Below are 56,501 nucleotides of genomic sequence, written 5' to 3'. Positions count from 1 at the left end.
CCACCCCTCGGCTTCAATCATGCAGCTGCGAGGTTGCGAACCATGAGTGAGCAGGACAGCAACAAGAAGAGTACTTCCGCTACCTCGGCGCAGGGAAGCGGGAGCGGCAAGGCCGGCGGCTCCGGGGCCACCGGAACCTCCAAGGGGGGATCGGGCTCCGAGGAGACTTCCAAGGCGGCGGCTACCTCCGGGGGCTCGAAGAGCCGGTCCGCCTCCCGGGGAGGACGCCGGAGCGCCGGCAAACAGGGCCCAGGGGGGGACCCCTACCGGTCCATTAGCTACACCCCCGCCCCGGATGCTTTCCAGGCCCATGGGCGTGTGTCGGCTTCGGATGTCTACCAGGTGGCACCGCGGGTGTGGCCGGACTGATTGTTGCGGTTAAGTATCGATTTTTATCGATACTAACCATCCGAAAGATCGATTAGAAAAGATACCCCCGAGGTCCGTAGACTGCCCGCGCTCGGGTAAGCGGTGTTACCTGGCGAGATTCGATTCTGGTCACGTCACCTCTCGGGGGTTTGGGATGAGCAGCGGTATATGGTTAACCCAGGAGCTATTGCTGCTCCTGGCTCCCCTGCAGATGGCTTTGCTGGGGCTCGTTCCCAGGCGCATGGCCAACCGTGGCCCCCTGCGTATGGGTCGGGCGGTGCAGATGGCGGCCTCCATCGCCCTGGCCCTTTGGGCGGTAGCGGTACTTACCGGACTCCCCGCTGCCAGCGGAACGGGGTCGCTGAGCGACTTGGTGCAGGCCGACCGGGTGACCCTAGCGATCCTGCCCCTGGTGGCCCTCCTGCTGATCATCGTGGCCGGCTTCAGCCTGCGCTACCTGGCCGGGGAAGCTGAGCAGGGCAGCTTTTTCCGGTGGCTGGCCTGGACCGCCAGCAGCTTCATGCTGGCGGTGGTGGCGGGCAATATCCTGCTTTTCATGCTCGCCATGCTGGTTACCAGCACCTACCTCTATCGGCTTCTGACCTTTTACCACGAGCGCATCCGGGCCCAGATGGTGGCCCACAAGAAGCTGCTGTTCAGCCGCATGGCGGACGCGTGCTTGCTGTCCGCTTCGGTGCTGCTCGCTTTCGGCCTGGGCACGCTGTCCTTCGATGGCATCGCCGCCGAGGTGCGCGCGGGCACCGAGCTGCCCTGGCAGGCCACGCTGGCGGCATGGCTGATCGTGGCGTACGCCATCCTCAAGAGCGGTCAGTTCCCCTTTCACGGCTGGCTCCTGCAGGTGATGGAGGCCCCCACGCCGGTCTCGGCACTACTGCACGCCGGTATCGTCTACAGCGGGGCCATTATCGTGCTGCGCACCCACGAGCTGCTGGTGGTCGAGGGCACCGCGCTCACCGTGCTGGTTCTGGTGGGGCTCATGACCGCGACCATCGCCTCGCTGGCCATGCTGACCCAGACCGCCATCAAGAGCTCGTTGGCCTGGTCCACCGCCGGCCAGCTGGGATTCATGCTCATGGAGCTGGGGCTTGGACTGTTCGTCCTCGGGCTTCTGCACCTGATAACCCACTCTCTTTACAAGGCCCATGCCTTCCTGTCCTCCGGGAGCATCGTCGACCAGTTGCGGGCCCCGGCCGCGCCGCCCAAGGCCAAACCCGGGATCCCGGTTTGGCTGGTCACGGTTGCCGGAGGCGCAGTGGTCACCTTCGGCATGGCGGCGCTGTGGGGAGTGACTCCGGCCCACGAGCCGGCCCTGATCGCCCTCGGCACCATCCTGACGGTGGCCGCCGCCCAGCTGCTGGCTGCCGCGGGGGCCCGGGGGGTCGGAATCGGTTTCGTGGTGCGCCTGGGCGGGCTGATGGTACTGGTTAGCGCGGCTTACTTCGCCCTGCACAAGGTGTTCGCGACGGTCTTCGCGAGCGCGCTGCGGCCCATCCCAGAGTCCGCCTCGGCGGCGCAATACCTGTTGCTGGCCCTGGTGGCTGCGGTTTTTCTGGGCCTGTCCTTCTTCCAGACGGTTCTGATCCACGCCGGAGATCGGCCCTGGCTGGTGCGGCTGTATGTCCACCTCTACAACGGCCTCTACACCGACCAGCCGGTGGAGCGACTGGTTTACCGGGTGTGGCCCGCCCGTTTCCGGAAGTGAATGCCTGTAGCGGAGGCTGAGCGATGACGATTCAAGATGCGCAGCTCATGAGCGGGACCGAAGCGAACATCGACCGGGCGGTGGATGCCGTGTGTGACCGCATCCCGCCTTTCTGGCCGCTGGATGCCATGGTGGCCACCAACCCGTATCTCGGCTTCGTGGATTGGGAGTTCGATGAGGCCGCGGAATATCAGCTTCGGGTCGTGGGCCGGCCCCTGACCATGGACCGGCGGTGGCTGGCGCGGCAGCTCGACAACGGCCGTATCACCGACGCCGACCTGGCCGAGGCCGGCGCCCGCATGGGCAGCGACCTGGAGCCGTCGGACGTGCGTGCGGCGGCCGCTGGTCCAGCCCCGCCGGCGGCGCGTTTCCTTCTGTACTCGGACCTGCTGGATGAGCGCTACCGGCCGCGTTATTCGCGCTATGTAATCCAGCAGATCAGCTCCTTCTGCGCCGCCTATTACGATCTCGGCCAGGCGCAGTGGCCCATGCCCCGCTTCGGCGATTCGCTGTACGAGGCCTGGCTGGCGTACACCCGGATCGACCAGACCCCGGGGGAGATGGAGATCCGGACCGCAGGCTCCCTGGAGAAGCTGCCCGAGGCGCCGCGAGACGCCATACGGTTCGTCCTGGAGCGCTTCGGGGTTCCGGCCGATCGCGTCGAGGATTTCCTGTACTTGGCGCTGACCCGGGTGCGTGGCTGGGCCAGCTACCTCCGGCACCTACGCTGGGAGGCGGAGCTGGCCGGGGAGCGCAACGACGATATCGTCGGTCTGCTGGCGATTCGCATGGCCTGGGAGTTCATCCTGGTGGATACCTGCGATCGTCCTGCGCGGACCTATCTGTGGCTGCGCTCCCTACACTGCCTGCCCCGGGAGCTGCGTAGCGACCAGGCCCGGGCCCTGGAGGTGGACTGCCTGCTGCAGCGGGCCCTCGAGATCGGGTATCAGCGCCGGCTGGTGGCGGGACTGCGCGAAAGCCCATCACGGCCGTCGGAGGGCCCTTCCCAAACCGAGCGCCCCCTGGTCCAGGCTGCCTTCTGCATCGATGTGCGCTCCGAGGTCTTCCGCCGCTCCCTGGAAACGGTTACCAGCGAGGTGCAGACCCTGGGGTTCGCCGGGTTCTTCGGTGTGATGGCCGAGTACCAGCCCTTGGGCGCCGGCCAGCCCCGATCCCACCTGCCGGTGCTCTTGCCGGCGCGCTACCGGGTTTGCGAGGCCGCGGCCGGAGGGGACCCGGAGGCCACCGAGAGCCTCCTTAGCCGCCGCCGGGGGGCGCTGGCGCTGAGCAAGGCCTGGAAGCAGTTCAAGCTTTCCAGCGCGTCCTGCTTCTCGTTCGTGGAATCGGCGGGCCTGATGTACGGACCCAAGCTGATCCTGGATCACCTGGGACTGACCCGGCCGGTACCCGATCCCGAGGCCAAGGGGCTGACCCGGGAGCAGGCCGCCGAGCTGGGCCCCGACGTGGACGGACGGGCCCGCCTCGGCGGCGACGGGAGCAAGGACTTGAGCACCGGGATCCCGGCCTCGGACCGGCCGCAGGTGGCGGCCTTCATTCTCAATGCCATGGGGCTGACCGAAGGGTTCGGGCGTCTCGTCCTGCTCGCCGGTCACGGCAGCTCCACCGTCAACAACCCCCACCGGGCGGGCCTGGACTGCGGCGCCTGCGGGGGGCAGACCGGAGAGGCTAGCGTGCGCATTGCGTGCGCTCTGCTGAATGACGAGGCGGTGCGTGCCGCCCTGGCTTCGGAGCACGGCATCGAGGTGCCCGTGGACACCTGGTTCCTGCCGGCGCTGCACGACACCACCACCGACGAGGTGGAGCTGCTGGATACCCCCCACGTGCCGAGGGAGCTGGAAGGGGATCTGGCGCATCTGCGCGGGCTGCTGGAGCGGGCCGGCGACTTGGCCCGCAGCGAGCGGCTGGGGCTGCTCCAGGACCGTCCGCCCGAATCCGCCGAGGGGGCGCTCAAGGCGGTCCGCCGACGCGGCGCCGATTGGGCCCAGGTGCGCCCCGAGTGGGGCCTGGCGCGCAACGCCGCCTTCATTGCCGCGCCCCGCTGGCGCACAGCACACCTGAGCCTGGAGGGGCGGGCCTTCCTGCACGAGTACGACTGGCGGAGGGATGACGGCTTCGAGGTGCTCAACCTGATCATGACGGCCCCCATGGTGGTCGCCAACTGGATCAACCTGCAGTACTACGGCTCCACCGTGGACCCCGAGCACCTGAGCGCCGGCAACAAGGTCCTGCACAACGTGGTGGGTGGCCGCTTGGGCGTCCTCGAGGGCAACGGCGGGGACCTGCGCATCGGTCTGGCCAAGCAGTCCCTGCATGACGGCAACGACTGGGTGCACGAGCCGTTGCGACTGAGCGTCTTCCTGGAGGCCCCCCGGGAGGAGATGGACCGGATCATCGAGGCCAACGAAATGGTCCACAACCTGGTAAGCAACGAGTGGCTCCATCTGTTCCAGATCGAGGACGACGGAACCGTCTGGCGCCGCCATCCCGAGGGGAGCTGGGTCTCCGCCCCGGAGGGCGTGGGGTCCGCCGCGGCCCTGGAGGCGTAGCGCGGTCAGCTCCGCACCCCGAGCCTGCCCGAAAGCCGGATAGCGTGCCTGATGGCCAATGGCCGGCAGCAGCTCGGGAGGACCGCTCGGCGGCGGACTACGGCGCGGCAAGCTGGCTACGCTAGCGCACAAAAAGCCCGGGATCTCGCGATCCCGGGCTTTTCACGGGGCCGGTATGCCCGATCAGGTGGTAAGACCGGCGAACAGGTCCGGCAGGCGCTCCGGAAGGCGCTCCACGTTGTCCAGCACGGTGTAGCCGCCGGGTCCGAAGATCTTGCCCACATAGTCGTCCGCCTGGCTGTCCAGGGTCAGGTTGTAGGTGAAGATCCCCTGCGCGGCCAGCTCCTCCACCGCCTTCTTGGTATCGAAGCGCAGGTACTGCGGGTCCCGCTCGTCGATGTCGGCGGGCTCGCCGTCGCTGACCATGAGCACCAGCTTCTTCGACTGGGGCATGTGGCTCAGATTGGCCGCCGCGTGGCGCAGGGCGCCGCCCATGCGGGTGGAGTAGCTTCCCTTCATGCCGGCCATCCGGGACTTCACCTCGTCGTCATAGGGCTCGAAGAAGTCCTTGAAGCGCTGGTACTGCACATCGTGCCGTCCATCGGAGGAGAAGCCGTGCACGGCGAAGGGGTCGCCGATGCCGTCGATGGCCCAGGACAGCAGGGCGGTTGCCTCCCGGGTCAGCTCGATAACCGGTCGGTCCGTGCCCTCGAGGGTCTCGTTGGTGGACTCCGACAGGTCGAGCAGCACCAGCACGGCCAGATCCCGGGTATGACGCTCCATGCGCAGGTTCACCCGATTGTCCGGTGACACACCCATGCGCAGATCCACCATGGCCTCGATGGCCGCGTCCAGGTCGATGTCGTGGCCCTCCTCCTGGCGCTTCTTGCGCACCAAGCCCTCGGGCTGCAGGCCGTCGATCAGGTAGCGGATATGACTGGCCAGCCCCTTGTGCTCCTCCAGGATGGCGTCGAGGGTCTCCGGGTCCCCCACGGCGGGCTTGCGCTCCAGGACGGTGACCCAGTCCGGACGGTGGAGCTGGATCTGGTAGTCCCACTCCTGGTAGTGGAAGGGACGGCTGATCTGTTCCCGGCCCTCCTGCTCGTTGATGCTGGTGTACTCGCTGTCCCGGAAGAACTCCGTCTCCAGGATCAGGATCTCCTCGGCATCGTCGCCTGCGGTCGGCACGTCCAGCTCGTTGACCATCTCCATGACGTTGACCACGCGGCGCTCCTGGTGGTCGGGGGACTCGTAGCCCTTGGCCGCGCCCTCGTCGGAGCCTTCCGTGGCGAATTCCCAGCACCACTGGTTATCGTCGCGGTAGAAGGGTAGCAGCTCCTCCAGGACACTGGTGGACGGTGGCGTGAAGCGCTTGAACAGTCGCTTGTGCAGCTCAAGGCCCACCTCCCAGCCCAGCTCCATATGGTTGGGATTGCGTTCCATGCGTTCGCGGAAGTCCGCCACCACGGCGGCCACGTCCTCGTCCCGGGGATCGAACTCCGGGTCCATGAGGGCCCGGATGGCCCGTTTGACGACGCCGGTCACCGAATCGTCTTCCACGTCCGCCTCGGCGAAGGGCAGCCACAGCTCGTGCAGGCCCGGGAACTCCGTGGCGGCCCGGTGCTCCACCCGGGCATCCTCGGCGAGGCCGATGAAGAAGCGCTGGGAGGTGGTGAGCTCCTGCGGCGAAAGGCGGATCGGGGTGTAGACCACGTGCGCCGCCGCGTGCGTGGCCGCCGCGCGGTAGACCATGTTTCCCGGTACGCCGTTGACGGCGTCGTAGGCGTCCGGAAGGTGGATCACCTGCTCGTCGATGTAGGGCCGGTAGCCCTCCCGGGTCTCGAAGTCCCCGGAGGTGGGGCGCATGAAGAAGTCGCGCCCCCACAGCGCCCGCAGGTAAAAGTTCAGCCGCCGCTGCTGGTCCACGAACAGCATGCCGCGGCGCTCCTGCTGCAGAACCGCCTGGGAGTCCGAGGATTCCAGGCTGAAATACTGCTGCTGGCCCTGGAAGTCGCGGCCGTAAGCCTCCGCGCCCCAGTTCGCCCAGCGGCGCAGGCCGCCGAGGGTCAGCTTGCCGAGCAGCACGTCCAGGTGCTCCAGCATGGGCCGCAGGCCGCGGGGCGCCCTGCTGGACAGTCGGTGGATGAGCTGGAGGTAGTCGCCCAGCAGCTCGGCGTCGCCCAGGCGGCGGGCGGCAACCGGCAGGGTGGCGAACAGCAGGGAGATCACCTGGCCGGAGACCATGGAGGAGAGCTTCATGGCCTCCTCCACCGCGCGCGGAATGATGTCCTCGCCCACCTCCTTGGCCACCGCAGGCGCCTCCTGGAGGTAGGTCTCCACCAGCTCGGTGCCGCGGCCCAGGTTCTTCAGGGCCTTCGCGCCCTCCAGGTAGGTCCGCAGTCCCCCCGGCGACATGACCTGCGCGGCTTCGTGGTAGCTCGCCTCCAGGGTATCCCGGATGTGGCCGTCCTCGGCCTCCAGAAGCTCCTGGTATTCATCAAGATGTACGGTGGTCATGGCTGGACCTCGGTTCTTCTGTGGGAACCGCTCCTAGAAGTAAGTCGTAACCGCGGCGTCGAGGGTGTCCCGCATGTCGGCATCGTCGGTGATGGGCCGCACCAGGGCCATCCGGCAGGCGTTCACCGGGTCCACGCCCTTGGCGATGAGCTGGGCGGCGTACACCAGCAGGCGGGTGGACATGCCCTCGTCGAGGCCGTGGCCCTTGAGGTTGCGGGAGCGCTCGGCGATGGAGACCAGCTTTTGCGCCGAATCCTTGTCCACCCCGGTCTCGTGGGCGATCACCTCGGCCTCCACTTCAGGGTCCGGGTAGTCGAAGTCCATGGCGCCGAAGCGCTGCTTGGTGGACTGCTTGAGGTCCTTCATGAGGCTCTGGTAGCCCGGGTTGTAGGAGATCACCAGCTGGAAGTCCGGATGGGCCTCCACCACCTCGCCCTTCTTCTCCAGCGGCAGGGTCCGCCGGTGGTCGGTGAGCGGGTGGATCATCACCGTGGTGTCGGTGCGGGCCTCCACCACCTCGTCCAGGTAGCAGATGGCGCCGATGCGGGCGGCCACCGTGAGCGGGCCGTCGTGCCAGCGGGTGCCGTCGGCATCGAGGAGATAGCGGCCCACCAGGTCGGAGGCGGTCATGTCCTCGTTACAGGCCACGGTTACCAGCGGTCGTCCCAGCTTGTAGGCCATGTGCTCCACGAAGCGGGACTTGCCGCAGCCCGTGGGGCCCTTGAGCATCACCGGCATGCGGGCGCTGTAGGCGGCCTCGTAGAGGTCCATCTCCTCGCCCACCGGGCGGTAATAGGGCTCTTCGGTAATCTTGTACTGTTCGGCGTCGATCTCGTAGCGCGTCGTATCGTTCATGGTCGGGCTCCTAATGGTCCGAACGGCCAAGTTCGCCAGGAACACCAAAGAATCCGGAAATCGCCAAGTAGCCACGCCGCGAAGAAGAACGCAGAAGGTTGCCTTCGGGCGAGCCTGGCGTTTTTTGTCTTTAGCTCGGTTCGATGCTCTTGGCGGACCTTGCCGCCGGTATTCCAAAAAAAGGCCCCTGGCCGGGCGGGCCGGGCACAGGGGCCTTGCTGCCGGGCGGTCCCCGCCTACTTCATGGGGCCGCGGTAGACCACGAAGGCCGTTCCCTGGGTCTGCGCGAAAGGATCGTAGCCGATCACCTTCACGTGGTGCTCCGGATAGGCCTCGTGGGCCTTCTTGGCCTCGCCCAGGATGGCGTCCACGTCGGTCTCGCCGAACATGGGCAGCTTCCACATGTACCAGTAGTCGTCGTTGGCGCGCTCCGGCTCGGTGTGCTCGATGGCCGGCTGCCAGCCCTGGTCGACGACGTACTGCACCTGCGTGCGGATCTCCTCGTCGGTCAGCTGGGGCAGGTAGGAGAAGGTCTCCATCTTGCGGCTGGCCGGGTCGGTGACCTTGGAGTTGTAGTTCTGAATCTCGGACATTGTTGGCTTCCTCGTTCGCTAGCGTTCGAGCTGGTGGCGGGCCCGGACGGACCGGGCTGCTCCGCCACCAACCGTCTTACTTGTGCTGGGCGTCCAGCTTGTCGACGGTGTCGTACTCGAACTTGATCTCCTGCCAGGTCTCCATGGCGGCCTTGAGCTCGGGGCTGTTCTTGGAGGCCTCGGTAAGGACGTCCTTGGCTTCCTTCTCCAGCTCCCGGCCCTCGTTGCGGGCCTTGACGCAGGCCTCGAGGGCCACGCGGTTGGCCGCGGCACCGGCCGCGTTGCCCCAGGGGTGGCCCAGGGTGCCGCCGCCGAACTGCAGCACGGAGTCGTCGCCGAAGATGGAAACCAGGGCGGGCATGTGCCACACGTGAATGCCGCCGGAGGCCACCGGCAGGACGCCCGGCATGGAGCCGAAGTCCTGGTCGAAGAAGAGGCCGCGGCTGCGGTCTTCCTCGATGAAGGAATCGCGCATGATGTCGATCCAGCCCAGGGTGGCCTCGCGGTCGCCCTCGAGCTTGCCGACCACGGTGCCGCTGTGCAGGTGGTCACCGCCGGACAGGCGCAGGGCCTTGGCGAGCACGCGGAAGTGGATGCCGTGCTTGGGGTGGCGGTCGATCACGGCGTGCATGGCGCGGTGGATGTGCAGCAGCATGCCGTTCTCGCGGCACCAGTCGGCGATGCCGGTGTTGGCGGTAAAGCCGCCGGTCAGGAAGTCGTGCATGATGATCGGCATGTCGAGCTCTTTGGCGCGCTCGGCACGCTTGTACATCTCTTCCGGGGTGGGCGCGGTCACGTTGCAGTAGTGGCCCTTGCGCTCGCCGGTCTCTTCCTGGGCCTTGTGGATGGCCTCGGCGATGTAGCCGAAGCGATCCCGCCAGCGCATGAAGGGCTGGCTGTTGATGTTCTCGTCGTCCTTGGTGAAGTCCAGGCCGCCGCGCAGGCACTCGTAGGCGGCGCGGCCGTAGTTCTTCGCCGACAGGCCGAGCTTGGGCTTGAGGGTGCAGCCCAGCATGGGCCGGCCGTACTTGTTCATCATGTCCCGCTCGACCTGGATGCCGTTCGGCGGGCCGCCGCAGGTCTTCACGAAGGCCAGCGGGAAGCGCACGTCTTCCAGGCGCAGGGTGCGGATGGCCTTGAAGCCGAACACGTTGCCCACCAGGGAGGTGAACACGTTTACCACCGAGCCTTCCTCGAACAGGTCGATGGGGTAGGCGATGAAGGCGTAGAAAGCCTCGTCGTCGCCGGGGACGTCCTCGACCTTGTAGGCCCGGCCCTTGTAGTAGTCCAGGTCGGTGAGCAGGTCGGTCCAGACGGTGGTCCAGGTCCCGGTGGAGGACTCGGCCGCCACGGCCGCGGCGGCCTCTTCACGCGGCACGCCGGGCTGGGGGGTCACCTTGAAGCAGGCGAGAACGTCGCTTTCCTTGATGGGGTAGTCCGGTTCCCAATAGGTTTCCCGGTACTCCTTTACCCCGGCCTCGAACTTCTTGCCCATGGCGCTTCTCCTATCATGGGGTCTGTGGATTCGGTCGGGCGCCTTTGGCGCCTTCCTGCGGGTGCCCGCCTCCGGCGTGCCCCGGTTCGTCCAGACCGACGAAACTTTGTCGGGGTGCGCCTTTCGGCGCTTTCCCGGTCCGTCTACGAGATGACGGAGCTTCTCGGGGTGCCGGCCCGATGACTGCGAGCAAGTCTAGGCCGGCTTAAAAATAATTTGAAATCGCGTTTTTTTCGGGTAACCATAACCTAATAATTATGGTTTGATCTGGCCGCCTGCCCACCTGCGAAGCAGTCTAGGTTGGCCGGGGAATAATTTGAAATCGTGATTCCTTCGGGAATCCATAACCATTTTCTTATGCTGTTTCGCCGGGATGGATGAACAATATGCACCTTACCCTGCGCCAGTTACAGGTCTTCGAGGCGGTGGCTCGCCATCTCAACTTCACGCGGGCGGCCGACGAGCTGTTCATGACCCAGCCGGCCGTTTCCGGGCACATCCGCCAGATGGAGGAGGAGGCCGGGCTGCCCCTGATCGAGCATGTGGGAAAGCGCCTCTACCTGACCGAGGCCGGCGCCGAGGTGCAGCGCGCTGCGCTCGACGTACGCCACCGGCTCGAGGACCTGGAGATGAGCATGGCGGACCTGGCGGGCATGGTGCGCGGCAATCTGCGGCTCGCCGTTACCACCACCGCCAAGTATTTCGCCCCCCACCTGCTGGGGGTCTTCTCCCGCCGCTTCCCGGGCGTGGAGATCCGCCTGGAGGTGAGCAACCGGGAGAATGTGCTTGATCGGCTGGCGAGCAACGAGGACGAGCTCGCCATCATGGGCCGGGTGCCTCAGGGAATGAGCGTGACGGGTACCGCCTTCACCGAGAATCCGCTGGTGGTGGTGGCCCCCGCGGAGCATCCCCTTGCCGGGGAGCGGGACATCGCTCCGGAGCGCCTGGCCGAGGAGTCGTTTCTGGTGCGGGAGGCGGGCTCGGGAACGCGCCTGGCCATGGAGCAGTACTTCGCCGAGCACGGACTCTCCCTGAAGGGGGGCATGGAGCTGGGCAGCAATGAAACCATCAAGCAGGCGGTTATGGCGGGACTGGGCCTATCGGTGCTTTCCCTGCACACCCTCCCCATAGAGCGCTCCATGGGTCGGCTGGTGATCCTGGACGTGGCGGGCTTCCCCCTGAAGCGCCACTGGTACGCCGTTCATCTCAAGGAGAAAAAGCTCTCGGTGGTGGCGCGGACCTTCCTGGATTTCCTGACCGAAGAGGGCGGCGCGCTCGTGGAGCAGGTGGCCTCGGGCAACGGCATCTCGCAGAACGACGTTTAACGGTCGCGGCCAGGACGAGCCCGCCGCCGGGGCCGAGGTACCGGGCATGCATAACGGAGCCGGCCGGATGGTCTAACCGATTAGAGATCCTTGGGGTGTAAGGTTCCCCGACAAATCGTTAAGGAGGAGCAGTAATGGGTGAGGTCTTAGAGGGGCCATGGATCCGTGACTGGCGCTGCCCCACCTGTGCCCGCCCCGCGCCGTTGTTCCTGCCCAACGGCGCCCTGAACCGGACTCGCCTGGGACCGGCGGATTACGCGCTCACCGATCCCTGGGTGCTGGCGGAAGCGGAGCAGAACATAGAGGTGACCGATGTGGAGGTCTGCCGCTCCTGTGGGGAGTCCATTCCCGCCCTGGTTGGGAGCCTCGTGGTTCCCCATGGGCGGCAGGGCATGGTCCTGGGCAATGCCGGCAAGGCCGAGACCCAGATCATCGGCGGTATCCTACCCACCGCCAGCCCGAACCGGTCCGGCCTCATGCTCTTCTTCGGCGATGCGGGGACCGGTCCCTACCTCGCAGAGCGGCAGGCCCTGGCCGCCTTCACCACCGGTCGGCTCACTTCCCCGGAGAGCCAGGGGGATATCACTTCCTGGGTGTGGAATCTGTACCGCGCCCGCCTGGATTGGCTCACGCGTCACCGCAACCACCACGGCGGGTCCTAACCCCTCTCCCTTCGGGGATCCGCCTTCCGGTCGTGCCCCGCTCGACGTGCTCCGCCGCGGTCTTCCCCGGTTATAAGCCCTAGTACTTTGAGGGTCCGTCCCAGTAGCGCCGTTCGCGGCAAGTCCTAATACTAAACATACGGTTTTACGGCGGAGCGGGCGGGCCAGCGAGCTGGCGCGTTATGCTGCGCTTTGCATGCACGGTCCGGTGATGAATGGGAGGAGGCCATGCCGCAACAAGGACAGACGCTGGATCGCGTGGGCCTCACCGGCCTGAAGCAGCTGCATCACAACTGGGGATGGTTCCTGGCCCTGGGCATCGGGCTGATCGTGCTCGGTGCGATCGCGCTGGGCTCGGTGGTGGCGACCACCGCGGTATCAATAATGGTGTTCGGTTGGCTGCTGGCCGCCGCGGCCATCCTGGAGGTGGCCTTCGCCTTCTGGCAAAGGACCTGGGGGAGCTTCTTCATCGATCTGCTGATGGGGATCCTGTACGGAGTGGTGGCCTTCCTGGTGCTGGCGAATCCGGGCCTGGCGGCGGTGACCTATACCCTGATCATCGCCATGTACCTGATCGTCACCGGGATCTTCCGCGTGATCGCCGCATCCGCCACCCGCTATCCGGGCCGGGGCTGGCTGGCCCTGCACGGGGTTGTCGCGGTGATCCTGGGTGTCCTGATCTGGCAGCAGTGGCCAGGCTCGGGGATGTGGGTCATCGGCATGTTCATCGGCATCGAGCTCATTTTCAACGGCTGGGCGCTGCTGATGCTGGGCATTGCCGCCCACCGGTCCCCGGAGGAAGAGCTCGAAGCCTGAACGGGTGGGCCGATCCCGGCCAGCGACATCGTGCCGGGCTCGGGGCTCAGATGGCGAGGGAGCTCCGAAGGCGGCGCGTCTTATCCATCATGCGCCAGGTGGAGCGGTTGTTGTTCAGGCGCGGCACCTCATTCAAAGCGAGCCAGAGGACGTCGTGGGATTCCACGTTCCCCGGAACCGGCAGCCGGTCATCGATCTCCACCAGGAAGCGCACGTCGAAATGGAAATGCTCGGGGAAGTGCGGCTGGGCGGGGATGGTGTGCTGGTCGAAGTCGAAAATGGTGCCGTCCACCAGATGGATCCGCTCCGGGTCCAGGCCGGTTTCCTCGCTCGTCTCCCGCAGGGCCACCCGCAGGATGTCGGCATCCCCGTCGGCATGGCCGCCGGGCTGGAACCAGCGGTCATGCTTACGGTGGTGCAGCAGAAGCACCCGGTCGCGGGCGGGATTGACTACCCAGGCGGATCCGGTCACATGGCCGGGCAACAGGTCTCGGTGGAAGCAGTCGGGCTGTTCGCCGACGAAACGGCGGGCGCGGTCCACGTAGCCCGCCTCTTCGGGAAAACGGGTGCGGTGGTTTTCCAGCAGGGAGAGCAGTTCGCGCCGATGCATGGTTTCAGGTTCCCGCGGGTCGCTCCACGGCGGCCATGGCGGCCGCCGCCGCTTCGTCCACGTCCGCCTCGCTGCCGGCAAGGGTCAGGCGGCCGAAGGCGCCTACGGCGCGGACATCGATGAGGGTGATATTGGCCGCCTTCTCCGCTTGGTTGGCGGCGTAAACGATATAGCCGGCGGGCTCCGTCTCCAGGATGTACATGCTCTGCTCCGGGAGGATCATGGATCCGCGCCGGTCCTGCCGGTTGATGAGCACCGTATGGTCGGGGGTCATGCCCCGAATGATCTCGCTCCAGGCAACCTGGCAGGTCTGACGCTCGGCTTCCTGCGCCGAAAGGCGATGCAGAAGGGTGTGGCCGGCCTCCTGGACATCGCTCTGGTCCGGATGGTGGAGAACGAGGGAGCCGTATTCGCGCTCGATCACCTGCTGGGCCAACCGGACGCGGGTGGCCTTCAGGGCGACGTCCGTTAGCCGGTGCACCGCCATGCCGGGCGAAACCTCGACCCACAGGCAGGAATCCCCGGGAATGGGAAGGAAGCCCTGGGACACGGTGGCCATGTATTCGGCCAGCTGAGGCTGCAGGGAATCGATATAGACGTAGGTTCGGAGCTGTATCATTGGCCCGGCGGCCTGGTCCCTAAAGATCGTAATTCGCTGAATGGGGGCGAAAAGCCCGGTGTGAAGGGCTGCCTCCCTGTTTGCCTGGGGGAGCCACCTGCCACGGACCGAATTCTACCTAGCTTGCTGGGGCCTAAGAAGAATGAATTTCTTCTGGGTTTCATAGATAAAACTCTATATGTCATCCAGGGAGCCGTGTGCACGCGATAAATGGCCGGCCGCCCGGTGCCTTCCTGATCCCTTCCTAGGGGCCATCCCAATAGAGCCCGTTCCGGGCATCTCGAATACTGGTCATACCGATTTCGGTGCCCGTACTGGACAGTAGCCGTCCAGAGGGCCTCCGGGACTGCCGGAATGTCCCCTCGGAAGTACCCCCTCCAGCGCCGAGACATCCGCCTTCGCCAGCACGCCCCGGTGGAAAATCCGGAATGGGCGAGCCGCGCTTCCTCCAGGTGCGGCACGGGGAGGTGGCGGCCTTCATGGCTTCCGCCCACGTCAAGTTCACCGGCGGGATGGTGCTCGGCCTGGGAACCTTGGACCCGGGCGCCATCCACCTGCTCAATGGGGGCTACGATGCCAAGATGGACCACCCGCCGGTGGTGGCTATCATCGGCCAGCAGCGCCGTTGGCAGAGCCTGGGGCGCCGAGGAGAGGAAGGCTTCCGGGCGTACATGGAGGAGCAGTACCCCCATATCGCCAAACGATGAAGTGTGCCCTTAAGCCTCCGCAGGGCCTTCCAGCTCGAGGTGCCTATCTGGCCAGGGTGGGCTTTACCGGTTGCGGCGGGCCAGCGCGCCAGGAGGGCCTGCCACACGTGGAGCGTCCCGAGCGCCTGGTACCTGGCCAGCTCCTCCATTTCGCCACGGCCAAGGGGCCTGGACGGCTACGCGACCGGGCTGCTGGTGCAGAGCCGCGAAGGGCCTCCGGGCGGTGGCGGAGGCGGCGGGCTTCCGTTACGCTAACGACGAAAAAACCGACCAGTACGCACATCCGGCGGACAGCGTCCTCGCGACCCTCAAGGGATGGGTGTCCCGCTATCTGTTGGGGGTGCAGTATCCCGCGCCGGCCCGTGCCCGGGGCTGTTGGAGGCTTCCCGGCAGCGCATCGGCCGTGGCGGACCAAGTGCTACTCAGCCGCCACGGCTTGGACCCGTGGAAAGGGCAGTACACCCTGGCGGTCATGAGGTGCATGCGTGGGGCGGCGCCATCCTCCACCCGCGCCGCCGGGAGCGGCGGTCCTTACCGGGGGGCGCCTGTCCGGGGCTGGTCGGCGACCGGAAACCCAATGATAGGAGCCGCAATGTACGCCTTTCTCGTAGCGGTCCACGTGGTCTTCGTGGTGCTCTGGGTAGGAGGCATGATCTTCGCCTGGTCCTTCCAGCGGCCTGCCGCCGGAACGCAGCTGGAGGGGCCCCAGCGACTCCGGCTGTGGGTGCACACCTTCCGGGGCTTCTTCCCCTGGGTCTGGGCGTCGGTGATCCTGCTTCCGGTTACCGGGTACTGGGTCATCTTCGGCTACATGGGCGGCATGGGCGGCGCCCCCCTGTACGTGCACCTCATGAACGGGCTCGGTTTCCTGATGATCGCCCTCTACCTGCACGTCTTCTTCGCCCCCTACCGCAAGCTCAAACGGGCCGTGGAAGCGGAGGACTGGCAGGAAGGCGGCCGTCAGCTGGGCCGCATCCGCCGGACGGTGGGTATCAACTTCTCCATCGGCCTGGTGGTCATCGTCATCGCCACCGCCGGCTCCCGGGGGCTGCCCGTGCTGCAGTAGCGGGCTCCTCCCGCACAGCCTTTCCGGGCAGGGCGGGTAGCCAGCAAGCCGTATCGGGACCGCCATGGACCTGCGTCTGACCTTTCTCGGTACCGGTGCCGGCTATCCCACGCCGGAGCGCAACGTCACTGCCCTCGCCGTGGAGCGGGGGCGGCGGCTCTATCTGCTCGACTGCGGCGAGGGTACCCTGCGCGCCCTGCAGGCCGCGGGCGTGGGCTACGGCCGGCTGCGCGCCGTGCTCTTCTCCCACTTCCACGCCGATCACTGCCTGGGCCTGCCCGGGCTCCTGCAGACCTTCCAGCTCATGGGCCGCGAGCGGCGCCTCGACGTCTACGGGCCGCCCGGGACGAAGGAATTCGTCCGCCGCGCCGTGAACCTGGCACCGTTCTCGCCGGGATTCTGCACCATCGCTCACGAGGTGGCCCCCGACACGCCCGTGGAGCTGGACGGTCTCACGGTTACCAGCGCGTGGATGGACCATTCCGCTCCGGTGCTCGGCTATCGGCTCCAGGAGCTGGATCAGCCGGGACGGATGGACGCGGAGCGCGCTCGCGCCCTTGGCGTGCCGGAAGGCCCGGCCCTGGGACGCCTCAAGGCGGGCGAAACGGTGATCGGAGCAGACGGACGCACCGTGCGCCCGGAGGAGGTGGTGGGGCGGAGCCGACCGGGACGCAGCCTGGTGTTCTCCTCGGATACCCGCCCCAACCGCAACCTGACGGAGCTGGCCGAAGGGGCTGACCTGCTGGTCCACGACAGCACCTTCACCGGGGAGCACCGCGAACGGGCGAACGAGACCGGCCACAGCACCGCCGCCCAGGCCGCGGCCACGGCCCGGGAGGCCGGCGTCGGTACGCTCTATCTCTGGCACTTCTCCCAGCGCTACCGCGATTCGGATACCCACCTTTCCGAGGCTCGGGCGGTATTCCCCGCTACCGAGGCCTCGGTGGATGGCCTCTCCCTGGAGCTTCCACTGGGGAAGGACTAGGAAACGCCGATTAGCCAAGAAGCGGAGAAAGGGCGAGACCGGCAAACAAAAAACCGGATCTGAGCTGGCTGGTGCTCGGCTGGTTTTCTTGGCGATCTTGGCTGCTCGGCGTTTTTTCTGTTTCCGGCTATCCCTTGCGCTCGCCCCCGTGGAAAAACGGCTTCATCAGGTCGATGGGAATGGGGAACAGGGTGGTGGAGTTGTTCTCCGTGGCCACGTCGGTAAGGGTCTGCAGGTAGCGCAGCTGCAGCGCGCCGGGATGCTCCTCCATGCGCGCGGCCGTCTCCACCAGCTTCTCCGCCGCCTGCAGCTCGCCCTCGGCGTGGATGACCTTGGCCCGCCGCTCGCGCTCGGCCTCCGCCTGGCGGGCGATGGCCCGGACCATGGAGTCCGGGATCTCCACGTGCTTGATCTCCACGTTGGTGACCTTGATGCCCCAGGCGTCGGTCTGGGAGTCCAGGATCTCCTGGATGTCGGCGTTCAGCTCATCGCGCTTGGCGAGCAGGTCGTCGAAGTCGTGCTTGCCGAGCACCGAGCGCAGGGTGGTCTGGCCCAGCTCGCGGGTGGCGTCGCGGTAGAACTCCACCTGGATCACCGCCTTCTCCGGGTCCAATACCCGGTAGTAGAGCACCGCGTTCACCGAGGCGGTGACGTTGTCGCGGGTAATGATCTCCTGGGAGGGGATGTCGAGGACCACCGTGCGCAGGTCGATCCGCACCGCCTGCTGGATGAGCGGGATGACGATGATCAGGCCCGGCCCCTTCACCTTCCAGAAGCGGCCCAGCAGGAAGATGGTGGCCCGCTCGTACTCCCGCAAGATGCGCAGCGCGGCGATCAGGAACAGGACAATGAGAATCCCCGCCACCACCAGCGGGTTGGTCAATATGGCTTCTATATCCATCGCTCACTCCTCCTGGTGGGGCGAATCCGGTTTGGTGACTTCCAGCGTCAGGCCGTGCACGGCGGTTATACGCACCTCTTCGCCGGCCTGAATCGGCTGCTCGGCATGTGCCTGCCACCGCTCCCCCTCGAAGCGGACCCAGCCCTCCGGGTCGAGGTCCCCGATGGCCACGGCGGTATGGCCAATCAGATGGCCCGTGCCGCTAACCGACTGACGGCGGTGGCTGCGTGCGGCCATGGTGGCTACGGCCAGCATGAATCCTCCGGTGATCACCGACATGGTGCCGATCAGGGCCCAGTCCACCTCCAGGGCGGGGAGGTCCGTATCCATGAGCAGGATGGAGCCCAGCACGAAGGCCGCAAGGCCGCCGATGCCCAGGGCCCCGAAGCTCGGCACCAGGGCCTCGGCGATGAAGAACAGGACGCCCAGCCCCATGAGGGCCAGCCCCGCGAAGTTCACGGGCAGGGCCTGGAAGGCGTAGAGGGCGAGCAGGAGGCTGATGCCGCCCAGGACGCCGGGCACGATGGCTCCGGGGCTGGCCAGCTCGAAGATCAGGCCGTAGATACCCACGAGCATCAGGATATAGGCGATGTTGGGATTGGCGAGGATCTGCAGCAGGCGGATGCGCCAGCCGGGCTCGATCCGCTCCACGGGGGCGCCTTCCAGGGCGAGGGTGACCTCGCCCTTTTCCGTCTGCACGGTCCTGCCCTCCGCCCGGGTCAGGAGCCTGTCCAGGTTCGCGGCCATGAAGTCCGCCACGTTCTCGTCCACCGCTTCCCGGGCCGGTAGGCTGGCTCCCTCGCGCACCGCCCGCTCCGCCCACCGACGGTTGCGCTCGCGCAGGTCCGCCAGGCTCTGCAGATAGGCCACGGCGTCCTCCACCATCTTGCGCTTTGCGGGGTCCTGCGGCCCCTGCTGTCCCTCTCCCTCTTTGCCGTCCTGCCGGTCCTTGGGCTCTTCCTGCGGGGAGCCGGGCATGCCCCCGCCGCCCATCTGGATGGGCGTGGCCGCGCCCAGGTTGGTCCCCGGCGCCATGGCGGCGACGTGGGAGGCGTAAAAGATGTAGGTGCCGGCGCTGGCGGCCCGGCTGCCGCTAGGCGCCACCCAGGTAAGCACCGGGATGGGGGAGGAGAGGATGGACTGGATGATGTCGCGCATGGCGGAGGACAGGCCGCCGGGGGTATCCAGACGCAGCACCAGCGCCCGGGCGTTCCTGGCCGTGGCGCGGTCCAGGCTCTGGGCCATCCAGTCCGCCTGGGGCGGACCGATGATCCCTTCCATGGCGGTTACCACCACCGGCCGTGCCGCCTCACCGTCCTCCTTCGGGGGTGCGGCGGCGGCACGCAGGAGCACCACGACGCCGGCCGCGATCAGTAGCAGGAAGAAGCCGCGTCGCAGCACAATGCGCTCCTTGCGGGGGGATCCTTTTTCGACCATACCGCCAAGACGGAGTGGGTGACAAAAGGCGACGCTGGGTAGGGATCCGGCGGACCCCCACCGGAAAACGGCGGATCGCCCGCGGGGTCCAATACAGGGAAGCTTTCGGCGCGGGAGAAGTCCTATGCGGACTCTGTTCGTGGCCGTTGCCCTGCTGCTGGCGGGATCCCTGTCGGGAACCGGATACGCCGTGGCGGGGCAGCGGGTCCAAACCCCCTACGAAGCCCAGAAGGTGGTCTACGACTTCTACTTCGACACGCCGGAGAAGATCGGGACCGCCCTCTATTGGCTGCGTGCCCATCTCCAGCCCCTGGAGCGGGCCCCTTACGGCATACCGTCGGACTTCATGGACATCAAGGTGGTCATCCACGGCACGGAGATCGTCACCATGGCCCGGAAGAACTACGATCGCTACCGGGAATCCGTGGAGCGCATGCGCTACTACGATCAGATGGGGGTGTCATTCAAGGTATGCGGTCTGGCCGCGCGGGATTACGACTATCGTCCGGAGGACTTCTATGACTTCGTGGACGTGGTGCCCTCCGCCCAGGCTGAGCTCGCCCACTGGCAATCCCGCGGTTACGCCCTCATCATCCCGCAGGTACACGAGCGCAGGCAGTCCATCGAGGAGATCCGCTAGCGGGCTGATGCGGGCGCCCGGCAGTAGGACATGCCCCGGTGCTGACGGCAAGAGCAGGCTCGGGATTTCCGCGGCAGGGCGTCCCGGCCCCGTTGTCAAAGCGCGCGGCGATCCGTAAAATCTTCGATTTCCTTATGGAGAGGTGGCCGAGTGGTCGAAGGCGCACGCCTGGAAAGCGTGTGTGCCCTAACCGGGCACCGAGGGTTCGAATCCCTCCCTCTCCGCCATCCATTTCACCCCGGCGGCTGTGCCGCCGCTGAGGTCAGCCGGGGTCATCCCGATCGATGGCGGCGCTGAAGGCAGGCCCCCACGCAACGGTAAGCTGTGAACCCCGTCAGGCCCGGAAGGGAGCAGCGGTAGCAGTGACCCCGTGTGCCGTGGTGCGGCTTGCCGGAGCCGCCTCCAGCTTCCCCCGAGCGGGATACCCGGAGCCGCAAGGCCGGCGGTCCCGCTTTCCCTTACCGTGCTTGCAGGCCCGCCCATGAGCTATCTGGTCCTTGCCCGCAAATGGCGTCCCCAGCGGTTCGGCGACCTGGTGGGCCAGGAGCACGTGGTGCGCGCCCTCACCAATGCCCTGGCCAGTGGCCGGGTGGGTCATGCCTTCCTGTTCTCCGGCTCCCGCGGCGTGGGCAAGACCACCGTGGGGCGGCTCCTGGCCAAGGGACTCAATTGCGGCCAAGGCGTCACCGCCGAGCCCTGCGGCGAATGCGCCAACTGCCAGGCCATCGAGGAGAACCGCTTCGTCGACCTGATCGAGGTGGATGCCGCCTCCCGGACCAAGGTGGACGACACCCGCGACCTCCTGGACAACGTCCAGTACCTGCCTTCCGTGGGCCGCTACAAGGTGTACCTCATCGACGAGGTGCACATGCTCTCCAACCACAGCTTCAACGCCCTGCTGAAGACGCTCGAGGAGCCCCCCGAGCACGCCAAGTTCATCTTCGCCACCACCGAGCCGGCGCGCATCCCGGTCACCATCCTGTCCCGCTGCCTGCAGTTCGAGCTCAAGCGCATCGGCGCCGACCGCATCCGTGAGCGCATGGGGGCCATCCTGGAGGCGGAGGGGATACCCACCGAGTCCGAGGCCCTGGAGCTGTTGGCGCGATCCGCCGACGGCAGCCTGCGGGACGGGCTTTCCCTCCTGGACCAGGCCATCAACTTTGGCGAGGGCCGGGTGGCGGACGCGGTGGTGCGGGACATGCTCGGCACCGTCAACCGCGATCGGGTGCTCACCCTCCTGGAAGCGGTGACCGCCCGGGACGGCGCGGCGGTCCTGGACCGGGTCGCGGAGGTGGCGGAAAGCGGCATGGACCTGGACGCCGCGCTGGCCGAGCTGCTGGGGCTTCTGCACCGGGTGGCGGTCATGCAGGCGGTGCCCGACCGCGGCGCCGGCGACGAGACCCTGGTTGTGGAAGAGCGCCGCCGGCTGGAGGCCCTCGCCGAGTCCACCCCGGCCGAGGACGTGCAGCTCTTTTACCAGATGGGCCTGCAGGGCCGGCGGGATCTGGCGGCGGCCCCCGACCCGCGTGTGGGCCTGGAGATGGCCGTGCTGCGCATGGTGGCCTTCGATCCCTTCGAAGCGGTCGGGGAAGAGCGGCCGGCGGCGGCCGTCGGTCCGGCCTCGGCGGCGCGGGAGCAGGCTGGGAAGGGGCGGCCCGCGCCGGAGCCGGATGCTCCGCGCCGCGCCGCGCCGCCACCCGCCGAACCGCAGCCTGCCGCCCCCGAGGCGGATACCGGCTCGCCCTCCGGGTCGGGAACCGCCGGGGACGCACCGGTCTCTGAATGGGAAGGGATCGTGCGTACACTGGAGATGCCCCCTTCGTGGCGGTCGGTGCTGGAGTTCGCCGTGCCCCGGGAGTTCACCGCCGAGCAGGTGCGGCTGGGCTTCCCGTCGGAACAGCTGCTCTCGGCGGGCAGCGAGCGTTTCCGCACGGCGCTGGAGTCGGCACTGGCCGCCCACTTCGGGGCGACGCCGAAGATCGTCATCGAGGAGCTCGGCCAGGGCTCCGGCGAGGAGAGTCCGGCGGCCGCCCGGGAGCGGCGCAGCCGCGAGGCGCAGGAGTCCGCCGAGCAGGCGGTGGCCGAGGACCCCAACATGCAGATCCTGCAGGAGCAGTTCGGTGCCCGGGTGGAATCCGTGCGTCCCGACGAGCAGGATCCTTCCTCCAACTGAGCGGACACACGTAGGAGAGCAGCGATGAAAGGCGGCATGGGTGGTCTGATGAAGCAGGCCAAGCAGATGCAGGAACAGATGCAGAAGGCCCAGGAAAAGCTCGCCGAGGAGGAGGTGACCGGACAGGCGGGCGGCGGTATGGTCCAGGTGACCATGACCTGCAAGTACTCGGTGCGCAAGGTGACCATCGATCCCTCCCTGATGGAGGACAACGATGCCGAGATGCTCGAGGATCTCGTGACTGCCGCCATGAATGACGGTCTGGGCAAGGTGGAGAGCCGCAGCCAGGAGCTCATGGGCGACGTCACCGGGGGCCTGGGTAACATCCCCGGCCTGGGGGATATGTTCAAATAACCACCGGACCCCTGAAACGGCCAGAACGCCAAGGAGCCAAGAACGGCTGTTCTTTGGTTTTACCTTGGTGCCTTGGCTTCTTGGCGTTTTCGTTAGCTATTAACGGAGAAAGCCTGAACGGTGAGTGAGCGCGTACCTGCCCTGGATACTCTGACCGAGGCCCTGCAGCGGTTGCCCGGCGTGGGGCCCAAGAGCGCCCGGCGCATGGTCTTCCACCTGCTTGAGCGGGACCGGGAGGGCGGGCAGGCGCTGGCGCGCGCGCTGGACCGGGCCCTCGAGGAAGTGGGGCATTGTCGCAGGTGCAATAACCTCACCGACAGCGAGCTTTGCCCCATCTGCGCCTCCCCCAGGCGGGACCAGTCCTTTCTGTGCGTGGTGGAGAGTCCCTCCGATATCCCCGCCGTAGAGCAGGCGGCCTCCTTCAACGGCACCTACTTCGTGCTCATGGGCCGGTTGTCCCCATTGGACGGCATCGGGCCGGAGGATCTGGCCTTCGAGGGCCTGGACCAGCGCATCGCCGAGGGTGTGACGGAGGTGGTAGTGGCCACCAACGCCACCGTGGAGGGGGAGGCGACCGCCCATTACATCTACGACCGCCTGGAGCCCCAGGGGGTGCGGGTCACCCGCCTGGCCCACGGCGTGCCCCTGGGCGGCGAGCTGGAGTTCGTGGACGGCTCCACCATCGATCAGGCGCTCATGCGGCGCTATTCGCTGGAGGAGGGCTAGATCCTGCCGAAGCTCCGGGCTGCCGGGCGAACGGCCCGGAGTCCGCAGAGAACGGCGAGAAATGAGAAAGGCCCGCGGTGCTTGCCGCGGGCCTTTTTGCGGTCGGATGGGCCGCCCGCTCGGCTCCCGGGTGCCGCCGCCTTACCCCAGCCAGCGATCCAGCTGAGCGCGGGCGCGCTGCCGCGCATGGGGCGTGACGTGGGCCGCCACCGTGGCAAGGGCGGCGGTGACCACGCCGAGGTCGTCGGCGTAGCCCGCGCCGGGAATGAAGTCCGGCGCCGCATCCCAGGGGGTGAGGAAGTAGCCCAGGGCCCCGTAGATCACCGAGCGTGCCCAGGCGGGCAGTTGGGGCTCCTCCAGGGTGTAGTACAGGCAGAGCACCTTCTCGCCCACCTCGCGGCCGGCGCGCCGCAGGTACGTCTTGGCGCGCTTGCGGAAGCCGCCCTCCGAATAATGCTCCGAGTACGAGGGCCCGTGTGGATGCGGTCCGCCGGTGGCTTCGCTCATGCTTACCTCGTCATTCGTCCAGGGTGAAGTTGACCTTCACGGTTACCTGCCAGTGGTCGATTCTACCGCCATCGATGTGCCCACGGGTATCGGTAACCTCGAACCAGCGGAGATTATGCAGGGTCTTGCCGGCCCTGGAAACGGCATTGGCGACCGCTTCCTCCATGGAGTTGGGCGAAGTGCCTGTCAGCTCGATACTTTTGTAGACATGCTCGCTCATCACGCTTCCTCCGGTTGCGCCAGGGTGCTTGCGCCCATTATTGGCGTGCGGCTCAACCGGAAAACAACCCCGTCATGTGGTCGAGGTCGTTGATGACGCGCCACTGGCCGCCGGCCTGCTCCACCCGCTTCTGCCATTGCTCCAGGCGGCCCAGGTACTTGCGCGGGTCGACGATGTCGCTGCGCAGCTTGGTGACGTTCAGGGCCACCACCTCCACCCCGGAAAGCTCGAAGGGCACGTCCCGTACGTAGTTCTCGGGCAGGTCCTCCTTCATGTCCGAGAAGACCAGCACCACCTTCTGGCCGGGGTCTACCTCGTTCAGCCATTCGGTGGCCTGGAGCACACCGCCGGAAATGTCCGTGTGCTTGGCCGGCTCCACGTTGTCGATGAACTTGCCCACCTTGTCCCGGAAGCGCCGCTTTTGCTGATTGGCCACGCTGGGCCGGTCCTCGAAGGAGGTGCGGGCGATGATGTCCTTCTCGCTGAAGCTGCCGGTGTCGATCCGGGCCACCGCGAAGGAGTCTCCGGGGTTCAGGCGGGCGAGGATGAAGCTGATGATGCGCTGGGCCTTGTCCAGCTCCTTGGTGTAGGTCCCGGAGGTATCGAGCAGCAGGTAGACGCCGCGGTTGGGCGGAGCCTGCTGGGGACAGCCGGCCAGGACCAGGCCGGCCAGGATCGTCAGAAAGATGACGAGGCGCTTCATGCCGGTTCTCCCTCGGTGCTGTCCTGGCTTTCGCCGGCTGTCCCGGACCGCGTGGCGCGCGCTGTGCCGCTCCCGGCCCCTTCGGCGGCGCCCTGGGTGCTTCTGCCCCGTTCGCTCAGCCGGGCTTCGATCCAGAGCGGTGCGAAGATCAGCAGGTCATAGAGGTCGACGAGCAGATTGCCGATGTACCGGGAGCCGCTGGACAGCAACCGGAGGAAGAAGGCCAGCACCCGCAGGGCGCCCACGGCGAGGATGCCGAGCACCGTCCGCAGGGACTGCACGAAGGTTTCCAGGGGTATGGCCACGAACACCAGGGCGAAGGGCAGGATGAAGCCCAGCCCCATCTGGGCGGTGGTGGTGATCCAGCGGAAGGAGCTGCTCACCGCCTCGGAGGAGCCGTCGCCCCGCAGCAGGGCCGAGGTGGCGAGCTGGTCCTGCATGAGCACCTCGCGCATGTAGGCCAGCCCCGCCTCCACGGAGGCCAGCGCGAACAGGATGGCGAAGGTGACCCAGACCATGCGGTTGCGCTGGCGGTCACTCAGTGCGCCGATCACCGGGAACAATCGGGTGATGCGCAGCGACTCCATGAGGAACAGGCCCATGGAGACCTCCACGAAGATGATCACCAGGGCCGCGATGTCGGCGGTCCGGAAGCCGGCGATGTCGCTGGTGCCACCGACCATCTCCGCCATGGGCCGCGCGATCAGGTGGAAGTTGATGGTGGCGCCGCCGATGGCGATCAGCATCACCACCAGGGAAATGAAGAACTGGCTGAGGGTGGACGAGGAGAGCATGCGCACGGCCCGCTCCGTTCCGCGGACCGTCTCCTCGTACTCCTGCATGCGCCGGTCGATGGCCTGACTGCGCTCCAGGAGGCTGTTGATGTTCCGATCCACGTCGGCCACCTGCTGCTGCAGGTTGCGCCAATGCGGCCGCATGCGCTCCAGGAGCTTGTGCCGTTCCCCGGTGGCTCGGCGGTATTCCGTGATGGCTTTCTCGTGGGCCTTAACCAGGGACTTGCGGATGTCCTCCAGGATATTGCCCACCATGGGGTCGGCCTTGGCCGGGATCCGGGCAACGGCGTCCACGGCCTCCGTCCAGCCCGGGGGAGTCGGCGGGACGTCCTGGCTGTTTTTGTGCTCCTCCTCGATGGCGGTGATCTCCTCGCTCATCCGCCGGTGGAGGTCGGGGTAGCCGGCGAGCTCGCGATGCACCGTTTCGTCCACCCGGTCGAACTCCCGCTCGATCTGGCGCTCCGCCGCCTCGCGGCCCTGGGCCAGGAGCACCTGGCGGTTGCGCTCGGCGATCCGGTCCTCGGCGCGCTGGACAGAGAAGGCGGACAACCGCAGCGCGCGGTGCAGACCGCGGCTGGCGGAGAGGATGACCCGGTGTATCGGTACCCGCGCGGCATAGAGCAGGGCGGACAGCAGGACAAGCCAGATCAGCACCGACAGAAAGGCGCTGGGCACGATCATGAAAACGTTGGGTAATGGCATAGTTTTCCCGTTCGATTTCTTTTCGGGCCCGGCAGAATTATCCGGATTGCATGGGGCCCAGGGCGTCATATCCGGGAACTATCGCGTTAAATTTATTGACACGCAATAACCGGGCCGAACTTGACGTCCACAGGCGACACATCTGTCCGGAAAAGGGATGGAGAAGGTAAGTAGCCGGGAAAAAAACGGAATCAGATGGAGGGGGTGGCGGGCGGCTCGGCCCGGAAACGGAGCCGGGTGCGCAGGACACCCTCGAACCAAGCCTCCACGGTGATGCGTCCGGTCTCCTTGTCCACAGCGAGTCCGGGACGGGGCGTCGGTTCAATGGCCACGTACCGGAGCCGGTCCGCCGGGAAATCCACCACCAGGGTCACGTGCATGGGGAAATAGCTGTCCAGGAGTCGGCGCATGAAGGGACCGTTGCGTACCACCAGGTGCCCGTCCCCGGTGCGTTCCAGGACCCGGCTCTCGGCGCGTAGGCAGACCTTCGCGCCCGGCTCTACTCCGTCCAGCAGCACCCGGGCGCCCGCCACGCGGGCGCGGTCGATGTTCCGGGTGCGCACCACCTCCAGCGCGCGGGTCCGCTCTTCGCTGAACACGATCTGGGTGGCGCCGAGGGCATCCATGTTGTCGTGGCACTGGAAGAGCCCCGCCCAGCCGGAGCGGAGGGTTTCCGGGGTGATGGTGATGCGGTTGATGTGGTGGTGCACCGCTTGTTGCGGGGGCTCCGCCAGGAAGCGCAGCGGAGGCTGCTCCGCGGCGGCTGGCCGGACGCCGCAGAGGGCGGCCAGGAAAAGGGTCGAAAGAAGGCTCGGACGCGCCATGACAGCCCCCTAGGGAACGAGGACCACCGGCGCGTCCAGGGACTCCAGCAGCCGCCGCCGGGCGTCGCCGCCCAGCAGCGGACTGTCCCGGTGGACGACCAGGGCCTGCAGGTCCTCGTGGAGGGCCGTGGCGGCAAGGTCCCCGGAAGTGGCCCCGTGAAGCGGCTTCAGGGTAGCCTCCACACCATGGTCGCTCAGCCATTTCCGAGCCGCGGGGATCAGCCGGTCGGCATCGGGCTCGGGGATCAGCACGGTGAGCGCTTCGGAGTCGGCGCGGGCGAGAAAGGTGGCCAGGCCTAGCGTGCGCGGACCGCTCTCCGGATCGTCGAACAGGGCCACCACGGGACTCCGGGCGGTGCGGGCGGGCCGCGCGTAGACCATGACCGAGACCTGGGCCTTGCTGAGCAGGCGCTGGGGCGTGGAGCCCAGGCGCTGGTGGGGCAGGCGCGACCAGCCGGTCTTGCCCACCACCAGCAGGTCACCGGGTGCCGCGCGGGCCAGGGCCTCCGCGTCGGCACGGCCGCGCGCCACCTGCAGGGACCAGCGCATGGCGTGCCGGGCGGCGAGTCCGGCCAGCCGCCTACGCAGCTCCGCCGCCTCGCCCCGGAGCCGGCGCTCCAGCTGGTCGCGGCTCAGGGGTCGGCTGGTCCCCGAGGTGGTGCCCAGCTCGCGGGCGAAGGGCAGGCCGGCCAGCCTCAGCAGGTCCGACTCCTCCACGAACAGGGAGAGCAGCTCGGCGTCATGGCGGGCGGCGAGCTCCGCCGCCGCTTCCAGGGCCCCCTGACTGCTCCGGGAGGCATCCACCAGCACTACGATGCGTCGGATCGGCCCGGCATCGTTCGGGGGAGGCTCAGCCATCGTCGCCGCCGTCCCCGGGCGGATCATCCTCCCGCTCGACTTGATCCCGGCGGTGGAGCTGCGAATAGCGCTCCAGGCGGTCCTCCACGCGCCGGTTGATGGTGCCTTCCGGGAAACGTCCGGTCTCCGGATCCCGCTCTCCCGCCTCGAGCCCGGTGAACAGGGCCAGGGCCTCGTCTACCGTGGCGATGGGATAGATGGCGAAGCGCCCCGTCTCCGCGGCCTCCCGGACGTCGGAGCGCAGCATGAGGTGGTCCACGTTGGCGCGGGGAACGGCCACCCCGTGCTCGCCCGAGAGGCCGCGCTGGCTGCAGATGTCGAAAAAGCCCTCCACTTTCTCGTTGACGCCGCCGATGGGCTGGACCTCGCCGTGCTGATTCACGGAGCCGGTCACCGCCAGGGACTGCTTCAGCGGCATATCCGCCAGGACCGAAAGCAGGGCGCAGAGCTCCGCGGTGGAGGCGGAATCGCCGTCCACCATGCCGTAGGACTGCTCGAAGGTGAGGCTGGCGGACAGCGACAGGCTGCGCTCCGGCGCATAGCGGGCGGCCAGGAAGTTGGAGAGGATCATGACGCCCTTGGAGTGGAGGTTGCCGCCCAGCTCCGCCTCGCGCTCGATGTCCACCACCTGTCCGTCGCCGAGGCGGGCGGTAGCGGTGATGCGGTTGGGCCGGCCGAAGCTGAAGTCGCCGAGCTGGAGGACCGCGAGTCCGTTGATCTGGCCCACGGCGGCCCCCTCCGTGTCGATCATCAGTACGTCGCGCTGGATGGACCGCTGCAGGCGCTCGCGGACCCGGTCCGAGCGGTAGACCTGCTTGTCGATGGCGGTCTGCACGTCCTCCGCCCGGATCAAGTCCTGGCCGGCCTCTTGCGCCCAGAAGTTGGCCTCCCGCAGCAGGTCCGCCAGGTCCCCCGCGTGCAGGGATAGCCGTTCACGGTCCTCCACCAGCCGCGAGCCATGCTCGATGACCCGGGCGACACCGGTGCGATCCAGGGCCCGCAGGTCCTCGCGCCGGGCCAGGGTGGCGATGAGCTGGGCGTAGAGGTCGTTGTTCTCGCGGTTGCGGCCGAAGTCCTCCTCGAAATCCGCCTGCACCTTGAAGAGCTCGCGGAAATCGGGGTCGTAGGCGGACAGCAGGTAGTACAGGAAGCGGTCGCCGAGCAGCACCACCTTGATATTCAGCGGCACGGCAACCGGCTCCAGGGTGACCGTGGACATGAAGCTGTAGATCTGCTCGAGGGACTCGATGCGGATCTCGCTGGCATACAGGGCCCGCTTTAGACTCTCCCAGGCGAAGGGCTGCATGAGCAGCTTGCGCATGTCCAGGACCAGGTAGCCACCGTTGGCGCGGTGCAGGGCGCCCTGGCGGATGAGCTGGAAGTCGGTGAACAGGGCGCCCTGCTGGGCGCGATGCTCCACCCGGCCCACCAGGTGCTGGTGGGTGGGCAGATCCTCGTAGTACACGGGGGCGCCATGGCGGCCGCTGTTGTCCACCAGGACGTTGGCCCGGTAGCGCCGCAGCACGCCCTCGTAATCACCCGGCTCCTCCTCCTGCTCCTGGCCCTGCTGGGCGCCGCGGCGGAAGGCGTTCACGTGGTCGATGACGTCCTGCTTGATGGCGTCCAGGTGGGCCCGCACATCCGGGTGGTCCTCGTACTCGCTCTTGAAGCCCTCGATGAGGTGGCCCACCGCGAAGTCCGCCATCTCCCGATTCACCTCCCGGGCCTTCTCCTGGCTCTCCTTGCGCCACTTGGGGATCTGACGCAGCACCCACTGCAGGCGCTCCTGAAGGTGGGCGATATCGGCCTCCACCTGCTTGCGCTCCCCCTCGTCGAGCTTCTGGAATTCCTCCGGTCCCAGTACCTCGCCCTTGCGGACCGGGGCGAAGGTGAATCCCGAAGGGGTCTGGAGGAGGGTGATGCTGCGCTCCTCCGCCTCCTGCTGGACCCGCTGGAAGGCCTCCTCCTGGCGCTGGTTGAGCTCCTGCTGGATCTCGTGGATGCGGCCCTGGTGCTCGTCGCTCTCGAAGGTGGCCGGAATGGCGGTGCGGAGCTCGTCCACGAGCTGGTCCAGGTCGTCGCGCAGCTTCACCCCCTTGCCGGCGGTGAGCCGCAGCAGCAGGGGCCGGTTGGACTGCTCGAAGTTGTGCACGTAGCACCAGTCCGGGGGCACGGGCTCCTGGGCCGCGCGCTCGTTCAGGAAGCGCTGCACCACGGTGTGCTTGCCCATGCCGTTGGGGCCGAGCACGAACAGATTGTAGCCCTCGCTGCGGATCCCGGCGCCGAAATGCAGGGCGTCCAGGGCGCGATCCTGGCCGATGATCTGCTCCAGGTCCGCCAGCTCCGCGGTGGTGCCGAAGGAGAGGTCCAGGGGGTCACACCGCTGATACAGGGATTCCGTGGAGAGGGGCTGGGGTCCGGGCATGGCAGCGCCTCGCTCTGAACGGTGGCAGGAAGGCCCCGCGGGACCGGCATTTATTCCACACTAAAAGGCCCGCATGCGGTATGAAAGCCCGGTATCCGCAAAAGGCGCCATGCCATGTAAGCTAGGGGCCGGACCGATGTCCCCAGGCTGTCCGGACAGTTTTTCGACCGCACGGTGAATGCCCCCATGCACGCCCATCCCATGCAAGACGTCCTCGTTCTCCTGGCCCTGGCCGTGGTGGCCGTGGCGCTCCTCCGGCGGGCCCACCTGCCCCCGGTGCTCGGCTACCTGCTGGCCGGCATCCTGGCGGGCCCGCACGGCCTGGGGTGGATCCAGGACAGCGCCGCCATAGAGTTCATGGCGGAGATCGGGGTGGTGTTCCTGCTGTTCACCATCGGCCTGGAGTTCTCCCTGCCGCAGTTCCTGGCCATGCGCCACACCGTGCTGGGACTGGGCGGCGCGCAGGTGGCGCTGGGAACCGCCGCCGGGGCCGGTCTCGCCCTCTGGCACGGCGTTTCCTGGGAGGGCGCGGTGGTGGTGGGCGGGGCCCTGGCCCTGTCCTCCACGGCCATCGTGATCAAGCAGCTGGCCGACCAGCTGGAGCTGCATTCCCGGCACGGGCGGGCGGCGGTGGGCATCCTGCTGTTCCAGGACCTGGCGGTGGTCCCCTTTCTGGTGCTGATCCCCATCCTGGCCGGAGACGGCGGCGGCTCCATGTGGTGGCCGATACTGCTGGCCCTCCTGAAGGGGGCCGTGGCCCTGGCGGTGATGTTCGCCCTCGGCCGCTTCGGGCTGCGGCCCCTGTTCCACGAAGTGGGGCGGGCCCGGTCGGCGGAGCTGTTCACCCTGACGGTGCTCATGGTGGCGCTTGCCGCCGCCTGGATCACCAACCAGCTCGGCCTCTCCCTGGCCCTGGGGGCCTTCCTGGCCGGGCTGATGCTGGGGGAGACCGAGTACCGCCATCAGATCGAGGCGGACATCCGGCCCTTCCGGGACGTGCTGCTCGGCCTGTTCTTCATCACCATCGGCGCGCGCCTGGACGTATTCCAGCTCCCCGATATCTGGCCCCTGGTGCTGGGGCTGGTGGCCTTCCTGGTGCTGGGCAAGGGCCTGCTCGTGGCCGTTCTGGCCCGGATCGCCGGGAACGAGGCGGGGGTGGCCGTGCGCACCGGCATGGTGCTGGCCCAGGGCGGCGAGTTCGGCTTCGCCCTGCTGGCCCTGGCCATGCAGCACGACCTGTTCAGCCCGGCCACCAGCCAGGTGGTGCTTACCGCGGTGGTGATCTCCATGGCCCTGACGCCCTTCCTGGTTCGCTATAACGGCGCCGTGGCCAAGCAGCTCATGCAGGGCAACTACCTGCAGCGGCGGGCCACGCGCCAGCAGGAGATCGCCGAGGCCACCCACGAGCTGGAAGGCCACATCATCCTGTGCGGCTACGGCCGGGTAGGGCAGAACCTGGCCAAGTTCCTCCGCGACGAGGCCCTGGAATACGTGGCCCTGGACCTGGACCCCACCCGCATCCGGAACGCCCGGGATGCCGGGGAACGGGTCTTCTACGGCGACTCCACCCACCGGGACCTGCTGGAAGCGGCCGGCGTTTCCCGGGCGCGGGCCCTGGTGATCACCTTCGACAACGTGAACGCCGCCTTCCAGATTCTCGCCCGGGTGCGCGAGGACAATCCCACCCTGCCGATCCTGGTGCGAACCCGGGACGATACCTACATGGAGGAGCTTTCCAGCGCCGGGGCCACGGAGGTCCTCCCCGAGAGCCTGGAGGCCAGCCTCATGCTGGCCACGGACCTGCTGCTGACCCTGGACGTGCCGCACGGCGAGGTCATGCGCCTGCTGGAGAACGCCCGCTCCAGCAGCTACCGCCAGCTGCGCGGCCTGTTCACCGGCGTGGAGCTGGGCGAGGGCGACAAGACGCCCACCACCAGCGAGCGCCTGCACACCGTGATCTTGCCCGGCGAAGCCGAAAGCGTCGGCCGCCATCTGGGGGATCTGGGCCTGGAAGAGCGCGGCGTGCTGGTGACTGCCGTGCGCCGCGGCGGCATCCGCGGCGAGGAGCCCACCCCCGACCTGGAGCTGCGCGAGGGCGACGCCCTGGTGCTCCAGGGCCCCTCCGAGCAGCTCGAATGGGCGGAGAAGCGGCTGCTTAGCAAATAGGCGCCGCCTCGCCCGCACCATTCCGATGCACGGGAGCCGGGGCGGTGCACCGCCCTGGCCCCATTCCCCACCCCGCCGCTTCTCCCGTCGCCCCGCCCGTTGGCGGAAAGCCCCGGAATGCCGGTGCTTTCCCGGCGGCTTTCCCGGTTGGCATCCCTCTTGCCGGTGGAAGGGGGAGGCCCGGTCCGGGAAGTGTCTGGACGGACCGCGGGCAAGGAGCTCGGGAGATACCTTTATGAGCCTTCGGATCTTGCTGGTGGATGACGACCCGGAGCGGGCCGCCCAGGTGGAGCAGGGGCTGGCCGCCGCCGGCTATCGGCTGTTGGCTCGGCTTTCGAGCGGCACAGACCTGCGGACCCGCGTGGAGGAGCTGGGCCCGGACGTGGTGATCATCGATATGGAGCTCCCGGACCGGGACACCCTGGAGCACATGCAGGCCCTCCGGGAGGACCATCCCCGCCCGGTGGTGATGTTCGCCGAGGAAGGCGGCGGGGATACCATCCGGTCGGCCATCCAGGCAGGGGTCAGTGCCTACGTGGTCGACGGCCTGCGGCCGGAGCGCATTCAGCCCGTGATCGAGGTGGCCATCGAACGCTTCCGGGAGCATCAGGCCCTGAGCGCCGAGCTGGAGGCCACCCGAAACAAGCTGGCCGGCCGCAAGGAAGTGGATCGGGCCAAGGGACTGCTGATGGACAAGCGCGCCCTCAGCGAGGAAATGGCCTACAAGACCCTGCGGAAAATGGCCATGGACCGGGGCCGTCCCCTGGAGGAGGTGGCCCGGGACCTGCTGGCCATGGCCGATCTGCTCGATTGAGGACGCCGTCCGCGCACTGGAGAGAGACCAATGAACCGCCCCACCATCGAGAAGTCCACCCTGCGGCTGGGCTTCATCCCGCTCACCGACTGCGCCGTGCTGGTCATGGCCAAGGAGCTGGGCTTCTTCGCCCGGAACGGCCTGGACGTCACCCTGGTTCGGGAGGCCTCCTGGGCCAACATCCGCGACAAGGTGGCCCTCGGCGCCCTGGATGGTGCGCACATGCTCGCTACCATGCCGCTGGCGGCCACCTCCGGGGTGAGTGCCGTGAACCGGCCCATGGTGACGGCCTTCGGCATGGGGCTGGGCGGCAACGGCATCACCCTGTCCAATGCCCTCCACGAGCGGATGCGCGCCTTGGCGCCGCGGGAGGAGGCCGACTCGCCGCTCGGCAGCGCCCGGGCGCTCAAGCGGGTCATCGAGGCCGACCGGCGGCAGGGCAATCCGCCCCTGACCTTCGCCCACGTGTTCCCCGCCTCCACCCACAACTACGAGCTGCGCTACTGGCTCGCGGCGGGCGGCATCGATCCCGACCGGGACGTGCGGCTCACCGTGGTGCCGCCGCCGCAGATGGTCTCCGCCCTGGGGCACGGCGGCATCGCCGGCTACTGCGTCGGCGAGCCCTGGAACACCCGCGCGGCGGAAACGGGCCTGGGGCGCATGGTGGCCACCAGCTACGACCTGTGGAACAACAGCCCGGAAAAGGTGCTGGGCATCACCCGGGAGTGGGCGGGCCGCCATCCGCGCACCCACCAGGCGCTGCTGCGGGCCCTGCTGGAGGCGGCGCGCTGGCTGGACGACCCCGATCACCGTCGGGAGGCGGCCGGCATCCTGTCGGACGGCGCCTACGTCGGTGCCCCACGCACGGCCATCGAGCGGGGGCTATCCGGGCGCATGCAGATGGCCGGGGGCGAGCGGCTGCTCCGGGATTTCTTCGTCTTTCACCGCTACGCAGCCAATTTCCCGTGGCGAAGCCACGCGTCCTGGTTCCTGGCGCAGATGATCCGGTGGGGCGACCTGCCGCGCGCCCAGGACGTGGCGGCCACCGCCGCGGCGGTCTACAAGCCCGGGCTTTACCGGCGCGTGGCCGCCGAGCTGGGGGTTCCCTACCCCACGGTGGACCGCAAGGGAGAGGGCTTCCACTGCGCGCCCTGGACCCTGCGGGCGGCCTCCCAGCCCATCCCCATGGGCCCGGACTGCTTCCTGGACGGCGCCCGCTTCTATCCGGTCCTCGCCCGCTCCGGCACCTGCCAGTCGGATAGCAGGGAGGAGGCGGCCGGAGCCGATACCCGGCTGAGCGAGCCGCGGCGCGCACCGTGACCATACGATACGGTCCCGGGAACGGGCGCCTTGAAGCGCCCGGGCGCTGATTCGTAGAGGCCCCGCCTCCGGCACGGGTCTTGAATGGGAAAGCGGGGGGCTCCGGACTCCCCGGCGGTCCAATGGCGGGCCGGCACGAACGAGAAGCGCGGACCAGGGTGGGTCCGCACACGGGCAACGGCGCCCGTCCCCACGTCCCTGTCGGGCGTGGGGACGGGCGTTTTTTTGTCCGCCCCCGTCCCCCCAACCGTTTCGAACAAGCAAGGGAAGTACAGTGCGTTTCCGGCTATCCGTTTTCTTTCAGCGCTCTCTCCGGCTCCTCGGCGTCAAGAAAGTGGAGCACCAGTACCTGTTCGCCTTCGGGCTGATCTTCCTGCTGGCCGGAATGATCACCATCAACCTCTATCTGTCCATGGGGGCCAGCGCCAAGGCCATCAACATGGCCGGTAAGCAGCGCATGCTCTCGCAGCGCATGGCCAAGGAAGTGCTGCTGGCGAACCAGGGACTGCTGGCGCCCGCGGTGGCCCGCAAGACCATGCAGGCCTTCGAGGAGGCGCATCACGACCTATTGGAGGGCGACGAGGAGATCGGCCTCGCGCCCATCGAGGACCCGGCCACCCGGGCGCAGATGCGCAAGGTGGGAACCCTCTGGAGCGACTATCGGCAGGCCCTGACTGCCTTCCTGGCGGCGCCCGCCGATTCCAGTCTGGAGCGGGTGCGGGAGCTGTCGCCCCGGGTTCTCCGCAACCAGGACCGGGCAGTGGACATGCTGGAGGCCTCGGCCGCCGCCTCCAAGCGGCGCCAGCAGTATCTAGCGCTGGGCCTGACGGTGGCCATCCTGGTGGTGGTGGAGGTGGTCCGCTCCTTCGGGCTGACCCCGCTCATGGCCCAGCTCAACCAGCTTCGGGACCGCATGGAGTCGGTGCGCCGGGGCGATTTCACCCGGCCACTGGCGATTCAGTGGGCCGATGACGAAATGGGTCAGCTGTACTCTGCCTACAACAGCCTGCTGGAGAACCAGAGCCATACGGTGCTGGGCATTCAGGATCAGTCCGGCAGGCTGGCCGCCGCCAGCGAGGAGCTGGTATCCACCGCCGGGGGCATCCGGGACAACGCGCACGACGCGCGCTCCCAGGTGGATTATCTCCAGGGCTCCACCCGCGAGCTCAACCAGGTTGTCCAGGACGTGGCCGGCAATATCGGTGCGGTATCCGACGCCACCTCGCGCTCCACGGAGCGCACCCAGGAGGGCATGGAAGCGGTGAGCAACGCCGCCGAGCGCATCACCGCTCTCAAGGATTCCTCCCGGCGGGTGGACGAGATCATCGAGGCTATCCAGGCCATCGCCAAGAAGACCGACCTGTTGGCGCTGAACGCCGCCATCGAGGCGGCCAACGCCGGCGAGCAGGGCAAGGGCTTCGCGGTGGTGGCGGACGAGGTGCGCCAGCTGGCGGAGCAGACCGCCCATGCCACCGGGCAGGTGAACGGGATCGTGGGCGAGCTGCGCGAGCACTCGGAGGCCTCGGTAACCGCCATGACCGATGTGCGCGACAAGATGGGCGAGGTCCTGGAGCGGATCGAGGAGACGGATCGTACCGCCGGCCAGATCGCCGCGGCCACCGAGGAGCTGGCGGCTACCATGGCCGAGAACACCGGCAACATGGACGACATCGCCGGCAATGTGGACCACGTGGCGGAGAGCGTGACCCAGATCGAAAGTGCGGCACAGCAGCTGGAGGAGCTGGCGCAGGGGCTGCAGGGGGCGCTCGGCCAGTACCGGGTCCAGGAGCTCGGGCGGGGCTGAGCCACGGGTGCACCAGCCCGGGGCAAGCGCGCCGATCGGGGCCCGGCGTTGGTGCAGGCGCGGCGCTCGATCCCGTCGGAAGCCCCGGCTTCCGGGAGAATGGGTTTGGCATGCCGGTTGCTAATTTACTGAGGAATCCCTTTGGAGCCGGCAACGGTGTCGGTTCCAGCCGCGGACCCGGCTCCGCGGTGGGATGGCCGGTCCAAAGGCGGACCGGGATCCGCATTACAGCGACGGGCCAGTGACGGCCCGTACCCGGGCAACGGCGCCCGTTCGCATTCCCGAGCTTGGGCATGCGGGCGGGCGTTTTTTATGGGCATTCGCTAGTGCGGCCATTCCGGGCCGCCTTTGAGGAGGAAAGCCAAATGGGCAGGACCCACAAGGTCGAGCAGCTGGTGATCGCCACTGTCGGCTTCTTCTGGTGCTTCTTGATGTGGTTCTCCACCGCGGCGTTCAGTCCGAGCATCGCCGAGGAGTTCGATCTGACCTTGGCCCAGCTCGGCCTGCTGGCCAGCTCCGCCATCTGGCTGGCCCCGGTGGGGCGCATCATCGCCGGCTGGGCCTCGGACCGTTACGGGGCGCCGCGGGTGTTCGCGGTCATTCTTATCGGAGCGGGGCTGGTGAGCATCCATTCCGCCTTCGTCACCGACTACACCCTGCTGTTCATCGAGCGGCTGATCGTGGCCGTCGCCGGGGTGTCCTTCGTGGTGGGCATCCAGCACGTGGCCCAGTGGTTCGACGAGCACGAGATCGGTACCGCCGAGGGGCTCTATGCCGGAACCGGGAACGTGGGCGCCGGCATGGGGGCGCTGCTGCTGCCGCGTCTGTACGGCACCGAGTACGGGGACGCCTTCCTGCATCTGGGGGTGATCGCCCTGCTCATGGGGGTCTGGTACCTGTGGCGCGGCCGCGCCGCCCGCAGCACGGAGCGGGCCGCCGAGGCGCGCGCCTCCAGCGGCATGCGCGACACGGTGTATGTCTGGACCCGCTACCTCGCCATCGCGCTGATGCTCGCCTACGCCATGTCCTTCGGCCTGGAGATCGCCATGAACGCCTGGCTGCCGGGCTATTACGCCGAGGGCTTCAAGGAGGCCATCGCGGGCCTGGGCTTCGAGGGCGCGGCGCAGGTGCAGATCGCCGCCGGGACCTTCGCGGCGGTGCAGTCCTTCAACGCCAGCCTGTTCCGGCCCTTCTCGGGCTACATGTCCGACCTTTGGCAGCGCAAGGGCTGGACGCCCTTCCCGGTGCTCGCCAAGGGCCTGCCCTACAGCCCGCGCATCCACTGGCTGGCGCTGGCCCTGATCCTGATCACCCTTTCCATGGCGCTGCTCACCGCGGCGGGACTCTCCGGCTCCCTGGTGGGGTCGGTGGTGGCGCTGGTGGCCTTCGGCATCTTCGTGAGCTTCGGCACCGGCGGCACCTTCGCCCTGGTCCCGCTGCTGTTCCCGGAGCGTCCCGGCGTGGCGGCCGGCTTCATCGGCGGCGTCTCCACCGCGGGCGGCATCGTCTACCCGCTGGTGTTCGGCTCTAGCGGCAACATCCACATGGGATACCTGCTGGTGGCGCTCTGGATGTTCGTGCCCTTCCTCGCCTTCTACTTCTGGGCCGCCCGCTATGAGCGCCACCCCGAGGAGCACGGCCTGTTCGACAGCCGGCTGATCCCGCGCAAGCCCGCAACCGCCAAGGAAGGGTGACCATGACTGCGCAGAAGGAAATGAGTGAAAACCCCTGGTTCAAATACGGCGTGGCGTTCCTCTACCTGGAGATGGCGGTGGCCATCGCGGTGAGCGCCTACTCCCTGTTCATGGCCTTCAGCGGCATCGGGGGCTTCCCCGGCAAGCATTAGGCAATCGGTCCGGCCGGGGCGCCAGCGCCCCGGCCCCCCTGAGGAAACCCAGAGGAAGAAATCATGCGTGAACGACTGGTCCTGGTGGGCAACGGCATGGCCGGGGTGCGGACCCTGGAGGAGCTGCTCAAGCTCGCCCCCGACCGTTACGACATAACCGTGTTCGGGGCCGAGCCCCATCCCAACTACAACCGCATCCTGCTGTCGCCGGTGCTCTCCGGAGAGAAGACCCCGGAGGAGATCGTCCTCAATGGGCGGGACTGGTACGAGAGCCACGGCATCACCCTGCACACCGGTGCTCCGGTGACCACCCTGGACCGGGCCCGGCGCCGGGTGGTGGCCGCCGACGGCACCGAGGCGGGCTACGACCGGCTGCTGCTGGCCACCGGCTCACGACCGGTGCGGCTCCCCATCCCGGGCTCGGACCTGGACGGGGTGGTGACCTTCCGCGACATCGCCGACGTGGAGTCCATGGTGGCGGCCAGCGCCAAGGGACGCCGGGCGGCGGTCATCGGCGGCGGCCTGCTCGGCCTGGAGGCGGCCCACGGGCTGCGCGAGCGGGGCATGGAGGTGACCGTGGTCCACCTCGCCGACCACCTCATGGAGCGCCAGCTCGACGCCGAGGCGGGGGGCATGCTCCAGCAGTCCATGGCAGAGCGCGGCATCGCCTTCGAGCTCTCCGCCAAGACCGAGGCCGTACTCGGCGAGGAGGCGGTAAGCGGGATCCGGCTCGCCGACGGCCGGACGCTGGAAGCGGACCTGGTGGTGATGGCCGCCGGCATCCAGCCCGAGAAGTCCCTGGCCGAGGCCTCCGGCCTGCACTGCGAGCGCGGCGTGGTGGTGGGCGATACCATGCAGACCTTCGACCCGCGGGTCTACGCCGTGGGGGAGTGCGTCCAGCACCGCGGCGCCACCTACGGACTGGTGGCACCGCTGTTCGAGCAGGCCAAGGTGGCGGCCAATCACCTGGCGGAGCTCGGCAGTGGTCGCTACGAGGGCTCCGTCACCTCCACCAAGCTCAAGGTTTCCGGCATCGACCTGTTCTCCGCCGGTGACTTCGAGGGGGACGAGGACACCGAGTCCATGGTGCTGCACGACGCGGCGAGCGGCATCTACAAGAAGCTGGTGGTCCGGGACAACCGCATCGAGGGCGCCGTGCTGTTCGGCGACACCATCGACGGCTCCTGGTACTTCGAGCTCCTGCGCGACGGCACCGACATCAGCGACATGCGCGACCAGCTGCTGTTCGGCCAGGCGCACGTGGGCGACGCCGGCCACGGCGAGGGCGGCCGGGTGGCGGTCATGGCGGACGAGACCGAGATCTGCGGCTGCAACGGCGTCTGCAAGGGCGACATCACCAAGGCCATCACCGAGAAGGGCCTGTTCACCCTCGACGAGGTGCGCGCCCACACCAAGGCGTCCGCCTCCTGCGGCTCCTGCACCGGGCTGGTGGAGTCGCTGCTGGCCTTCACGGTGGGCGAGGGCTACGACGAGACACCGCGCAAGAAGGCCGTTTGCGGATGCACGGATTACAGCCACGACGAGGTACGGGCGGCCATCCGCGACCACGCCCTCAAGTCCATTCCCGAGGTCATGCATTTCCTCGAATGGAAAAACGAGGACGGATGCACCAAATGCCGGCCGGCGCTCAACTACTACCTGCTTTGCGAATGGCCCGGGGAGTACGCCGACGACCCCGCCTCGCGCTTCATCAACGAGCGGGCCCACGCCAACATCCAGAAGGACGGCACCTACTCGGTGGTTCCCCGCATCTGGGGCGGCGTGACGAGCCCCGCCGAGCTGCGCGCCATCGCCGAGGTGGCGGAGAAATACGAGGTGCCCACGGTGAAGTTCACCGGCGGACAGCGCATCGACCTGCTCGGCGTCACCAAGGAGGACCTGCCGCACGTCTGGGCGGACCTCAACGCCGCCGGCTTCGTCTCCGGCCACGCCTACGGCAAGGCGGTGCGTACGGTGAAGACCTGCGTGGGACAGGAGTGGTGCCGCTTCGGCGTGCAGGACTCCACCAACCTGGGAATAGAGCTGGAGCACATGGCCTGGGGCGCCTGGACCCCGCACAAGGTGAAGCTGGCGGTCTCCGGCTGCCCGCGCAACTGCGCCGAATCCACCATCAAGGACCTGGGCGTGGTGGCGGTGGAGTCCGGCTGGGAGCTGCACGTGGCCGGCAACGGCGGCACCAAGGTGCGCGCCGCGGACTTCCTGACCCGCGTGGACACGGCGGAGGAGGTGAAGGAGTACACCGCCGCCTTCCTGCAGCTCTACCGCGAGCAAGCGCACTACCTGGAGCGTACCGCCCACTGGGTGGAGCGGGTGGGCCTGGCCGCCGTCCGCGAGCGGGTGGTGGACGACGCGGAGACGCGCCGGGCGCTCGCCGACCGGTTCGCCCATTCCCAGGGCTACGCCCAGAACGATCCCTGGCGGGCGCACGCCGAGAGCGGCGACCAGCGTTCGTACATCCCCATCAAGGAAGTGACGGCCTGAGGCCGTCCCCGAGGAGCCGACCATGAGCGAGAGTCAATGGATGGAGATCGGGGCCCTGGCGGATATTCCGCCCCGGGGCGCCCGGGTGGTCCGCACCGAGCTGGGGGACATCGCCGTCTTCCGCGCCGCCGACGACGCCGTGTTCGCCCTGGACGACCGCTGCCCCCACCAGGGCGGCCCGCTCTCCCAGGGCATGGTCCTCGGCCATCGCGTTGCCTGTCCGCTGCACAACTGGCAAATCGAGCTGGGCAGCGGCGAGGCGGTGGCCCCGGACGAGGGCTGCACGCGCAGGCACCCGGTGCGCGTCGAGGACGGCCGGGTTTACCTGGCGCCCGATACGGGCGGTGCCGCCGAGGCCGCGCGCTCGGTGGAGACGGAGTCGTGAGCGAACAGAGGGAGGCGGGCCCGGTGCGCACCACCTGCCCCTACTGCGGGGTGGGCTGCGGCGTGCGCGCCGCCGGCGGGCCCGAGGGCGCGGCGGTGCAGGGCGACCGGCGGCATCCCGCCAATGCGGGCCGCCTGTGCTCCAAGGGCGCGGCCCTGGCCGACACCCTGGATGACCGCGGCCGCCTGCTGCGGCCGGTGGTGGCCGGCCAGGAGACGGACTGGGATACGGCCCTGGATGCGGTCGCCGACGGACTGCGCACGGTGATCGACCGGCACGGGCCCGAAGCGGTGGCCCTCTACTGCTCCGGCCAGCTCCTCACCGAGGACTACTACGTGGCCAACAAGCTGGTGAAGGGCTACCTGGGCACCGCCAACATCGACACCAACAGCCGCCTGTGCATGGCCTCCGCGGTAGCCGGGCACAAGCGGGCCTTCGGGGCGGACGCGGTGCCGGGCGCCTACGCCGACGCGGAGGAGGCCGATCTGGTGGTGCTGGCGGGCTCCAACGCCGCCTGGACCCATCCTGTCTGGTTCCAGCGCCTGCAGGCCGCCAGGAAGGCGAATCCCGCCATGCAGGTGGTGGTCATCGACCCCCGCCGGACGGCTACCTGCGAGCTGGCCGACCGCCACCTGGCCCTTGCACCCGGCACCGACGCGGTGCTCTGGAACGGCCTGCTCGTCCATCCGGCCGAGAGCGACGCTTTCGAAGCGGATTTCCTGCGCGGGCACACCGGAGGCGTGGAGGAAGCCCTGCGGGCCGCCCGCGCCTCCGCTCCTTCCATCAGCGCCGTGGCCGAGGCCTGCGGGCTGAGCGCCGCGGAGGTGGCCGCCTTCTACGCCGCCTTCGCCGCCAACGAGCGGACGGTCACGGCCTTCTCCCAGGGGGTCAACCAGTCCGAGCGGGGCACCGACCAGGTGAGCGCCATCCTTAACGTGCATCTGGCCACCGGACGCATCGGCCGGCCCGGGGCGGGACCCTTCTCGCTCACCGGGCAGCCCAACGCCATGGGCGGGCGCGAGGTGGGCGGCCTCGCCAATCAGCTCGCCGCCCACATGGAGCTCACGCCGGATGCCGTGGACCGTCTGGCCCGCTTCTGGGAAACCGAGGCGGTGGCGGATGAGCCGGGCCCCAAGGCGGTGGAGCTGTTCGACCGAATCGCGGAGGGCCGTATCAAGGCGGTCTGGATCATGGCCACCAATCCCGCCGTGAGCCTGCCGGACGCCGACCGGGTGCGGGCGGCGCTGGGCGATTGCGAGCTGGTGGTGGTCTCCGATTGCGTGGCGCGCACCGACACCACCGCAACGGCGGACATCCTGCTGCCCGCGGCCGCCTGGGGGGAGAAGGACGGCACGGTGACCAATTCGGAGCGCTGCATCTCGCGGCAGCGGCCCTTCCGGGCGCCGCCCGGCGAGGCGCGGCCGGACTGGTGGATCATGTCCCGGGTTGCGCGTCGTCTGGGGTTCGGCCGGGGCTTCCCCTACGAGTCCCCCGCCGCCGTCTTCCGCGAGCACGCGGCCCTCTCGGGCTTCGAGAACCACGGCGCGCGGCCCTTCGACATCAGCGCCCTGGCGGGGCTTTCCGACGCCGAGTACGACGCCCTGGAGCCCGTGCAGTGGCCGGTTAACGCCGCCAATCCGCGCGGCACCGCCCGGCTGTTCAGCGACGGCGTGTTCGCCACGGCCGACGGCCGGGCACGGCTCGTCCCCGTGGAGGCGGAGCGCCCGGCGGGCGCCGGATCGGACGGCTCGCTGGTGCTCAACACCGGCCGCGTCCGCGACCAGTGGCACACCATGACCCGGACGGGGGATGTGGCGCGGCTTTCCGAGCACAGTCCCGAGCCCTACGCTGCGCTCCACCCGGAAGACGCGGCGGCGCTGGGGCTCGCCGATGGTGCCCTGGCGCGGCTCGCCAACGACCGGGGCGAGGTGCTGGCGCGGGTCCGGGTGGACGTCGGCCAACGGCCGGGCTCGGTGTTCGTGCCCTTCCACTGGAGCGGGCCGTTCGCCGCCCGGGGACGCGTGGACGCCCTCGTGGCGCCCCGCCTCGACGCAGTATCCGGACAGCCCGCCTCCAAGCACGCAACTGTGCTTCCGGAGCCCTTTGCCGCGGCCTGGGAAGGGCTCCTGCTGTCGCGGCGCCCCGTGGAGCTCGACGGCGTTCCCTACTGGGCCGCCGCGCGGCGGATCGCCTGCTGGGACTACCGGCTGGCCGGCGGCGAGGCCCCGGCGGACTGGGCCGCCTGGCGGCGGGAGCGGCTGGGCGCGCAGGGTGACTGGCTGGAGCTGCGGGATCCCGGCGCGGGCCGCTATCGCGCCGCCTGCTTGGTGGACGGCCGGCTGGAGGCGGTCCTGTTCGCGGGTCCCGGCGCCCAGGCTGCCGACCGTGCCTGGCTGAGCGGCCTGTTCGAGCAGGCATGGCTGGATCCCGGCCAGCGCAATGCCCTCCTGGCCGGGCGCCTGGAGGAGGGTGCCGGCACGGGGCCGGCGGTCTGCGCCTGCTTCGGGGTGGACGCCGCGCAGATCCGGGAGGCGGTGTGCTCCGGCGCGGTGGACGCGGAAGCCGTGGGCGAGCGGCTCGGCGCCGGCACCAATTGCGGCTCCTGCCTCGCCGAGGTGCGGGAGCTGGTTCGAACGAGTCTGGCGGAGGAGACGGCATGAGCGGTGACAATCCTTCCGAAACCGGCGGTCTGGCCTATCTGCCCCTGTTCCACGACCTGCACCGGCGCCCCTGCCTGGTGGTGGGCGGCGGGACCGTGGCGGCCCGCAAGGTGGCCCTGCTGCGGCGGGCGGGCGCCCGGATCACGGTGGTGGCTCCGGAGATCGACGCCGAGCTGGCCGAATTGGCGGCGGACGGGACCATCGCCCATCGGGCCCGGCCTTTCCGGGAGACCGATGCGTGCGGCAAGGTGCTGGTGGTGGCGGCCACCGGCGATCCGGCGGTAAACCGGACCGTTGGCGCCACCGGGCGCACCCTGGGCATCCCCGTGAACGCCGTGGACGATCCGGAGGCGGGCACTGCCATCATGCCCGCGCTGGTGGATCGCTCGCCCCTTGTGGTGGCCATCTCCTCCGGGGGCGCCGCCCCGGTGCTGGCGCGCCAGATCCGGGCGCGCCTGGAAGCTTGGCTCCCGGATACCCTCGGGCGGCTGGCCGCCCTGGCGGCCGGCTATCGGGACCGGGTCAAGGCGGTCCTGCCGGACCTGGACCAGCGGCGCCGGTTCTGGGAGCGCGTCCTGGACGGACCCATCGGGCGCGCGGTGCTGGCGGGCCGCGAGTCCGCCGCCCGCGCCGCCTTGGAGGCCGACCTCTCGGAGGGCGGGTCGGAGGGCGACGAGCCTGGGGAGGTCTACCTCGTGGGCGCGGGACCGGGCGATCCGGATCTGCTGACCCTGAAGGCGGCGCGGCTGATGCAGGAATGCGACGTGGTCCTGCACGACCGGCTGGTCCCCGAGGCGGTGCTGGAGCGGGTCCGGCGCGACGCCGAGCGGATTCCCGTGGGCAAGGCGCCGGGCTGCCATACCATGTCGCAGGCGGAGATCAGCGAGCGCCTGGTGGTGGAGGCGCGACGGGGCAGGCGGGTCCTGCGCCTGAAGGGGGGCGACCCCTTCGTCTTCGGCCGCGGCGGCGAGGAGCTGGAGGCCCTGGCGGACGCCGGCGTCGCCTATCAGGTGGTGCCCGGCGTAACCGCCGCCACCGGCTGCGCGGCCTACGCCGGAATCCCGCTGACCCATCGCGCTCACGCCGATACCTGCCTGCTGGCCACCGGCTACTCCTGCCGCGAGGATGCCGAGCCGGACTGGTCCGCCCTGGCCGGCGACGGCCGCACGGCGGTCTTCTACATGGGGCTCCGCCGGCTGGAGAACATCCGCGAGCGGCTGCTGGCGCACGGGCGCGCCCCGGGAACGCCCGCCGCGGTGATCGTCGCGGGCACCACCCCCGGTCAGACCGTTCGCGTGGGGACCCTCGGGGATCTCCCGGAACTGTCCGAAGGGTTGCGGAGCGCCTCCCCGGCCCTGATTATCGTGGGAGAGGTGGCGGCGCTCCGGAAGCGCCTCGCCTGGTTCGATACGCGACCGGGCTTCGCCGCGGAGGCTGGAACCGGTTCCGCCGCCGGCCCGCCGCGCAAGGCGGTCGCCATTACCGGTTAGGGAAGGGGTTATGGAAGCCAAGCTGGCGGGGCGCGTCATCGTGCTGCCCGAGAGCCGGGAGCTGGACCTGATGGCGCGCATGGTGGAGGAGCGGGGGGCGCGCACCCACCGCTGCCCGCTGATCAGCATTCACGATCATCCGGACCAGGCCGCCGTGGAAGCCTGGATCCGACGCTTCATCGGCGCGGAGATGGATCTGGTGATCCTCTTCACGGGGGAGGGCGTATACCGACTGTTGGCGGCGGCGGAGCGCCACGGCCTGCACGACGACTTCGTCACGCAGCTGGGACGGACCCCCACCCTGACCCGGGGACCCAAGCCCGCCCGGGGCCTCCGGGAGCTGGGCATCACGCCCGCCCATTCCGCGGAGCAGCCCACCACCAGCGGGGTCATCGCCACCCTGGAGCAGATGGACCTCTACGGCTGCCAGGTGGGTGTGCAGCTCTACGGCACGGAGCCCAATAAGCCCCTCATGGACTTCCTGGAAGAGGTTGGAGCGGTCGCCGACCCCGTGGCTCCCTACGTGTACGCTTCCGACAGCGAGACCCGGGAAGTGGAGGACCTGGTGCGCCGGCTGGGCGGCGGCGAGCTGGACGCCATCGCCTTCACCAGCCGCTCGCAGGTGCGGCGGCTGTTCGACATCGCGCACCGCATGGAGGCGGAGGAGGAGCTGCAGCGGGCCCTGCGCGGCATGTCGGTGGCCGCGGTGGGGCCCATCGTCTCCCGGGAGCTCGAGGAGCGCGGAGTCCGGGTGGACATCCTCCCCGAGGAGAGCTACTTCATGAAGCCGCTGGTGCGCGCCATGGAGAGCCATCTGGGAGCCGGCTGAGGCCGCCCCGAGGACAGCGAGCTCGGGCGGCTCCCGGTGGGACCGGCTGCGGCCCGTTCCGGTGCCGGGTCTGTGACTGAGCGAGGAGCAGCAGCCCGACCGGGGCCTCCCGGCCGGCGTCGTGGGGTCTCAATCGGGTCCGGTGGCTTTGGGGTCGAGCTGGTCATCGAAGAAGCGCACCAGCTCGGGCTGGAGCTGCCCTTCATAAAGCAGCCGGAAGATCTCCCGGGGCTCGCTGCCCATCCGCTCGGCGAACTCGTAGACGTCCCGGGAGTCCCGGTGGAGCGGGGGCTCCACCGGCCCGTTGGGCCAGTCGGCCACCAGCTTCTCGGCTTGTTCCAGGAAGTGTCCGTGGGCGGGGAAACGGATCAGCCGTTCCCAGCGGTGGCGCCCGGTGCGCTCGGGGGCGATCTCGATGAGCCCTTCCTCCTGGAGGTGGTCCAGGGCCTGCCGCAGCTCCGCCGCCGACAGCCCCGTGGCCGCCTTGGCCCGTTCCAGGAAGGCCTTCATGTTGACGCCCGGAATCTCTTCCGGGGTGTCCGATTTCTCCTCCACGGCCCGGGCGTGCCGCATCAGGTCCAGGACATGGGCGGCGCGGCGAACGTCCTCCGCCCGGGAGCGGGCCTCGATGCGCTCAGTGGTGGTCTGGAGACGCTCCAGGAAGTGCTCCAGGAGCCGCTTCAGCAGTGGATGGGCCTCCTCCATGGCGGCCTTCAGCCACTTGCGGTCGATTTCCACCAGCTCGCTGTCGGCATCGGCCACGGCGGTGGCGGTACGCGGCGCCTCGGCGATGACGGCGATCTCGCCGAACACTGCCCCGGGGCCGAGGCTGTCCAGCACCACCTCCGTGCCCTCCATCTCCCTGGAGAGCACGATGCAGCCGCTCTTTACCAGAAAGGCGCGGCGGCCCCGGTCCCCTTCGCGGAAAACCGTCTCTCCCGCCTGAAAGGTGCTGGTGTTGTAGGACACGGGCGCTCCCCCGGAATTGCTCATGCAAACAGTCTGCTAAGCGTGGTGAACATGCGCCCCCAGAGGGGCGCCTAGTCCTTGTCCTCGCGGGCCCTCCGAAAGGCTTCGGCCAGAGCACCCTGGGGCTCGGATTGCGGCTTCTCCTTGCCGGCCTTGCCCTTCGGGTTCTTGCCGCCGCCCTTGGACTTTCCCTGGTCCTGTCCGGGACCCTGTTTGCCCTTCTTCCCGGTTGGCTGCCCCTCGCCGGCCTCGGTCTGCATCTTCATGGACAGGCCGATGCGGCGGCGCTCCGTATCCACTTCCAGGACCCGGACCTTGACCACGGCCCCGGGCTTGGCTACCTCGCGGGGATCGGAAACGTAGCGGTCGGCCATCTGCGAGATGTGGACCAGGCCGTCCTGGTGGACGCCCACGTCCACGAAGGCGCCGAAGTTGGTGACGTTGGTGACCACGCCCTCCAGGATCATGTCCGGCTCCAGGTCCTCCAGCTTCTCCACGCCCTCGCGGAAGCTGGCGGTCTCGAATTCGGGACGGGGATCGCGGCCGGGCTTGTCCAGCTCGGCGAGGATGTCGGTCACCGTGGGCACGCCGAAGCGGTCGTCGGTGTAGGCCTCGGGCCGCAGGGATTTGAGCAGCCTGGAATCACCCAGCACCTGATCGATGCGGCGGCCGGCGTCCTCCAGGATGCGCTGCACCACCGGGTAGGCCTCGGGATGGACCGCCGAGGCGTCCAGCGGGTTGTCGCCGTCCTGGATGCGCAGGAAGCCGGCTGCCTGCTCGAAGGTCTTGTCGCCGAGGCGCGGCACCGCCTTCAGGTCCTCGCGGGAGCGGAAGGCGCCGTGCTCGTTGCGATACTCAACCAGGCGCTGGGCGAGGTTGGCGTTCAGCCCGGAGACCCGGGTTAGCAAGGGCGCGGAGGCGGTGTTGGCGTCCACGCCCACGGCGTTCACGCAGTCTTCCACCACGGCGTCCAGGGTGCGCGCCAAGCGGCTCTGGGAAACGTCGTGCTGGTACTGGCCCACGCCGATGGAGCCGGGATCGATCTTCACCAGCTCCGCCAGCGGGTCCTGCAGGCGGCGGGCGATGGACACGGCGCCGCGCAGGGAGACGTCCAGCTCCGGAAGCTCCTTGGAGGCCTGCTCGGAGGCGGAGTAGACCGAGGCGCCCGCCTCGGAGACCACCACCTTCTGCAGGCCCAGCTCGGGATGCGCCTTGAGCAGGTCCACGGCCAGGCGGTCGGTCTCGCGGCTGGCGGTGCCGTTGCCGATGGCCACCAGGGCGGCGTCGTGCTTCTTCGCCAGATCGGCGAGCGCCGCGATGGACTGGTCCCACTGCTTCTTGGGCTCGTGCGGGTAGATGGTGGCGGTGTCCACCACCTTGCCGGTGGCGTCCACCACGGCCACCTTGCAGCCGGTGCGCAGGCCCGGGTCGATGCCGATCACCGGGCGGGTGCCGGCGGGCGCGGCCAGCAGCAGGTCGTGAAGGTTGCCGCCGAATACCCGGATGGCCTCCTCCTCGGCGCGCTCCCGCAGGCGGGTGGTGAGCTCGGTCTCCAGCTTGGTGAGCACCTTCACCCGCCAGGTGTAGCGCACCACCTCGGCCAGCCAGGCATCCGCGGCCCGCCCCGAATCCCGGATGCCGAAGCGGGCGGCGATGTGGCTCTCGCCGGGGCCGTAGGCGCGGGGGTTCTCCGGCTCCTCCTCGCCGACGATCAGGTCGAGCTTGAGCACGCCCTCCTTGCGGCCGCGGAACAGGGCCAGGGCGCGATGGGAGGGGATGTCCTTGATGGGCTCGCGGTAGTCGAAGTAGTCGGAGAACTTGGCTCCCGCCTGGCGCTGCTCCTCCACCACCGCCGAGCGCAGCACGCCGTGCTCCCAGGCGTACTCGCGCAGCTCGCCCACCAGCTCGGGGTCCTCGGCCCATTCCTCCATGAGGATGGCGCGGGCGCCCTCCAGGGCCGCCTTGACGTCGCTTACCTCGTGCTCGGGATTGAGGTATTCCGCCGCCAGGGTCTCGGGGTCCTGGGTGGGATCCTCGTACAGGGTCCGGGCCAGTGGCTCCAGGCCGGCCTCGATGGCCTTCTGCCCCTTGGTGCGGCGTTTGGGCTTGTACGGGGCGTAGAGGTCCTCGAGGCGGGTCTTGGTGTCGGCGGCCGCGATCTGTGCGGCCAGCTCGTCGGTGAGCTTGCCCTGCTCGCGGATGGTGTCGATCACCGTCTGGCGGCGATCCTCCAGCTCCCGCAGGTAGCCGAGCCGCTCCTCGAGGGTGCGAAGCTGGCTGTCGTCGAGGCCCTCGGTGGCCTCCTTGCGATAGCGGGCGATGAAGGGAACCGTGGCGCCCTCGTCCAGGAGGCGGACGGCGGCCGTTATCTGTGATTCCCGGACGCCGAGCTCCTCGGCGATGCGTTGGCTGATGTTCTGCGGCATGATCCCTCGTTTCCGCTGGGTTACGGCCGATGACTTGTCGCGGCTATTGTACGGGCGGCGGCCATGCCGGGCCAGGAGGCGGCAATCCGCTCACACGCTGCTGACCCGGTTGCGGCCGGCCTCCTTGGCCGCGTACAGGGCGGAGTCCGCCCGTTTGATCAGCCGCTTCTTGGTATCGCCCTCCCGGAGGGTGGCCACCCCCAGGCTCAGGGTGACGGAGCCCACCTCCGGGTCCTCGTGCCCGGCGACGGCGGTTCGCATCCGCTCGGCGAGCTCCTCCGCGCCCTCAAGGCCGGTGTGCGGAGCCAGGATAAGGAACTCCTCCCCGCCCCAGCGGATGGCGGTATCCGAGTCCCTGAGCTGGCTCCGCAAGGCCCCGGCCACCCAGGACAGGATCCGGTCCCCCGCGTCGTGGCCGTGGCGGTCGTTGACGGCCTTGAAATGGTCCACATCCGCCATGATGACGCTGAACGCCTCGGCGTACCGCTCGGTGCGGTTCCATTGCCGGTCGAGGAGCTGCTCGCCATGGCTGCGGTTCGGCAGGCCGGTGAGGAGGTCCGTGGTGGCCATCTCCTCCAGCGCCTGCTCCATCTTTACCCGCTCGGTGATGTCCTTGCCGGTGGCCACGTAATGGGTGACCTCGCCGCGCTCGTCGCGCACCGGAGTGATGGTCTGCTCCATATGGAACCGGGTCCCATCGCGCGACCGGTCGGTGAAGGTGGCCTGGAAGGTTCCCCCGTCCTGTATGGTTTCCCACAGGCGGCGGTAGAACTCGGGACCGTGCTCGCCGGACTTGAGGATGCTGGGCTGCTGCCCCCGGATATCCTTCAGGGGATAGCCCGTTTGCCTGACGAAGGCCTGGTTCACGTAGGTTATGGCGCCGCTGCGGTCGGTAATGAGGACGTTGTCCGCGTTGGCGTCCAGGGCCGTCGCCAGTAGGCGCCGTTCCCGCTCGGCCATGACCTGGTCGGTGATGTCCCGCTGGACCGAGACGAAGTTGCGGATTTCCCCGGCTTCGTCGCGGATGGGGGAAATGTTCCATTCCACCCAGTAGCTGGAGCCGTCCTTGCGGTAGTTGATTGTGGTGCCCTGGAAGCTCTGGCCGTTCCAGAGGCGGTCGCGGAGCCGCTGGATCACCGAATGGTCCGTTTCCGGGCCCTGGAGGATGCGGGGCGTGCGGCCGTACACCTCCTCGGTGGTATAGCCCGTCATCCGGGTGAAGGCGGTGTTCACGTAGAGGATCTGAGGCCCGGGGAGCTCCAGCTGGGCAGTGGTTATGACCACAGGGTTGAAGGATTGCTCCACCGCCGCCTCGAGCAGCTGAGTGCGCCGATTGTTGTCCATGGGTGGCTCGCCTCCGGGCCGGGGCCGGCCCCTCGGGAGGAGGAGCCCGGCCGGATACCCTAGAGCCCCGGAACGGGCGAGGCAAGCGGCCGGTCCGCGCTCCGGACTCCTCAGGCCGCTGGGAAAGGTAACGGATTGCTGCAACGGGACACGAAGCGGGCGCGTACGTAAATATTAGAGATGGGCCGTCTCGCCGTAAGCCGCCTTGACGGCCCCGGAGCGAGCGGTCCTTGTGGGAGGGTGGGGCGCAATCGGATCGGGCCCGGCGTATCCGGCGCCGCGGCCGGGAAGGGAGACGGAAATGACAGCACGGGTGTTGGCGCGGAGCTGGCTGGGGGCCCTGCTTGCCGCGCTGGTTATCGCCGGCTGCTATACGGTCCCCGAGACGGGCCGGCAGTCCCTGATGCTGGTGCCGCAGGCCCAGATGGTGGACATGGGGATCCGGAGCTTCCGGCAGATCAAGGAAGAGGAGCCGGTATCCGACGATCCCCGGGCCCGGCGCCGGGTGGAGGAGGTGGGGAGCCGCATCGCCCGGGTAACCGCCGAGGATACCCGGGTGCCGCCCGAGGAATGGCAGTTCGTCGCCTTCGCCAACGAACAGAAGAACGCCTTCGCCCTTCCCGGCGGCCGGGTGGGGGCCTACGAGGGCATCCTGGAGGTGGCGAAGAACGATGCGCAGCTGGCCACCGTCATGGGCCACGAGGTGGCCCACGTTGCCGCCCGGCACGGGGGCGAGCGCATGTCCGAGCTGCTCCTGGTGCAGATGGGCGGCATCGCCCTGGCCACGGCCTTGAACGAAAAGCCCGCCCGGACCCAGCAGCTGTTCCTGGCCGCCTACGGGCTGGGCGCGCAGGTGGGCATCCTGCTGCCGCACAGCCGCCAGCAGGAGCTGGAGGCGGACCGCATCGGACTGATGTACATGGCGCGGGCCGGCTACGATCCACGTGCCGCCGTGGACTTCTGGCAGCGCATGGACGAGTCCACGGAGAACGGCGGGCCGCCCGTCTTCCTCTCCACCCATCCGCCGCACGGCAAGCGCATCGAGCGGCTGAAGAAATGGATGCCCGAGGCCATGGAGGAATACCGCGCCGCGCGGGCGCGGCGCGGGGCGAACCGGAACGCCGGACGGTGAGGGGGCTGCGCGTCTGGAAGGCGCGTTTCCGGCGGGAGCTCGGGGTCTACCGCCGGGTGCTGGGCCACCCGGGCACGCCGCGCGCCGCCCGTTGGCTGCTCGGCTTGGCGGTGGGCTATGCCCTGTCGCCGGTGGATCTCATCCCCGACTGGATACCGCTGCTCGGACAGCTTGACGACCTGGTGCTGGTGCCCCTGCTCGTCTGGCTTGCCCTGCGCCGCGTTCCGGGGGAGGTGCTGGCGGAATGCCGGCGCGAGGCCGAGGCGGAGCTTTGACCGTGAAAGTTGCTTATGGAATGATTCTTTTCCGTCTTTCCAGCCGCCGCACGGAAGGGAATCGCCATGGTACGGCAGGGTTGCCCGATTGCCACGCGCTTCATGGTCCTCGGCCTGCTGCTGGGTGTTATGGCCGGTCCGCCGGCCGCCGCGGAAGAGCCGCGGGCGGTGGTCAAGGATCTGTCCCCCAAGCTGGACCGGCTCCTCCGCCGCGAGATGCAGGCCATCCTGGGCGCCATGCAGACCATCTTCGGGGCCATCGTTACCGGGGACCATGGGCTCGTGGCCGAAAAGGCGCGTGCTATCCACGCCAGCTTCATCCTCAAACAGTCCCTTACTCCCTCCGACCGCCAGGACCTGGTGGCAGCCGTACCCGACCGCTTCTTGAAGCTGGACAAGCGGTTCCACAGTGCCGCCGCCGAGCTGGCGCGGGCCGCCGAGGCACGGGACACGGGCCGGCAGCTCCGCGTGCTCGGGCGCATGAGCCGGGCCTGCGTCACCTGCCACGGGGACTACGTAGCGGGCCGTTTCCCGGGGCTCCAAATGAGCCGCTGAGGCCCTCGCCGCAGCTTCCCGGGGGCGTCTAGCGGGTGGGGTCCAGGGACGGCTCGTAGAAATGGTAGCTGTTCCGCCCCCGGGACTTGCTGCGGTACATGGCCGCGTCGGCGTTGCGCACCAGGGTCTCGGCGTCGGTGCTGTCGTCGGGATAGAGGCTGATGCCGATGCTGCCGCTGACGGCCAGCTTGGAATCCGCAAGCACCATGGGGTCGTGGAAGGTGGCCAGGATACGCCGGGCCACCCGGGCGGCCTGCTCCGGACCCTCCAGCTCGGTGGCCAGGATGATGAACTCGTCCCCGCCCATGCGGGCGATGGTGTCGTCCTCGCGCACGCAGCCCCGAAGCCGCTCGGCGATGGTCACCAGGAGTCGGTCTCCGGCGGCATGGCCGAGCCGGTCGTTCACCGGCTTGAAATGGTCCAGATCCAGGAACAGAACCGCCATGCGCGATCCCTGGCGATGGCCGTGGGCGATGGCCATGCTCAGGCGGTCCTGGAATAGCCGGCGGTTGGGCAGCTCGGTGAGGGGATCGTAGTAGGCCTGGTTCCGGATGCGCTCCTCGTTCTCCTTGAGCTGGGTGATGTCGCTGAAGATGCCGGCGTAATTGGAAACTTCGCCGTCCTCACCGGGTATGGCCGTGATGGTGAGCAGCTCCGGATAGACCTCGCCGTTCTTGCGTCGGTTCCAGATCTCCCCCTGCCAGCCTCCCGTATCCCGCAGCTTGTCCCACATGGCGCGATAGAAGGCCTCGTCGTGGTATCCCGAGCTCAGGATCCCGGGGGTGCGCCCGAGGACTTCTTCCTCCGTGTAACCGGTGAGGTGCGTGAATGCGGGGTTTACCGACTCTATGCGTCCCCCGGCGTCGGTGATCATGATTCCCTCCAGGGAGGTCTCGATCACCTGCTCCGCCAGGCGCAGGTGATGGCGGGAGGCGGATAGCGCGGTGTCGCGCTCCTTCAGGGCGTTGCTCAGCTCCTCCACGTACATGTGCTCCACGTTGGAGAGGATGTCGTCGAAGCTGATGAGCCCCACGGGCCCGCCGTCGGCGTCGGTTACGCCCAGATGGCGGTGGCCGTTGTCCACCATCAGGTTGCGGGCGTGGAGAAGGGTATAGTCGCGGGGCACGGTGAGGAGCGGCTGACTGGCGGCCTCCCCGGCGTCCGCGACCGCCCGCGCCTCGCCCAGGATGCGCACCACGTCGCGCTCGGTGAGGATGCCCAGGGTGCCGTCTTCCCCGCGTACCAGGGCGGCCTCGTGGCCGTGCTCGTTCATGACGGCGGCCGCCTGGTCCAGGGGCCGGTCGCCGGGGAGGATCAGCGGGGCGCCCAGGATCGCCGAGTCCACCTCCCGCAGATGGAGATACCACTCCATCCCCTGGTTCAGCACCACGTCGGTCTGGGTGACCACGCCGCACGGGCTTCCGTCTTCCGTCACGACCAGGAGATGGCGGACGCCTTCCTCCTTGAAGCGCACCGCAACGTCACCGAGGGTGGCCCGATGCTCCACGGTCTTGAGGGGGGCGGCCATGAATTCGGCGATGGGCCGGCGCCATTCCCCGGTGGCGGCCAGATCGATTCCCAGGGCGTCCCGCTCGGTCCAGATTCCCTGCGGCTCCCCGTCCGCCATGATGACGATGGAGCTGCATCCGGCCTCGGTCATGCGTCGGGCCGCGTCGGAAAGCGGGACGTCCGGCGGGCAATGGAGGATTTCCGGGTTCATAACCCGTGCAATGGGGATCTCTGCGGTCACCATGGGCTCCGGAAGGGCTGCCGGTATTGCAGCGGGGATGATGTGCTCCGGCGGCGTGCCGTGCAAGGCGGAAACCGCGTGGCGGGTGCGGAGGCGTCATGGGGTGCAGGGGATCATCAGGGTTACAGCGCCCGGCATACATGCGAAGATCATTGGTTACGTCGCCGCGTGCGTCGGCCGGTCCCCATTCTCCCGGATGGGGACCGGCGGGCGCCCGCCCGCTTCCGGCCAACCATAGGAGCTCAAAGTGGCAACGGTCGACCTAACCAAGGACAATTTCGAGTCCACGGTCATGGACAACGACATGGTATTCGTGGATTTCTGGGCTTCCTGGTGCGAGCCCTGCAAGAGCTTCGCCCCCATCTACGAGGAGGTATCCGAGGATTATCCGGATATCGTGTTCGGCAAGGTGGATACCGAGAACCAGCAGGAGCTCGCCGGGCATTTCGGGATCCGCTCCATACCGACCCTGATGCTGTTCCGGGAGCAGGTGATCATCTTCCAGGAGTCCGGGGTCCTGCCCCGCGAGGGCCTGGAGAGCATCATCCAGCAGGCCCGGGATCTCGATATGGACCAGGTGCGCAAGGATATCGAGGAGCAGCAGAGCCAGCAGGGCGGCAAAGGATAGCCTTCCCGTTCCGGCCGAGCCCGGTGCGGGACCGCCATGAAAAAATCGGGCCCCGGGGCCCGATTTTTTGTTCGCCTACTGTCCGGCGCAGCCCGCGGGCGCCCGCCGGAACGGGTCAGGTCCCCGCGTGGATGCGCTGCTTGCGCGCCTCGTTGAAATCGAGCATGCGCTTGAGGGGCTTCCAGGCCTGACGGCCCGTTTCGGGGTCCACGAAGATCTCGTTGGCGCCCTGTTCCAGGGTGGTCACCAGGTTGGAGATGCCGTTCATGGCCATCCAGGGGCAGTGGGCGCAGCTCCGGCAGGTAGCGCCGGCGCCGGCGCTGGGCGCCTCCAGGAAGGTCTTCCCCGGGGCCACTTCCTGCATCTTGTGGAAGATCCCCCGGTCGGTGGCCACGATGAAGGTGTCCGCGTCCAGGTCCTGCACCGCCTGGATGAGCTGGGTGGTGGAGCCCACCACGTCCGCCAGCTCGATGACCGGCTGCGGGGACTCGGGATGGACCAGGACCTTGGCCCCGGGCTGCTCGGCCATGAGGGCCTGGAGCTCCTGGGCCTTGAAACGGTCGTGCACGACACAGGAGCCCGGCCAGAGCAGCAGCTCGGCCCCGGTGACGCGCTCGATGTAGTGGCCCAGGTGCTTGTCGGGCCCGAAGAGCACCTTCTCGCCGCGCTCGACGAGGTGGCGAACCACGTCCACGGCGATGGAGGAGGTCACCACCCAGTCGGCGCGGGCCTTCACCGCGGCCGAGGTGTTGGCGTAGACCACCACGGTATGATCGGGATGGGCGTCGCAGAATTCGGTAAACTGGTCGGCCGGGCATCCGAGGTCCAGCGAGCACTCGGCCTCCAGCGTGGGCATCAGGACCCGCTTTTCCGGGTTGAGGATCTTGGCCGTTTCGCCCATGAATCGGACACCCGCCACCACCAGCGTGCTTGCTGGGTGGCCATGCCCGAAGCGGGCCATCTCCAGGGAATCGGCCACGTGGCCCCCGGTTTCCTCCGCCAGATCCTGCAGGTCCCCGGAGGTATAGTAATGCGCCACCAGGACGGCGTCCTGCTCGGACAGGAGGGTCTTGGCCCGTTCCACCAGGGCCTTGCGCTCCGGTCCGGTCATGGCGTGCTCCCGGTCCTCGGTGGAGGGCCCCTCCGGAAGCTGGTTTTCGGTCACCTCGGGGATGGTGATCGTAGAATCCATCGGCATTCTCCTTGTTCCCCATCGGGGGCAGGGATCGCGACCACCGCCCGGCCTGGACTGCACCGGTCTGGTTGGACCGCCAAAGTCTACCCGGTCCCTTAGACCGGGTGAAAGGCGAAAATTTCCGATTGATTTGGTAAGGATATCATTATGGGTAAGCTGATCGATGGCGTCTGGCAGAAAGAGGCCTTTTCCCCGGAGACCGAGGGCGGCCGCTTCGTGCGTCCGGACAGCCCCTTCC

At 68.5% G+C, this 56,501-nt stretch carries 48 protein-coding genes, 1 tRNA gene, 1 other RNA gene and 1 pseudogene (1 of these 51 running past the window's edge); 31 read left to right on the top strand and 20 right to left on the bottom strand.

What is annotated here, in order from left to right; translation table 11 throughout:
* Positions 1-42 precede the first annotated feature (42 nt).
* The 3 genes from ACERLL_RS07740 (at position 43) to ACERLL_RS07730 (ending at position 4,659) form a co-directional block, all read left to right on the top strand.
* Entirely contained in the window at positions 43-369 is a 327-nt protein-coding gene (locus ACERLL_RS07740) for a hypothetical protein (RefSeq protein ID WP_373655494.1), read from the top strand.
* Between the two features lie 154 nt (positions 370-523).
* On the top strand, positions 524-2,092 hold the full coding sequence (locus tag ACERLL_RS07735) for a proton-conducting transporter transmembrane domain-containing protein (RefSeq protein ID WP_373655493.1): 1,569 nt from the start codon (positions 524-526) through the stop codon (positions 2,090-2,092).
* A 23-nt stretch (positions 2,093-2,115) separates the two neighbouring features.
* Positions 2,116-4,659 (top strand): YbcC family protein, encoded by a 2,544-nt coding sequence (locus tag ACERLL_RS07730; RefSeq protein ID WP_373655492.1) that lies wholly within the window; start codon positions 2,116-2,118, stop codon positions 4,657-4,659.
* A gap of 183 nt (positions 4,660-4,842) precedes the next feature.
* Here ACERLL_RS07730 and ACERLL_RS07725 read toward each other — a convergent pair whose 3' ends face one another.
* From ACERLL_RS07725 to ACERLL_RS07710, 4 genes are all read right to left on the bottom strand, one after another.
* Positions 4,843-7,176: a nitric oxide reductase activation protein NorD gene (locus ACERLL_RS07725; RefSeq protein WP_373655491.1), complete on the bottom strand. Its 2,334-nt coding sequence runs from the start codon at positions 7,174-7,176 to the stop codon at positions 4,843-4,845.
* 33 nt (positions 7,177-7,209) lie between these two features.
* A complete protein-coding gene (locus ACERLL_RS07720) occupies positions 7,210-8,031 on the bottom strand; it encodes a CbbQ/NirQ/NorQ/GpvN family protein (RefSeq protein WP_373655490.1) in 822 nt (273 codons plus the stop codon).
* Positions 8,032-8,267: 236 nt separating this feature from the next.
* Entirely contained in the window at positions 8,268-8,624 is a 357-nt protein-coding gene (locus ACERLL_RS07715; RefSeq protein ID WP_373655489.1) for a ribulose bisphosphate carboxylase small subunit, read from the bottom strand.
* 76 nt (positions 8,625-8,700) lie between these two features.
* The gene (locus ACERLL_RS07710) at positions 8,701-10,119 is read right to left on the bottom strand and encodes a form I ribulose bisphosphate carboxylase large subunit (protein WP_373655488.1); all 1,419 of its coding nucleotides are present in this window, start codon (positions 10,117-10,119) and stop codon (positions 8,701-8,703) included.
* A gap of 386 nt (positions 10,120-10,505) precedes the next feature.
* Here ACERLL_RS07710 and ACERLL_RS07705 point away from each other — a divergent pair, with 386 nt between their 5' ends.
* The 3 genes from ACERLL_RS07705 to ACERLL_RS07695 all read left to right on the top strand — a co-directional run bounded on the left by ACERLL_RS07705 (position 10,506) and on the right by ACERLL_RS07695 (position 12,922).
* Positions 10,506-11,444, top strand: coding sequence for a LysR family transcriptional regulator (locus ACERLL_RS07705; protein ID WP_373655487.1), 939 nt, complete (start codon positions 10,506-10,508; stop codon positions 11,442-11,444).
* Between the two features lie 134 nt (positions 11,445-11,578).
* Positions 11,579-12,106, top strand: a complete 528-nt coding sequence (locus tag ACERLL_RS07700; RefSeq protein WP_373655486.1) for a hypothetical protein — start codon at positions 11,579-11,581, stop codon at positions 12,104-12,106.
* A 228-nt stretch (positions 12,107-12,334) separates the two neighbouring features.
* A complete protein-coding gene (locus ACERLL_RS07695) occupies positions 12,335-12,922 on the top strand; it encodes an HdeD family acid-resistance protein (RefSeq protein WP_373655485.1) in 588 nt (195 codons plus the stop codon).
* A 46-nt stretch (positions 12,923-12,968) separates the two neighbouring features.
* On the opposite strand, the gene ACERLL_RS07690 is transcribed toward ACERLL_RS07695, so the two are convergent.
* Positions 12,969-13,532 (bottom strand): NUDIX hydrolase, encoded by a 564-nt coding sequence (locus ACERLL_RS07690; protein WP_373655484.1) that lies wholly within the window; start codon positions 13,530-13,532, stop codon positions 12,969-12,971.
* 4 nt (positions 13,533-13,536) lie between these two features.
* Positions 13,537-14,151 carry a BMC domain-containing protein gene (locus ACERLL_RS07685; RefSeq protein ID WP_373655483.1) on the bottom strand — a complete coding sequence of 205 codons (615 nt, stop codon included), beginning with the start codon at positions 14,149-14,151 and terminating at the stop codon, positions 13,537-13,539.
* Between the two features lie 431 nt (positions 14,152-14,582).
* On the opposite strand from ACERLL_RS07685, the pseudogene ACERLL_RS07680 reads away from it, so the two are divergent.
* The 3 genes and pseudogenes from ACERLL_RS07680 to rnz all read left to right on the top strand — a co-directional run.
* Positions 14,583-14,777: pseudogene (locus ACERLL_RS07680) on the top strand (thiamine pyrophosphate-binding protein); the annotation flags it as partial.
* A 673-nt stretch (positions 14,778-15,450) separates the two neighbouring features.
* Positions 15,451-15,924 carry a CopD family protein gene (locus tag ACERLL_RS07675; RefSeq protein WP_373655482.1) on the top strand — a complete coding sequence of 158 codons (474 nt, stop codon included), beginning with the start codon at positions 15,451-15,453 and terminating at the stop codon, positions 15,922-15,924.
* 64 nt (positions 15,925-15,988) lie between these two features.
* The gene (rnz, locus tag ACERLL_RS07670; protein ID WP_373655481.1) at positions 15,989-16,909 is read left to right on the top strand and encodes a ribonuclease Z; all 921 of its coding nucleotides are present in this window, start codon (positions 15,989-15,991) and stop codon (positions 16,907-16,909) included.
* A gap of 127 nt (positions 16,910-17,036) precedes the next feature.
* Here the strand turns inward: rnz and ACERLL_RS07665 are convergent, their stop codons facing one another.
* Both ACERLL_RS07665 and ACERLL_RS07660 read right to left on the bottom strand, forming a co-directional pair.
* The gene (locus ACERLL_RS07665) at positions 17,037-17,810 is read right to left on the bottom strand and encodes a slipin family protein (protein WP_373655480.1); all 774 of its coding nucleotides are present in this window, start codon (positions 17,808-17,810) and stop codon (positions 17,037-17,039) included.
* A 3-nt stretch (positions 17,811-17,813) separates the two neighbouring features.
* Entirely contained in the window at positions 17,814-19,211 is a 1,398-nt protein-coding gene (locus tag ACERLL_RS07660; RefSeq protein ID WP_373655479.1) for an NfeD family protein, read from the bottom strand.
* A 160-nt stretch (positions 19,212-19,371) separates the two neighbouring features.
* Here ACERLL_RS07660 and ACERLL_RS07655 point away from each other — a divergent pair, with 160 nt between their 5' ends.
* From ACERLL_RS07655 to recR, 6 genes are all read left to right on the top strand, one after another.
* A complete protein-coding gene (locus ACERLL_RS07655) occupies positions 19,372-19,887 on the top strand; it encodes a DsrE family protein (RefSeq protein WP_373655478.1) in 516 nt (171 codons plus the stop codon).
* A 136-nt stretch (positions 19,888-20,023) separates the two neighbouring features.
* A tRNA-Ser gene (locus ACERLL_RS07650) sits at positions 20,024-20,114 on the top strand.
* 71 nt (positions 20,115-20,185) lie between these two features.
* Positions 20,186-20,282, top strand: an RNA gene (gene ffs, locus ACERLL_RS07645) — signal recognition particle sRNA small type.
* Between the two features lie 86 nt (positions 20,283-20,368).
* Entirely contained in the window at positions 20,369-22,060 is a 1,692-nt protein-coding gene (gene dnaX / locus ACERLL_RS07640; protein WP_373655477.1) for a DNA polymerase III subunit gamma/tau, read from the top strand.
* Between the two features lie 24 nt (positions 22,061-22,084).
* A complete protein-coding gene (locus tag ACERLL_RS07635; RefSeq protein ID WP_373655476.1) occupies positions 22,085-22,414 on the top strand; it encodes a YbaB/EbfC family nucleoid-associated protein in 330 nt (109 codons plus the stop codon).
* A 120-nt stretch (positions 22,415-22,534) separates the two neighbouring features.
* Positions 22,535-23,140 (top strand): recombination mediator RecR, encoded by a 606-nt coding sequence (gene recR, locus ACERLL_RS07630; protein ID WP_373655475.1) that lies wholly within the window; start codon positions 22,535-22,537, stop codon positions 23,138-23,140.
* A 141-nt stretch (positions 23,141-23,281) separates the two neighbouring features.
* On the opposite strand, the gene ACERLL_RS07625 is transcribed toward recR, so the two are convergent.
* From ACERLL_RS07625 to ACERLL_RS07595, 7 genes are all read right to left on the bottom strand, one after another.
* Positions 23,282-23,647, bottom strand: a complete 366-nt coding sequence (locus ACERLL_RS07625; RefSeq protein ID WP_373655474.1) for a YkvA family protein — start codon at positions 23,645-23,647, stop codon at positions 23,282-23,284.
* Between the two features lie 10 nt (positions 23,648-23,657).
* Positions 23,658-23,867, bottom strand: a complete 210-nt coding sequence (locus tag ACERLL_RS07620) for a dodecin (RefSeq protein WP_373655473.1) — start codon at positions 23,865-23,867, stop codon at positions 23,658-23,660.
* Positions 23,868-23,919: 52 nt separating this feature from the next.
* Positions 23,920-24,570: a VWA domain-containing protein gene (locus ACERLL_RS07615; protein WP_373655472.1), complete on the bottom strand. Its 651-nt coding sequence runs from the start codon at positions 24,568-24,570 to the stop codon at positions 23,920-23,922.
* Positions 24,567-26,066: a hypothetical protein gene (locus ACERLL_RS07610; RefSeq protein ID WP_373655471.1), complete on the bottom strand. Its 1,500-nt coding sequence runs from the start codon at positions 26,064-26,066 to the stop codon at positions 24,567-24,569. Before ACERLL_RS07610 ends, ACERLL_RS07615 begins: the two co-directional genes overlap by 4 nt.
* Positions 26,067-26,257: 191 nt before the next feature.
* Positions 26,258-26,890 carry a hypothetical protein gene (locus ACERLL_RS07605; RefSeq protein WP_373655470.1) on the bottom strand — a complete coding sequence of 211 codons (633 nt, stop codon included), beginning with the start codon at positions 26,888-26,890 and terminating at the stop codon, positions 26,258-26,260.
* Between the two features lie 9 nt (positions 26,891-26,899).
* Positions 26,900-27,748, bottom strand: a complete 849-nt coding sequence (locus tag ACERLL_RS07600) for a universal stress protein (RefSeq protein WP_373655469.1) — start codon at positions 27,746-27,748, stop codon at positions 26,900-26,902.
* Complete coding sequence (locus ACERLL_RS07595; RefSeq protein WP_373655468.1) at positions 27,741-30,173, bottom strand: Lon protease family protein; 2,433 nt, start codon at positions 30,171-30,173, stop codon at positions 27,741-27,743. The genes ACERLL_RS07600 and ACERLL_RS07595 overlap by 8 nt, the downstream gene beginning before the upstream one ends.
* Positions 30,174-30,359: 186 nt before the next feature.
* Between ACERLL_RS07595 and ACERLL_RS07590 the strand changes: the two genes are divergently transcribed.
* The 11 genes from ACERLL_RS07590 (at position 30,360) to ACERLL_RS07540 (ending at position 45,989) form a co-directional block, all read left to right on the top strand.
* Positions 30,360-32,339 (top strand): monovalent cation:proton antiporter family protein, encoded by a 1,980-nt coding sequence (locus tag ACERLL_RS07590; RefSeq protein WP_373655467.1) that lies wholly within the window; start codon positions 30,360-30,362, stop codon positions 32,337-32,339.
* Positions 32,340-32,574: 235 nt separating this feature from the next.
* Positions 32,575-33,153 (top strand): ANTAR domain-containing response regulator, encoded by a 579-nt coding sequence (locus ACERLL_RS07585; protein WP_373655466.1) that lies wholly within the window; start codon positions 32,575-32,577, stop codon positions 33,151-33,153.
* 30 nt (positions 33,154-33,183) lie between these two features.
* The gene (locus ACERLL_RS07580) at positions 33,184-34,473 is read left to right on the top strand and encodes a CmpA/NrtA family ABC transporter substrate-binding protein (RefSeq protein WP_373655465.1); all 1,290 of its coding nucleotides are present in this window, start codon (positions 33,184-33,186) and stop codon (positions 34,471-34,473) included.
* 274 nt (positions 34,474-34,747) lie between these two features.
* Complete coding sequence (locus ACERLL_RS07575) at positions 34,748-36,277, top strand: methyl-accepting chemotaxis protein (RefSeq protein ID WP_373655464.1); 1,530 nt, start codon at positions 34,748-34,750, stop codon at positions 36,275-36,277.
* 365 nt (positions 36,278-36,642) lie between these two features.
* A complete protein-coding gene (locus ACERLL_RS07570) occupies positions 36,643-37,971 on the top strand; it encodes an MFS transporter (RefSeq protein WP_373655463.1) in 1,329 nt (442 codons plus the stop codon).
* A 2-nt stretch (positions 37,972-37,973) separates the two neighbouring features.
* Positions 37,974-38,123: a hypothetical protein gene (locus tag ACERLL_RS07565; protein WP_373655462.1), complete on the top strand. Its 150-nt coding sequence runs from the start codon at positions 37,974-37,976 to the stop codon at positions 38,121-38,123.
* Between the two features lie 63 nt (positions 38,124-38,186).
* Positions 38,187-40,625, top strand: a complete 2,439-nt coding sequence (gene nirB, locus ACERLL_RS07560; RefSeq protein WP_373655461.1) for a nitrite reductase large subunit NirB — start codon at positions 38,187-38,189, stop codon at positions 40,623-40,625.
* A gap of 22 nt (positions 40,626-40,647) precedes the next feature.
* Entirely contained in the window at positions 40,648-41,010 is a 363-nt protein-coding gene (gene nirD, locus ACERLL_RS07555; RefSeq protein ID WP_373655460.1) for a nitrite reductase small subunit NirD, read from the top strand.
* Complete coding sequence (locus ACERLL_RS07550; protein WP_373655459.1) at positions 41,007-43,670, top strand: nitrate reductase; 2,664 nt, start codon at positions 41,007-41,009, stop codon at positions 43,668-43,670. The genes nirD and ACERLL_RS07550 overlap by 4 nt, the downstream gene beginning before the upstream one ends.
* A gap of 29 nt (positions 43,671-43,699) precedes the next feature.
* On the top strand, positions 43,700-45,160 hold the full coding sequence (cysG, locus tag ACERLL_RS07545; RefSeq protein ID WP_373655518.1) for a siroheme synthase CysG: 1,461 nt from the start codon (positions 43,700-43,702) through the stop codon (positions 45,158-45,160).
* A 10-nt stretch (positions 45,161-45,170) separates the two neighbouring features.
* Positions 45,171-45,989, top strand: coding sequence for a uroporphyrinogen-III synthase (locus tag ACERLL_RS07540; RefSeq protein WP_373655458.1), 819 nt, complete (start codon positions 45,171-45,173; stop codon positions 45,987-45,989).
* A gap of 129 nt (positions 45,990-46,118) precedes the next feature.
* Here ACERLL_RS07540 and ACERLL_RS07535 read toward each other — a convergent pair whose 3' ends face one another.
* The 3 genes from ACERLL_RS07535 to ACERLL_RS07525 all read right to left on the bottom strand — a co-directional run bounded on the left by ACERLL_RS07535 (position 46,119) and on the right by ACERLL_RS07525 (position 50,728).
* Positions 46,119-46,982 (bottom strand): Crp/Fnr family transcriptional regulator, encoded by an 864-nt coding sequence (locus tag ACERLL_RS07535; protein ID WP_373655457.1) that lies wholly within the window; start codon positions 46,980-46,982, stop codon positions 46,119-46,121.
* A 47-nt stretch (positions 46,983-47,029) separates the two neighbouring features.
* The gene (locus tag ACERLL_RS07530; protein ID WP_373655456.1) at positions 47,030-49,384 is read right to left on the bottom strand and encodes a Tex family protein; all 2,355 of its coding nucleotides are present in this window, start codon (positions 49,382-49,384) and stop codon (positions 47,030-47,032) included.
* Positions 49,385-49,474: 90 nt separating this feature from the next.
* Positions 49,475-50,728: a sensor domain-containing diguanylate cyclase gene (locus ACERLL_RS07525; RefSeq protein WP_373655455.1), complete on the bottom strand. Its 1,254-nt coding sequence runs from the start codon at positions 50,726-50,728 to the stop codon at positions 49,475-49,477.
* A 301-nt stretch (positions 50,729-51,029) separates the two neighbouring features.
* Between ACERLL_RS07525 and ACERLL_RS07520 the strand changes: the two genes are divergently transcribed.
* From ACERLL_RS07520 to ACERLL_RS07510, 3 genes are all read left to right on the top strand, one after another.
* Positions 51,030-51,860, top strand: a complete 831-nt coding sequence (locus ACERLL_RS07520; protein ID WP_373655454.1) for a M48 family metallopeptidase — start codon at positions 51,030-51,032, stop codon at positions 51,858-51,860.
* Entirely contained in the window at positions 51,857-52,135 is a 279-nt protein-coding gene (locus ACERLL_RS07515; RefSeq protein WP_373655453.1) for a YkvA family protein, read from the top strand. The genes ACERLL_RS07520 and ACERLL_RS07515 overlap by 4 nt, the downstream gene beginning before the upstream one ends.
* 66 nt (positions 52,136-52,201) lie before the next feature.
* Entirely contained in the window at positions 52,202-52,690 is a 489-nt protein-coding gene (locus ACERLL_RS07510; RefSeq protein WP_373655452.1) for a hypothetical protein, read from the top strand.
* A gap of 28 nt (positions 52,691-52,718) precedes the next feature.
* On the opposite strand, the gene ACERLL_RS07505 is transcribed toward ACERLL_RS07510, so the two are convergent.
* Positions 52,719-54,440, bottom strand: a complete 1,722-nt coding sequence (locus ACERLL_RS07505; RefSeq protein WP_373655451.1) for a diguanylate cyclase domain-containing protein — start codon at positions 54,438-54,440, stop codon at positions 52,719-52,721.
* Positions 54,441-54,687: 247 nt separating this feature from the next.
* On the opposite strand from ACERLL_RS07505, the gene trxA reads away from it, so the two are divergent.
* Complete coding sequence (gene trxA / locus ACERLL_RS07500) at positions 54,688-55,068, top strand: thioredoxin (protein WP_373655450.1); 381 nt, start codon at positions 54,688-54,690, stop codon at positions 55,066-55,068.
* 115 nt (positions 55,069-55,183) lie between these two features.
* On the opposite strand, the gene nadA is transcribed toward trxA, so the two are convergent.
* Complete coding sequence (gene nadA, locus ACERLL_RS07495) at positions 55,184-56,260, bottom strand: quinolinate synthase NadA (protein ID WP_373655449.1); 1,077 nt, start codon at positions 56,258-56,260, stop codon at positions 55,184-55,186.
* A 150-nt stretch (positions 56,261-56,410) separates the two neighbouring features.
* On the opposite strand from nadA, the gene ACERLL_RS07490 reads away from it, so the two are divergent.
* On the top strand, positions 56,411-56,501 hold the start of the coding sequence (locus ACERLL_RS07490) for a glutathione S-transferase family protein (protein ID WP_373655448.1). Its footprint extends 896 nt past the window's final position; only the first 91 of its 987 coding nucleotides appear in the window; it begins with the start codon at positions 56,411-56,413; its stop codon lies beyond the right edge, outside the window.

The sequence above is a fragment of the Thiohalorhabdus sp. Cl-TMA genome (assembly GCF_041821045.1).
GTDB classification, from domain to species: Bacteria; Pseudomonadota; Gammaproteobacteria; order Thiohalorhabdales; family Thiohalorhabdaceae; genus Thiohalorhabdus; species Thiohalorhabdus methylotropha.
Note: the sequence above shows the minus strand (reverse complement) of the source record. Positions and strands in the feature narration are given on the sequence as shown.

Coding starts and splice junctions, on each gene's coding strand:
- ACERLL_RS07740 (WP_373655494.1), top strand. CDS start 43: ATGAGTGAGCAGGACAGCAACAAGAAGAGTACTTCCGCTACCTCGGCG.
- ACERLL_RS07735 (WP_373655493.1), top strand. CDS start 524: ATGAGCAGCGGTATATGGTTAACCCAGGAGCTATTGCTGCTCCTGGCT.
- ACERLL_RS07730 (WP_373655492.1), top strand. CDS start 2,116: ATGACGATTCAAGATGCGCAGCTCATGAGCGGGACCGAAGCGAACATC.
- ACERLL_RS07725 (WP_373655491.1), bottom strand. CDS start 7,176: ATGACCACCGTACATCTTGATGAATACCAGGAGCTTCTGGAGGCCGAG.
- ACERLL_RS07720 (WP_373655490.1), bottom strand. CDS start 8,031: ATGAACGATACGACGCGCTACGAGATCGACGCCGAACAGTACAAGATT.
- ACERLL_RS07715 (WP_373655489.1), bottom strand. CDS start 8,624: ATGTCCGAGATTCAGAACTACAACTCCAAGGTCACCGACCCGGCCAGC.
- ACERLL_RS07710 (WP_373655488.1), bottom strand. CDS start 10,119: ATGGGCAAGAAGTTCGAGGCCGGGGTAAAGGAGTACCGGGAAACCTAT.
- ACERLL_RS07705 (WP_373655487.1), top strand. CDS start 10,506: ATGCACCTTACCCTGCGCCAGTTACAGGTCTTCGAGGCGGTGGCTCGC.
- ACERLL_RS07700 (WP_373655486.1), top strand. CDS start 11,579: ATGGGTGAGGTCTTAGAGGGGCCATGGATCCGTGACTGGCGCTGCCCC.
- ACERLL_RS07695 (WP_373655485.1), top strand. CDS start 12,335: ATGCCGCAACAAGGACAGACGCTGGATCGCGTGGGCCTCACCGGCCTG.
- ACERLL_RS07690 (WP_373655484.1), bottom strand. CDS start 13,532: ATGCATCGGCGCGAACTGCTCTCCCTGCTGGAAAACCACCGCACCCGT.
- ACERLL_RS07685 (WP_373655483.1), bottom strand. CDS start 14,151: ATGATACAGCTCCGAACCTACGTCTATATCGATTCCCTGCAGCCTCAG.
- ACERLL_RS07675 (WP_373655482.1), top strand. CDS start 15,451: ATGTACGCCTTTCTCGTAGCGGTCCACGTGGTCTTCGTGGTGCTCTGG.
- rnz (WP_373655481.1), top strand. CDS start 15,989: ATGGACCTGCGTCTGACCTTTCTCGGTACCGGTGCCGGCTATCCCACG.
- ACERLL_RS07665 (WP_373655480.1), bottom strand. CDS start 17,810: ATGGATATAGAAGCCATATTGACCAACCCGCTGGTGGTGGCGGGGATT.
- ACERLL_RS07655 (WP_373655478.1), top strand. CDS start 19,372: ATGCGGACTCTGTTCGTGGCCGTTGCCCTGCTGCTGGCGGGATCCCTG.
- dnaX (WP_373655477.1), top strand. CDS start 20,369: ATGAGCTATCTGGTCCTTGCCCGCAAATGGCGTCCCCAGCGGTTCGGC.
- ACERLL_RS07635 (WP_373655476.1), top strand. CDS start 22,085: ATGAAAGGCGGCATGGGTGGTCTGATGAAGCAGGCCAAGCAGATGCAG.
- ACERLL_RS07625 (WP_373655474.1), bottom strand. CDS start 23,647: ATGAGCGAAGCCACCGGCGGACCGCATCCACACGGGCCCTCGTACTCG.
- ACERLL_RS07620 (WP_373655473.1), bottom strand. CDS start 23,867: ATGAGCGAGCATGTCTACAAAAGTATCGAGCTGACAGGCACTTCGCCC.
- ACERLL_RS07615 (WP_373655472.1), bottom strand. CDS start 24,570: ATGAAGCGCCTCGTCATCTTTCTGACGATCCTGGCCGGCCTGGTCCTG.
- ACERLL_RS07610 (WP_373655471.1), bottom strand. CDS start 26,066: ATGCCATTACCCAACGTTTTCATGATCGTGCCCAGCGCCTTTCTGTCG.
- ACERLL_RS07605 (WP_373655470.1), bottom strand. CDS start 26,890: ATGGCGCGTCCGAGCCTTCTTTCGACCCTTTTCCTGGCCGCCCTCTGC.
- ACERLL_RS07600 (WP_373655469.1), bottom strand. CDS start 27,748: ATGGCTGAGCCTCCCCCGAACGATGCCGGGCCGATCCGACGCATCGTA.
- ACERLL_RS07595 (WP_373655468.1), bottom strand. CDS start 30,173: ATGCCCGGACCCCAGCCCCTCTCCACGGAATCCCTGTATCAGCGGTGT.
- ACERLL_RS07590 (WP_373655467.1), top strand. CDS start 30,360: ATGCACGCCCATCCCATGCAAGACGTCCTCGTTCTCCTGGCCCTGGCC.
- ACERLL_RS07585 (WP_373655466.1), top strand. CDS start 32,575: ATGAGCCTTCGGATCTTGCTGGTGGATGACGACCCGGAGCGGGCCGCC.
- ACERLL_RS07580 (WP_373655465.1), top strand. CDS start 33,184: ATGAACCGCCCCACCATCGAGAAGTCCACCCTGCGGCTGGGCTTCATC.
- ACERLL_RS07570 (WP_373655463.1), top strand. CDS start 36,643: ATGGGCAGGACCCACAAGGTCGAGCAGCTGGTGATCGCCACTGTCGGC.
- ACERLL_RS07565 (WP_373655462.1), top strand. CDS start 37,974: ATGACTGCGCAGAAGGAAATGAGTGAAAACCCCTGGTTCAAATACGGC.
- nirB (WP_373655461.1), top strand. CDS start 38,187: ATGCGTGAACGACTGGTCCTGGTGGGCAACGGCATGGCCGGGGTGCGG.
- nirD (WP_373655460.1), top strand. CDS start 40,648: ATGAGCGAGAGTCAATGGATGGAGATCGGGGCCCTGGCGGATATTCCG.
- ACERLL_RS07540 (WP_373655458.1), top strand. CDS start 45,171: ATGGAAGCCAAGCTGGCGGGGCGCGTCATCGTGCTGCCCGAGAGCCGG.
- ACERLL_RS07535 (WP_373655457.1), bottom strand. CDS start 46,982: ATGAGCAATTCCGGGGGAGCGCCCGTGTCCTACAACACCAGCACCTTT.
- ACERLL_RS07530 (WP_373655456.1), bottom strand. CDS start 49,384: ATGCCGCAGAACATCAGCCAACGCATCGCCGAGGAGCTCGGCGTCCGG.
- ACERLL_RS07525 (WP_373655455.1), bottom strand. CDS start 50,728: ATGGACAACAATCGGCGCACTCAGCTGCTCGAGGCGGCGGTGGAGCAA.
- ACERLL_RS07520 (WP_373655454.1), top strand. CDS start 51,030: ATGACAGCACGGGTGTTGGCGCGGAGCTGGCTGGGGGCCCTGCTTGCC.
- ACERLL_RS07510 (WP_373655452.1), top strand. CDS start 52,202: ATGGTACGGCAGGGTTGCCCGATTGCCACGCGCTTCATGGTCCTCGGC.
- nadA (WP_373655449.1), bottom strand. CDS start 56,260: ATGGATTCTACGATCACCATCCCCGAGGTGACCGAAAACCAGCTTCCG.